Below are 56,266 nucleotides of genomic sequence, written 5' to 3'. Positions count from 1 at the left end.
AACAGCCCGCCCGGATTGGGCGCGAACGCGAACATGCCGCGGTCGGTCCGGTTGAACCCGAAGGGCAGCCGGCCGAGTCCGGGGACCTCGATATCGCCGTTGTCGTGCACCGCGACCGCATCCCCTACGGAGACTTGGGCAACGCGATTCACCTCGGGATAGGTGGTACCGGGGAACGCGATACCGGCCAGCTCGCGGATGCCGCTGCGGCCGCCGTCGCAACCCACCAGGTACCGCGCGGTCAGTTCGTACGGTCCGTCCGGGCCACGCACTTCCACGGTGACCGTGGCTTCGTCCTGGCGCAGTCCGACCACCTGGTGGCCGCGACGGATCTCGGCACCGAGTTCACCGGCGCGCTCGGCGAGCAGGCGTTCGATCTCCATCTGTGGCAGCGGAACCGCCCGCAGCGGCGGATCGGCCAGCTCGGTGAAATCCAAATGGGTTCCGCCGAACGGGAACCGGGCGGCGATGTGCGGGTTGCTGCTGGCGGCCTCGAACCGGTCGAGGATGCCGCGGTAGCGCAGCACGTCCAGGATCTGGCCGGCGATGCCGCTCGCCTTGGGGACGTCTCGGGGTGCCAGGTGCTTCTCCAGCACCAGTGGCCGGACACCGGCCAGGCTCGATTCGGCGGCCAGCGTCAGGCCGGTCGGTCCCGCGCCCACGATGATCACGTCGATGTCGGTCACGCATTACTCCCAAAGTCCGCAGTTGATGCATTAGCTCGGCAATTCTGCGGCACACCCCGGGTCTTGCCGCAAGGGCCCCGGTGCGCTATATGTTGAGAAGGGAAGGGATCGACTACTCTCCGTTTTCCCGCAAAATCCTCCACACGGTACGCGAAGCCGCGCTGTGTCCGGTCCTGGGCCCTGTTGTCCAGTGAGTAGCTGGCGCATTCGGAGCGTGCGGCCCGGTGCCAGATCGCGGCAGTCGGTTCCGGCGTGGAACCGTCGGGAAGTACCAGTGTGAGTGGTAAAAAGCTATGATCGGCGTGGACGCGGTGTTGTTTGCGACGGTAGGGGCGCACGCGCCGTCGGTGGTTTCCAACATCGGAGTAGAAGCTCATGGCCGCAGAACCGAGCCGCATCGGCGTCGAATCCAGTGTCGCCGAACGCGGTCCGACGGCTCTGCGGATCGCGGTGGGCGGTCAATTGCGCAAATTGCGCGAAGCACGGGGCATCACGCCGCAGGTCGCGGCGGATCACATCCGTGGCTCCTACGCCAAGATCAGCCGGCTCGAACTCGGCCGGACCGGCTTCAAAGAACGCGACATCGTCGACCTGCTGAGCCTGTACGGGGTCACCGACACCGAACAGCGCGACAAGTTCGTCGATCTGGCGCGCAAAGCGAACCAGCCGGGCTGGTGGCACCGGTACAGCGATCTGCTGCCGCAGTGGTTCGAGACCTATATCGGCCTCGAAGGCGCGGCGCGAACGATCAGAACCTTTGAGGGCCAACTGGTTCCGGGACTGCTGCAGATCGAGGACTACGCCGCGGCCGTCGTCGCGGTAGGCCACCAGAACAGCGAAGCCGTGCGGCGCGCCGAACAGCGCGGTTCGGGCCAGCGTGTCGATGTACAGGCGGCCCGCCGGGTCGAGTTGCGCACGAAACGCCAGGAGATCCTCGACGTGCCCGGCGGGCCGACACTGTGGGCGGTGCTGGACGAGGCCGTGCTGCATCGCCCGGTCGGCGGTACGCGGGTGCAGCGCGCACAGCTCGAGCACCTCATCGAGATGTCGGCGAAGCCGAGCGTGACGATCCAGGTGCTGTCCTACCGGACCGGCGCGAACGCGGCGGCGGGCAGCTCGTTCACGATGCTGCGTTTCGCCGAGCGCGAGCTGCCCGACATCGTCTATCTGGAGCAGCTCACCACCGCCCTCTATCTGGACCGTCCGGAAGAGGTCCGGCTCTATCGTGAAGTGATGGACCGGCTCGCCGTGCAAGCCGAAACCCCGCAGCGATCCCGGGACCTGATGATCGCCGCGGCTGCGGAACTCTGAGTCCGGCCCGGTAGTTTCCCCGCCGTATCGGCATCGGCGGTGCAGGCGGGGGACCCGCCGCCCCGGGAACATCCACAACGCGCGCCGGTGACCGGCGGGTGAAATTGTGGAGACGAGGTGGGGCGGGGGGTAGTGGTGGGGGCGCGGTGTGCGTCATCGTGGACTGCGGCGGCCCGGCTGACTGCTTGCTTGTGTAGGCGAGCGGTCAGATGTGCTGGGGCGCTGTGGGTTTGATGGTCGCAGCGTGGACGGGGCGGAGCGGGTCTGATGAGTCTGTATCTCCCGGAGGAGCTCCGCTGGCTCGGTTGGATCGCCGGATCGAGCTGGCCCGACGGTGACGAGGACGCCATGTGGGCGATCGCCGCGGCCTGGAAAACCGCGAGTGAGGAACTGCAGGCGCAACTTTCGCAGATCGATGCGGCCAAGAAGGACACGATGCTCGCCTATCCGCAGGGTGCGGCGAGCGAGGCGATGGGACGGCTCTTCGACGGACTACGCAGCGGCGACCAGTCGTTGGAGTCGCTGGCGCAGCTGCTGCAGCAGATTTCGGACTCTGCCTTCGATCTGGGCACCCAGCTGCAGGCGACCAAGCTGACCATCATCATCTCGCTGTGCTGGCTGGCCATGGAAATCCTGTGGGCGTGGCTGTTTCCGCCGACCGCACCCGCGGTCGAAGCCGCGGCGGTCAGTTACACCCGCTCGTTCCTGCGAGTGTTCGAGGACATGGTGCAGAACGCGATCACCAGACTGGCACGCAAACTGGGCGCCTCGGCGGAGAAGCGGTACTTCTGGAAGTCGCTGGCGGGCGGGCGTTTCGTGCTGCCGACCGCGAAAGGCTGGGGCGTCTACACGGTGAAGTTCGGCGAAAGCGCCGTCACCTCGGGGGGACTGAACGCGGCCGTGCAACTCGGTCAGATGGCGGACGGGAAGCGGCGGCACTTCGACGGCAAGGAATTCGGGGTTTCGGTGTTCGCCTCGGTGGCGAGCACCCTGCCCTCGCGCGAGTTCGCGCGCTACCTCGGCCGGGGCATCGACAAGTTCGGTGCGCGCTCGCTGGACAACGTGTGGGGCCGCACCGGACGGGGTGCGTTCATCGGCGCGGCGTCCGGCGTGGTGGGCTCGGCGACCGGCAATCTCGCGGTGGGGGTGGCGACCGGGGACTGGTCGTCGTTCGCGTCGCCGAACGGGTGGGTCGGCAGTATCGCGCGGGGCGGGCTCGTCGGCGGCGCGCGCGGCGCCTTCGCCAAGTCGAGCCCGATCTCGTCGTCCGATGTGCGGTACGCGCTGTGGATGCACAAGCCCGGCGCTCCGCGCAGTCCGGCGTCGGACGCGGCGAGCCGCGGTGGTTCGTCGGTGCACGACGGATCGAGCCGCGGGTCCGGCGGTTCGTCCATTCCATTGCGGTCCTTGAACGGAAACGGCGGCAGTCGTGCCGGCTCGACCACGGGCGGGTCGACGGTGTCGGGCAGTCAAGGGACACAAGGGGGTTCGCAGCGGAGCGGCGACGGCGGCAGCCACGCGCGATCGGTCGACGGTGGATCGGTGGTCTCGGGTGGGCAAGGGACGCATGGGGGTTCGCACGGCGGTGGCAACAGCGGCGGCTCGCGGGCGCATGGTTCGTCCGGCGACGGCAGTTCGCACGGCACGGGTCCGGCGCGCTCGGTGACGGAAAGCGACGTCGGATCGCAGCATTCGCAGTCGTCGGTGCACGGCGAGACGAACAGTCACGCGAGCGCCGCCGGTGACGGCCGGTCCGTGCACAGCAACGGCCGCGGCACCCTCGACAGCGACGGACGGTCCTTTCACACCGGCCACAGCGCCCGCGGGACGGTCGACAGTGATGGGCAGTCGTTCCACACCGCGCGGGATTCGTTCCATTCGGCGCAGGAGTCCCTCGGCAGTGGTCAGTCGTCGGTGCACGGTTCTACCGGTGGCGGTTCCGTGGTCTCAGGTGGCAGCGGCCAGCCGTCCGTGCACGGGTCGGTGGATGGCGGTTCCGTGGTTTCGGGTGGCGGTAGTCAGTCGTCCGTGCATGGGTCTGCCGGCGGTGGCTCTGCGGTCTCAGGTGGTAATGGCCAGCCGTCCGTACACGGTTCTGCGGGTGGCAATTCCGCGGGCACCAATGGTGGCGGTCAGTCGTCGGTGCATGGATCCAACAGCACCGCAGGGTCTTCGGGTCGCAACGGATTCGTGCCGCCGACCTCGTGGCAGGCCTCGGTCGACGGCGGTTGGCGGCCGCCGAGCGGGCCCGGCTCGGTAGTGGACGGGACCGCGCCGGCCGCGCCGGGGCGTGCCGCCACGGCGGGCACGGGATCGCCAGCGGGTACCGCGGTTCCGGGTGGTTCGGTGCAGGGTGGTTCGGTGCAAGGTGGTTCGGTGCAGGGCGGTTCGGTCGGGCAGCACTCGAACGGGTCCGGCGGCTCGTCCAGCGCGGGCTCCTCGATCACCAATCCGCCGCCCGGCCGGGGTGGTTCCACGCAGGGCGGCGGTGGCACGAACAACCCTGGCACGCAGGGCAACCAGGGCACCGGGGCGCAGGAACCGTTCCTCGGACCCGGCAAGGACATGAAGAGCAAGACCCGGCCGAAACAGCTGCCGCATTGGGCTCCGCTGCCCAGGCCGTTCCACGGGCCCGAAGCTCCGGACAGCTCGGTGTGGGTGCTCGAGCAATCCGGTCCCGACGACGCAGAACCGGGCGCGGACGACGAAAACCCCCCAGTGGACGTGCCTTTCAAGCTCTGAACGAAACCGTAGTCACATGGAGAGGGATAAACAGTGGCCGACAAGGTCGAGGTAGACACGAACCAATTGCGCCGGGCCGCAGGCGGCTGCGATCGGATCCACGACAGCATCTCGCGCACGCTGGGCACACTCCGCACGACGGTGGCCGGTTCCGGCACCCCCTGGGGGAAGGACAGTTTCGGCAACAAGTTCGCCCAGGGCGACAAGGGCTACCTCGCCGCCCGGGAGAACCTGCTCGCGGCGATCGATCAGATGTCCACCACCTTCGCCGATTACGCTACGGGCCAGCGGAACGCCGCCGACCAGATGGACGCGATGGACGCGGCGAACTCGGGCCGCTGACCCGACCGGCACGCACCGTGCGTTGGTAGGCGCGTTCTCCGCGCGGACCGATGTCATTGTGGCGGCGCGGTATCCGCTCTGCAGCTAGGGTGACCGTGTGGAGCAGGACGTGCGAAGGGCGCAGGCCTCGTCGTTCGGTGCGGCCGCGCAGGCGTACGCCGCGCACCGCCCGGACTACGCGACCGCCGCGGTGCGCTGGGCGCTGGAACACGCGCCCGGGCCGCGAGTGCTGGACCTCGGAGCCGGAACCGGCAAACTGACCGGCACTTTGGCGACCCTCGGCGCCGATGTCGTCGCGGCGGAACCCGATCCGGCGATGCTGGCCGAGTTGCGCCGTGCCCTGCCGTCCGTCCGTGCGCTGCCGGGCAGCGCCGAGTCGATACCGCTGCCGGACGCGTCCGTCGACGCGGTGCTGGCGGGTAATGCCATGCATTGGTTCGATATGGGTGTCGCGGGTCCCGAGATCGCCAGGGTCCTCGTGCCCGGCGGGGTGCTGGCCGGACTGTGGAATGTCATGGACGACCGGGTCGATTGGGTGGCCGGACTCGAAAAGATCAGCGGCACTGCCGCGATCGGCCCCCGGGACACCCGCACCAACTGGCGGGCAGCCACCGCGAACGTGTATCTACCGGCCACCGCCCTGCCCGCGCGATTCGGTGCGCCGGAGCAGTCCGAGTTTCCGCACCGGCAGCGGCGCACCGCCGATGCGCTCGTCGCGACGCTCGCGACGCGAGCGGGCATGCTCGTCATGCCGGAACCGGAACGCGCGGCCACCCTCGGCCGCATTCGCGCGTTCCTCGCGAGCACACCGGAGACCAGCAGTGGCGAATTCGTTCTTCCCCTGCTGACGGGCGTGCTACGCGTCCGGCAGTTGTGAACGTCACCGAGACCACTGCGGAGGCGGATCCTGAAGGAGCGCAGAGTGATTCAACCTGCGTTGGCGGCATCGCTCCTATGCCGCAACACCCGTCCCAACAGCGCGGGAGCGAGGAGTGTGTCCGGGCTCGCGGTCAGTTGGAGCACGCTGACGACGGCCGCCGCAACCAGGTCGTCGGTCGCGGCCGCCCGGGCCGTGCGTGCGACATAGCGGTCGAGCAATCTGCTCTCGAGGGTAGGTGCGACACCCGACGCCGGGAACCGCGAATCCATCCTGGTCGCGAACGTCCAAGTGGCCTCGACCGGGTCGGCGATCGCTCGAAAGAACTGCTGTGCCACATCGTTCGGACCCGCTTCGAGTAGCTCGCGCAGGATCACGGCCGACATGGCGGCGATCGACATGCCGTGCCCGTGCACCGGATTGAAGCTGCACACCGCGTCGCCGAGGACCAGATATCCGGCCGGGAACTCGTCGAGTTCTTCGTAGTGGCGGCGGACGCTGGTCGGGTAGCGCATCTTGACCGGATCACTGATCCGCGTCGCGGTGCGCAGGAAGTCCGCGAAATCGCCGGTGGGCAGCGACTGCGCGAACGTCAGGAGGGTGTCGTCGTCCATCGGTGGTTGTGCGCCGAAGAGGCCGCCGATGGTGAAGATGAACTCGTCGTTCTCCTGGGCGAGCAGGAACACGCCGCACGGTGATCCGGGAAACGGGCTGACGATGGTGCCTGGCCGTCCGTCCAAGTGGTGTGGCTCGCGTCGGTACGAGCGCGTCACATAGGTCGTGTCGACGGTCATGCGGGATTCCCGCGGCGGCTGGAAGCCCAGCTCTGCCAACCAAATGGCCGAGCGGCCGCCCCGGCCGCTCGCGTCCACCACGAGATCGGCGGGCAGCACGGTGGGCGCGTCGCCGCGCGCTTGCGATGCCAGCAGCACGCCGGTCACGCGGCGTCGGTTCGTCGTCGCGACCGGATTCAGCACGGCACAGTTGTCGACGAACGTGACGTTCGGCAGGGCGGCAACCCGGTCGCGCAGTATCGATTCGAGCAGGGAACGGCTCGACACCACACCGCGGCCACGTTGCGGCGGGGCCTGGATGCGGTGACCGTCGAGGTACCAGTCGATACCGGACCAGAACGGAACGGCGCCGGCGCGCACCATATCGTCGCCGAAGCCGGGAAACAGGTTCTCCAGGGCGACCGCGCCCCCGGCGAGCAGGGAATGGACGTGCTTGCCCTGTGGCACGGCCCGCCGGTGCCCGGCACCGGCCGGGAGCACATCCCGTTCGACGACGGTGACCTCCGCGAAGGTGTCCGAAAGTGCTTGCGCGGCGGCCAGTCCGGCGACACTGGCACCGATCACCACGGCGCGGTCGGTGTTGTCGATTGTTGTTGTCGCACTGCTCATTCGAGCTGGTTTCCGTTTCCGTTCGTCTCGGCGGCCAGCAGCCTGTCGATAAGGGCGTCTCGGCGACGCCGGGTTCCGGTGCGGCGAGGGGCGGCCGCACGAGACCAACTGGTCAGAGGCAACGGTATTGCGGGACAACGGGTTCGGTGCCGGGCCGAGCGGCTGAATGAGTCATCCGATCGGCCGGAACAACCCGGCGAGTGGCGCGGGTGCCACTGATGCGGCCGGGTGCCGGAGGCGTTCGGGCGAAGTGGGGGATGGGCCGGGCCGGTCGTCGGGGTCTATCGCGTGCGACGGGCACCGGCCCTCGCTGCGGCATGGCGTGGGCTAGATTCTCTCCGGGGTCGCGGCACGGATTCGGGTGTCCGGTCCGTCAGGTGTCCGGGGAGGAAAGTCGTGATTTTGCAGCCGGGGACTCGGTTCGCCGGGTTCACCATCGAGCGGGTGCTCGGTGCGGGCGGAATGGGCACCGTGTACCTGGCGCGGCACCCGCGGATGCCGCGGCGGGTGGCGCTGAAGGTGCTCACCGAGAGTTTCCACGCCGACCGGAGGACGCGCTCGGCCTTCGATCGTGAGGCGCGCCTGGCCGCCGGGCTGGAGCACCCCAACATCGTCTCCGTCTACGACCGCAGTGCCGCGGACGACCCTGCGCTGTGGCTGGCGATGCGCTACATCGACGGCGGCGACGCGGCGGGATTGCTCAGCGGTCAGCCGGACGGGCTCGCGCCGGAGCGGGTGGTGCGGTTGCTCACCGACGCCGCGCACGCGCTGGACTACGCGCACGCGCAAGGGGTCCTGCACCGCGACGTGAAGCCGGCCAACCTGCTCGTCGAGAACGATGCCCGGCACGGGGAACGCGCGGTGCTCACCGATTTCGGGATCGCGCGCACGCTCGACGACACGGTGACGTTGTCCGGTATCGCCGCCACCTTCGCGTACGCGGCACCGGAACGGTTCAGCGACGCGATCGCCGACCACCGTGCCGACGTGTATTCGTTGGGCTGCACCCTCTTTCAGCTGTTGACCGGACAGCATCCGTTCCCGCGCAAGGACCAGGCGGCCGTGATCGGCGCGCACCTGGCCGCCCCACCGCCCGCCCCGCGCGAGCGCCGCCCCGAACTCCCCGCGGCCCTCGACGCCGTCATCGCCACGGCCATGGCGAAGTCACCTCGGGACCGCTACGACAGCTGTACCGCGCTCGCCGAAGCGACCGCTCGAGCTCTCACCCTCAGCGATGATGCGGCGCGTTCGGCACCGACTGCTGCCAATGGTTCTGCGCGGGCGGTACCCGCGCCGGGCGGTGAGGTGGTGGCGGTTGTTCGGCATGGGGCCGATCGAGCGGCGGCGGTTCAGCGGCCGGAGCGGGCACGTTCCGCGACGCCCGGAGGCGCGAAATCCTGGCTGAGGGCGGGAGGTTCGGGGAAGCGGCGGCGGGTCGCGGTGGGCGCCGGGGTACTGGTGACCGGGGTGGGCGTGGTCGCCGGGACGGTGTTCACGGTGCGCGGCGACGACGCCGCGCCTGGCCGGGGGACGGCGACCTCTGTTGTGCGGCAACAGACTACGTCGAGCCCGCCCGCGCCGACCACGACGCTCGCGCCGGCTACCGTCGCTGGGACATCGGTACCGTTGCCCGCGGATGTCCCCTCGCCGGACGACGTCGCGCCGCCCGGCGACACCCTGTCACCCGCACAGCCGGCGCCGCCGGTCCAGCAGCGACCGCAGTCGCAGCAACAACAGGCGCCGCCGGTGGTGCCGCAGACCCGAGTTCACCAGTGGCCCGGGTGAACTCGGGTCAGCCCTAGCCCGCGTTCGACGTGCAGATGGTGTCGAGGATGAAGGCGGGTTTCACGATTTCCAGCAGCGGCGTACCGACGTTCGGGCCGGCGAGCCGCAGCGCGTTGCCCTCCGCCTCGGCCGCGGTGCGGCCCGTGCCCGCGAAATACATGGGCGACGTGCCGAGCGGGGTGCGCCCGTCGACTTCGGCGACCGCGCCGCATTCGTTGTGGATCCGGGCGACGATGTGGCACACCCCGTCACCGCAGGCCGCCAGCGCCGCCTGGTCCGCCTCGTATTGGGTCGGATAGTCGGTGGCCTCACCGACTTTCATGGACGCGACGGCGATGGCGCCGTACAGATCTCCGGCCGCGGTGGCGGTTCCCACACCGCTGCCGAGGATGGCCCATGCGACCGCGGACACGGCCATGACCGCGGCGAATTTACTCGAGACCGTCATTTCCTCATCCCGCGTTCGACGTACAGACGGTGGCCCGGATGAACGGGTCCAGGTGCATCGAACTACCCAGGGCGAGACCCATCATGGTGCCGAACGGAGTGTGCGGCACCTGCGCGAGGGCCATGCGCTCGGCGTCGGCGGCCGTGGCGCCCGTGCCGTAGTAGAACATGGTCAGTGGCCCCCACAGGCCGCGCGAATCGAATTGGGCCGCAGCGCCGCAACTGTCCTTGATCTGCAATTTGACGGTGCAGTACGAGACACCACAGGCGTCCTTGGCGGCCTGGTCCGCGGCCGCCTGGGTCGGATAGTCGGTGACGTAGCCGACCTGATGGTTGCCCACGGCGATCGCACCGTAGAGATTCCCGGCCGCGTGCGCGGGCCCGGCCGCGGCACCGGCGATCGCGCCCGCCAGCGGAATCACCATGGCCAGCGCGGATTTTCGTATCGAAGACATGCAAACAACCCCCGAGGTCGGACATCAAGTACCGGGCGATCATTCCGGTAATCGCGCCGACTGTCCAGCCCGAGTGTGTGCCTCGAATCGCAGGCTCCGGACCGGAGCCTGCGATTCGACCGGTGTCACATCGGATACACGGCGTGTTTACGTGGATTGAATTCCGGCTTGACCGTGGGCTTTTCGCGCAGGAGACGCAGCGCGTGCCGGATCTCCAGACGGGTGCGGGAAGGTTCGATGACGGCATCGATGTACCCGCGCTCGGCGGCGATCCACGGGGTCGCGATCGTCTCGTTGTAGTGGTTGACCATGAATTCGCGCGCGGCGGCCCGCTGTTCCTCCGGCACCGCCGCCAGTTGCCGTTTGCCGATGAGATCGACCGCGCTCTCCGCGCCGATCACCGCGATCCGGGCCGTCGGCCAGGCGAAGCTGATGTCGGCGCCCACCTGCCGGGCCGCCATCATGCCGTAGGCCCCGCCGTAGGACTTGCGCACCACGAGATTGATGATCGGCACGGTGGCCTCGATGATCGCGCGCGGGACCCGCCCGCCCCGGATGATCACGCCGTTGGCCTCCTGCTCGAGGCCGGGCAGCACGCCGGGGGTGTCGACGACGAACACCAGCGGAATGTTGAACGCGTCGCAGAGCCGGATGAAGTAGGTCGACTTGTCCGAGCAGGCGGCATCGATCGAACCACCCAGTACCAGAGGCTGATTGGCGATCACGCCGACCGGCACGCCGTCGACCCGGGCGAAGCCGGTGATCAGGTTCGGCGCGAATGTCGCACGGATCTCGTGGAATTCGCCGTCGTCGAAGATCCGCAGCAGGATCTCGTGCATGTCGTACCCGGTCCGGTCGGAGTCGGGGATGATCGTGTCGAGTTCCCGGTCGCTGGCGGTGATCTCCGGCTCCAGGCCGGGATTCACGATCAGCGGCTGTTCGAGGCAGCTCGTCGGCATGTAGCTCAGGTACTGCCGGGCCCACTCGTAGGCCTGCTCCTCGGTTTCGGTCACGTGATGCAGGGTGCCGCGTTCGGCCTGCACCTTCGCGCCACCGAGCGCCTCGGCGGTGATGTCCTCGCCGTTGACGGCTTTGATCACCTCCGGGCCGGTGACGAACATGTACGAATCCCGGGTGCCGATCAGCACGTCGGTGTTGATCGGCCCGTACACCGAGCCTGCCGCGCACTTGCCGAGAATGATCGAGACCTGCGGGACGTAGCCGGACAGTTTCTCCAGCACCCGGGAGATGTCGCCGAACGAGGCGATCGAGCCCACCGCGTCCTGGATCCGCGCGCCGCCGGAGTCGTTGATGGTCACCACGGGGCAGGCGTTGTCGAACGCGAACTGCAACGCCCGCATGAACTTTCGCGCGGAGGTGATGCCGACCGAGCCGCCGTAGACGGTCTGATCGTGCGCGATCACCACCACCGGACGGCCGCCGATCAGCCCCCGCCCGGTGACCAGTCCGTCGCCGTAGAGCGCGTCCTTCTGATCGGGTTGCCGAGCCAAGGCGCTGGTTTCGATGAACGTTCCGGGGTCGAGCAGCATGTGCACCCGCTGCCGAACGCTGGGAATACTCTTCTTCTCCCGCTTGGCGATACCGGCCTCACCCGCCGGCTCCGCAGCGATCGCCAGGATCTTGACCAACTCATCCAGCTTCGCCTGGGTATCCACCACGCTCGCCGCCACCTTCCTCACCAACTGTCGTGCTGTCGTGCAGACGCGACGTTAAGCGGTGTGGACACCCGCACGGACCATCGGCCCCCATATGCGGGACAGGTCACAGTCGCGGCCCGATTCCTATGGCCTCGCGAACAGTGGGAACGCGGTGTTGTCGGTGGTTATGGGTAGCGTCTGGTGCTGTGGAAACTGGGGAACGTATCCAAGAGCTCGCGGACCGCATCGTGGCGCTGCGCGACGCCTATTACCAAGGTGCGCCGCTGGTCGCGGATGCCGACTACGACGCGATCGAGGACGAATTGCGGGCGCTGATCGAGGCGCACCCCGACCTGGCTCCCGATCCGAACCCGCTGGAGCAGGTCGGCGCGCCCGCGGTGCTGCACGCCCCGATCCGGCATGCGCGGCCGATGCTCTCGCTGGAGAAGGCGACCAAGCCCGAACAGGTGGCGGCGTTCTTCAACCGGTTTCCCGGCCAAGCGGTGGTGGTGATGCCGAAGCTCGACGGGCTGTCCCTGTCGCTGGTCTACACCGACGGGCGTCTGCAGCGGGCCGTGACCCGGGGCGACGGCACCACCGGTGACGATGTGACGATGCTGGTGCGTGCGTTGGTCGACGGCGTGCCCGAGCGGATCGAGGTGCCCGGGCGGGTGGAGGTGCGTGGCGAGGCGGTGATGCTGCGCTCGACCTTCCTCGCCTACAACACGGCTCATCCGGACAAGCCGCTGATCAATCCGCGCAACGCGGCGGCGGGCACGCTGCGGGCCAAGGACCCGGCCACCGTCGCCGAACGACGCTTGCAATTCTTCGGATTCGATCTGGACACCTCCGACGGCGGCGCCGCCGACGACCTGGGGGAGGGCCTGCGCGCACTGGGTGTCGCCGGTGCGCAGATGCGCCTGTGCGCCGACGCTGAGCAGGCGCAGGCCGCGATCACCGCGATCGAGCAGGGCCGCAACGAACTGGACTACGACCTCGACGGCGCGGTGCTGCGACTGGCCGATCGCGAGGCCTACGCCGCGGCCGGCACCCGGTCCAACTCGCCGCGCGGCGCGCTGGCGTTCAAGTTCGCCGCGGAGGAGAAGACCACGGTGCTGCGCGAGGTGATCTGGGACGTCGGCAAGACGGGCAAGATCGTCCCGGTGGCGTGGCTGGAGCCGGTGTTCGTCGGCGGCACCACGGTCACCAAGGCCACGCTGGCCAATCAGGAGGTGATCCGGGCCCGCGACATCAAGGTCGGCGACACCGTGCTGGTGCGGCGCGCGGGCGATGTGATCCCGTTCGTCGCGGGCGTGCTCGACGCCGCGGCCCGCACGGGCGAGGAGCTCGAGATCGTGCCGCCCACCAGCTGCCCGTCCTGTGGGCAACCGGTGACCGAGCAAGGCAACAGTCGAGAGTTGTTCTGCACCAACGTTTCCTGTCCGGCGCAGACGGTGCGCAGGCTGATCCACTGGGCCTCGCGCGCGGCCGCCGACATCGACGCGATCGGGCAGGTGTGGATCGAACGCCTCGCCGAGGCGGGCATTCTGGAGAATCCGTCGGATTTCTACACCCTCACCAAGGAGCGGCTGCTCGAGTTCGATCGCGTCGGCGAGGTCTCGGCCCAGCGCATGATCGATTCGATCGAGACCAGCAGGCAGGTCGGCCTGCGCCGCGCGCTGATCGGGCTGGCGATCCCGATGGCCTCCGACGGCACCGCCGCCCGGTTGGCGCGGGCGGGATTCGGTTCGCTGGAAGAGGTGGCCGACGCGGGCGAGGAACGTCTCGTCGCGGTGGAGGACATCGGGCCGAAGGTCGCCGCGTCCCTGGTCGCGCACCTCACCCGGCTGCGGCCCGAACTGGAGCGGCTGCGCGCGGCGGGCGTCTCCCTGGACGTGCGCGCCGAGGACCTGCCGCCGGTGATCGCGGCGGGCGCGCCGCTGGCGGGCAAGACCGTGGTGATCACCGGCGCGATCAGCGACCCGCGCTCCGGTGAGAAGGTCGCCCGGCCGACGTTCCAACGCCTGTGCGAACAGGCGGGCGCGGCGGCGGCCTCCTCGGTCTCGGCGAACACGGACCTGCTCATCACCGGAGCCGGCGTCGGCGACAGCAAGCTGACCAAGGCGGAGAAGCTAGGGGTCGAGGTGGTCGATCAGGGGAAGATCTGGACCCTGCTGATCGACGCCAAGATCGTCTGACGCCGCACCCGGCGCTGGTCGCCGGGCGCGAATGTTCCATACGGTCGGCGTCGGGGTTCAAGCATTCGGATGCTCGGGTTCATAGGCTGCGAGGTAGCTCGACCGCGTTGTGGAACAACGAGATTCGACATCGTTCCGGGTCGAGCGGGTCGGCGGATCGTGGTCGCCGGCGAGTGAGCCCGAGGAGAACGTGATGGAACTCGACCCCATCGTGCTGGACGTCACCGGTGCCGACATCCAAGGGGAATCGGCACGGATCCGCCGCCACGGGCCCGTCACCCGCGTCGTGCTACCCGGTGGCGTTCCGGTCTGGTCGGTGACCGACGCTTCGGTGATGCGCGGCCTGCTCACCGATGCCCGAGTGTCGAAGGACCCGCGGCAGCACTGGGCCGCGTTCGGCAGGGGCGAGATTCCCGCCGATTGGCCGCTGCGCTCGTGGGTCGCCGTGGACAACATGTTCACCGCCTATGGGGCTGAGCATCGGCGACTGCGCAAGCTGGTGTCCGCGGCGTTCACGCACCGCCGGACGACGCTGATGCGGCCCCGGATCGAAGCGATCGTCGCCGCGCGGCTGGACGACCTCGCGGCGCTCCCGGCCGGGGACGTGGTCGATCTGCGGCAGCACTTCGCCTATCCGGTGCCGATTCGGGTGATCAGCGAATTGATCGGTGTCCCAGAGCATTTGACAGCTCCGCTGCACGCCTGTGTGGACCGGTTCTTCGACACCTCGGGTCCGCGCGAGGATCCGGTCGCCGGCTACCTCGAAATGTCCGGGCTGGTCGGTGAACTCGTCGCCTATCGCCGAGTGCAGCCCGGCGACGACGTCACCACCGTGCTGATCACCACCTACGACGAGGCAGGCACCCGGCTGAGCGAAAAAGAACTCGTCGACACGCTCATGCTGATCATCACCGCGGGGCACGAGACCACCGTGAATCTGCTCGACCAGGCGATCTTCGCGCTGCTGACCCGGCCGTGGCAACTCGCCGACGTGCTCGACGAGCGGGCGAGCTGGGCCGATGTGGTGGAGGAGACCTTGCGTTATCAAGCTCCCCTCGCACATCTGCTGCTGCGCTACGCGGTCGAGGATCTCGACATCGAGGGCACTCGGATCGCGCAGGGCGAGGCGATTCTGGCCTCTTACGCCGCGATCGGCCGCGACCCGAAGGTGCACGGGCCGACGGCCGACGAGTTCGACGTGCACCGTGCCACCAGAGATCGGCATCTCGCCTTCGGGCACGGTGTGCACCACTGTCTCGGTGCGCCGCTGGCCAGGCTGGAGGCGCAGGTGGCCTTGCCCGCGCTGTTCGCCCGCTTCCCGGGTTTGCGCCTCGCCGTCGAGCCGAGCGAATTGGCGCCGGTCGGTAGCTTCATCTCCAACGGGCACGCGCGGTTACCGGTCGCCCTCGGCTCGGCGGCGAGCCGGTTCGTCGGCTCGGATAGCGTTGTCACACAATCGAAGTGAGCGGGTTCACTGCGGGAACTCATCGGCTCGCGCCCACACCCGGTGCTCCGGCAACAGTGCGGTGAGCGCGTCGAAGGCCGAGCCGATGGTGTCCGCCGCCGTCACACCGGCAGAATCCTCGGCGATACCGGCCGAGCGGATCGCGTCGGCGCCCGCCGAGGTGTAGGCGATGGCCTTCAGGTGGCGGTGTGCTTCTTGCAGCAGCAGCGGCAATCGCGGATCCGCGGCGGTGCCCGCGATGAGCAGGGCGTCGAATTCGATGGACCGTGCGGTGTCCAAGGTGCGCGAGATGGGTACCTGCCGTGCGCCCTTGCCGAGTTCGCCACCGTGCGCTGCGATGACCAAGGGCGTCATCGACTGGTCCGCGATCGCGGCGACCGTGCGGGCGAGCTTCGCCGGGTCGGTCGTGTCGTCGGCGAAGACGCCGATGATCCGTCCATCGGTCGGCCACTTGCCGCCGAGTTGTGAGAGTGCGGGCGACACAGTCACTTTGACCTTCTTGCTCGGTTTGCCGTCCAGTGGCAGGCCGAGCCCCTGCGCGACCGTCGCGGCCAGCTGCTCGTCGATCTGGCGCAGGACCGTCACGGCGCGCTGTTTGATCGCCTTCTCATAGCATTTGCCGAGTTCGAAGGTGTAGGCCTTGGCGACATGCGCCTGTTCGATCGGGGTGAGGCTGGCGTAGAAGAGCCGGGCCGAACTGAAGTGATCGTCGAAGCTCCGGGATGCCTCCCGAACCTTCTTTCCCGCAACGGCTTCGGGATATTCGATCAAAGCGGCGTCTTTGTTCCCGGCGAGGAACGGGCAGCCGCCGTCGAGACTGTTGGGCCGGTACGGCGCGACCCCGGAATGTATTGCGGTCTGGTGCATTCCGTCGCGGAACAGATCGTTCGTGCCGACATGCGGCCGATTGATCGGCAGCTGAGCGAAATTGGGGCCGCCGAGGCGGGAGATCTGGGTGTCCAGATAGGAGAACAGGCGACCCTGGAGCAGCGGGTCGTCGGTGTGGTCGATGCCGCGCACGAGGTGGCCGGGGTGGAACGCGACCTGCTCGGTCTGCGCGAAATAGTTGGTCGGGTTGGCGTCGAGCGTCATCGTGCCGATGATCTGCACCGGCGCCAGCTCTTCGGGCACCAGCTTGGTGGGGTCGAGCAGGTCGATGCCTTCGAAGGTCTGTTCTTCGGTGTCCGGAAAGACCTGCACCCCGAGATCCCAGCGGGGGTAGGCGCCGGACTCGATGGCGTCGGCGAGATCGCGCCGGTGCATGTCCGGATCGACGCCGGCGGCGATCTGCGCTTCCTCCCAGAGCAGCGAATGCACGCCGAGCGCGGGCTTCCAGTGGAACTTCACCAGCACCGTCTTGCCGCGCGCGTTGATGAGCCGGAACGTGTGGACGCCGAAGCCCTCCATCATCCGGTACGAGCGCGGGATGCCGCGGTCGGACATGTTCCACAGGGTGTGCGCGGTGGCCTCGGTGTGCAGGGTGACGAAGTCCCAGAAGGTGTCGTGGGCGCTCTGCGCCTGCGGGATCTCCCGGTCCGGATGCGGTTTGCCCGCGTGGATGATGTCGGGGAATTTGATCCCGTCCTGGATGAAGAACACCGGGATGTTGTTGCCGACCAGGTCGAATACGCCCTCGTCGGTGTAGAACTTGGTGGCGAATCCGCGGGTGTCGCGCACCGTGTCGGCCGACCCGCGCGAACCGAGCACGGTCGAGAAGCGCACGAAAACCGTTGTCTGCTTGTCCTTTTCGAAAACCGACGCACAGCAGATCTTGGCCGCGGCGCCGTTGGCGGTGAACACGCCGTGCGCGGCCGCGCCCCTGGCGTGTACGACCCGTTCCGGTATCCGCTCGTGGTCGAAGTGGGTGATCTTTTCGCGCAGATGGTGGTCTTGCAGAAGCACCGGTCCGCGGGGACCCGCCTTCAGGGAGTGGTCCGTATCGGTGAGCCGGGCGCCCTGCGCGGTGGTCAGGAAGGCGCCCTGCTGGCCTGCGGCGCGGACAGGCTCATCGACCGCCGCGCCGGTAGGCGTGCTGGGCCGGGGCGCCGCCTGGTCGGGTTTCGGCGGGAGCGGTTCGCGGGGCTGGGTGGGTTCGGCCACCGTGGGTGCGGCACTGGCCGGCGCGCCCGGGGCGACAGGCTGCGGTTTCGGCTTCGAACGTCGGGTGGAACCGGGCATTCGTGGACACCTCCTACGGTCGGACAGTGAGGAACTCTCGCGACCGCTATGCCCGGCTGCTCAGTAAGCAAACAGTCTCGTTGCGGTGGGGAAGATCGCGCGGCGTTGCCGGTCGTCGGCGCTAACCTGGTGTCATGACCGGAATCGGCTCGATTCCGCATCCCCGCACGTGATCTCGGGGCCGAGACCGCACGGCGGACATCGACACCACCCAGGACACGACGACATGAGCCAGTGCCATTCCACCGCGGTGATCGCCCTGCAGGCGGCGATCATCGGGTACGACACCGACCGAACTCCGACGAGCCTGCACGAGCTGAAGCGCGCGGTCGCGGGCGCCCGCGCGGCGGGCGTCAACGTATCGGCGGTGCTGGCGGCCACGGTCACGGTGCTGTGCACCGAGGAGGAGCTGCGCCGGATCGCCGACGCGGCGTGAGACGTGCCCGCGCGGCATCACTCGCTCGGGGCCAGCGGATGGGTCGCGGGTCCTTCGAGCACGGTTCCGTCCGGGGCGAATCGGGAGCCGTGCAGCGGGCAGTCCCAAGACTTTTCAGCGTCGTTCCACTGCACGACGCCGTACAGATGCGGGCAGATCGCCGAGACCGCGGTGGTCTTGCCGTCCACCGTGCAGGTGCCCACCGGCCGCAGACCTGCGCGGCGCACCTGGCCGTGACCTTCGGCGGGTATGTCGCCGTCGCCGTGCAACTCCGCGCGGGCCCAGCCGCTCGCCATGGCCAGGCCGACGCCGCCGTTGGTCTTGAACGCCGTGGTCAGTCCGGTGAGTTCCCGCGGCCGCCACGCTTCGAGGGTCCGCGCCCATTCAGGTGGCCTGCCGCACGCCCGGCCGGCGATCGCCAGCGCGGCGGCGACGCCGTTGGTCATGCCCCACTTCGAGTAACCGGTGGCCACGAGGATGTGCTCGTTGCCCGGCACCAGGGGGCCTACGTAGGGCAGTCCGTCTATCGGCGAGTAGTCCTGTGCCGACCAGCTGTGCGTCAATTCCGCTGCGGGCCAGTAGGTTCGCGTCCATTCGAGGAGATCGTCGAGTTGCGCCCGGGTCCGGTGCTCCCGCCCGACCACGTGTCCGTTGCCGCCGACCAGCAGCAGTTCGCCCTCGGGCCGCGGCGCATAGCGCAGCGAACGGGTCGGTGCGTCCGCGGACAGATACATGCCGTGCGGAATCGGCTCCGGCACCCGGAACGCCAACGCGTAGGACCGATTCGGTTCCAGCCGGGCGAAGAACCCACCGCGGTCCAGGATCGGTGTACCGGTTGCGAGAACGATTGTGCCGGCGTGAATCTCGCCGTGCTCGGTACGAACGGTGTCGCCGCTGACAGTCAGCACCCGGGTGTTCTCCACGATCACCGCGCCCTGCCGCTCGGCCTCGTCGGCCAATCCGTGCAGCACCGCCATCGGATCGAATTGGGCTTGGTCGTCCACACGGACCGCGCCGTAGGTGGGGAACGGCAGATCCAGTTCCTCGGCCCAGTGCGCGTCGAGTCCCGCTGTGCGACAAGCCGCGAGCTCCGCTTCGATCTGCGCGGTGCTCGCGCGGGTGCTCGCATAGGTGAAGGCGGGCGCATGCTGGGTGGCGATGCCGCGGCCGGCGCAGAAATCCAACAGCCAGCGCTGGCCCTGTCGATTGGCCTCGACGTAGGCGCACAGCGTGTCGGCGGCATGCTTCTTCGCGATGCTGGAGAGGTGGGTGCCCTGGAGCAGACTCAGTTTGGCCGTGGTGTTGCCGGTCGCGGCCGCACCGAGGGTGCGGGCCTCCAGCAGGGCGACCGAGTCACCGCCGCGAGCCAGCAGTAGTGCGGTGCTCACGCCGGTGAGACCGCCACCGACCACCACATGATCGAACCACCGTCCCGGTTCGAACGTCGAATACGTCCTGACGGGCACGTTGTCTAGCCATAAGGAGGTCACGTCGGCCGATTGCCCGGGCCCCGCCCGTCGAAACGCCCGCCCGCGGACCGGCGTTCATGAACTGCCGCGCGACCGTTTGCGGTGGCTGGTATCGCAGAGGGGGTAGTTCTTCGAGCGTTTGCACAGGCACAGTGCGACCTGGAAGCGATCGCATTCGATGCGGGTGCCGTCGGTCGTGACGATCTCGACCGGGCCCTCGATCAACGCCGGGCCGTCGTCGGTGAAAGTTATTCGCCGCCGGTCACTTTCGGGTCTTGTCGGCACGGATCACCACCAATTCCTCGTCCTGCTGTCCCGGCTGGATCATGCCCTGTTCGACGAGGTGTCCGGTGCATCGATGCATCACCGGTCCGAACGGGATCGTCGCGCGGGCGACAACGGCCGCCTTCAAGCCGCCGTGGCGCAGCTGGGTGATGGTCAGGTCCGGGTCGGCGACCGTCGAGTGCACGATCAACGCGGTGCCGTCCGGGGCGAGCAGGTCCGGGGTGCGGGCGCAGAGCCGGTCGAGGAACGAACGCCCGTCCGCCCCCGCATTCCAGGCCCGCGCCCGGCCGCGGACCGGCCGCTCGCACGGGGCCGGGACATACGGGGGATTGGCCAGCAGCAGATCGAATTCCCGGTTCGCCAAGGCGGTTTCGAAATCGCCGCGCAGGATCTCGACGTCGATGCCGTGCAGCCGGCAATTGAGCCAGGTGGACATGCTCGCCGCGCGGGAGATATCGATCGCGGTGACCGCGGCCGCGCCGGCCAGGCCCGCGCGGACCGCCAGCGCGCCGGTGCCGCTACAGACATCCACCACCCGGCCCCCCGGTGGCAGCGCGGCATCGGCCAGCGCGGTGGCGAGGAGCCAGGTATCGGTCTGTGGCCGGTAGACACCGGGCGTGCGTATCAACATCACCTGTACGCGATGCCCGCTCGTCGGCGAGTCAATCATGATCACCGCGAGGAAAGCGGCTCACGTAACGAGGTGCGGTCCTGACGCCACGCGCCGAGCACGTGCTCGCCGAAGCGATCCTCGAGCAAATTGGTCACCTGGATGCCGAGGACCACCGATTCCCGAAGCTCCGGTTCCTGCGCGAGCAGGTCGGTGATCGCCTCGCGCATCACCTGCTCGTGCACGGCGTCGGCTTCGACGTGCTCGTTGTAGAACAGCGCGCAGGCGGGATCGGAATCCCAGCGGCCCAGCGCCTGTGCCATGCGGCGGGCACCCGGCGGGGAAGTGATCTCGACGGTGGCGAAGTGTCCCATCAGAGCGCCGCGCCAGGCGCGATGCAGACCGAAGAGCGACATCATGTCGACCAGCGCGAGCATCGGAGCGGGCACGATGTCGAAGTAGTGCAGATAGCGCGGATCGAGTCCGGCGCCGGCCAGCAGGTCGGCGTAGAGCCGGGCGTGCACCCGTTCGCCGCGACCGCCGCCGAATTCGTCGAACTCCACCGCGACCAGCGACGCTTTGGCTTGACCACGCAGCCTGGGGATCGCCCACGCGTACGGGTCGGCCTCTTTGTGGTGGTAGATCGAGCGATGCACGAAGTACTCGCGCAGCTGCCACGGTTCGCCTTCGTCGCGCAGAAACGCACTCACGCCAGTCTCCTCGGCGGGGACCGCCAGCAAGGTCTCCAGCTCGGCTTCCAGATCGGTGCCGCCGGGTACATCGTCGCGCAGCGCACGCAGATACTGCCGTTCCATCGCCGCGCGCAGCGTGAGCAACCCGGGATCCCATTCCCACCCGGTGTCGACTGCGCCGAAGCCCTGGTAGTGCAGCTCGTAGCAGGTGTGCAAGGCCAGCTGGAAGTCCTCGCCGTACGGGTCGAGATCGGGCAGGGCGGGGACGGCGCTGCCCGGTTCCCGCGCCAACGTCTCGATGACGGCGGCGGACAACTCACCGCGGGGTGCGGGCACAACGCCGACCTCGGTGACAGAAGAGGAAGTCATGCGCTGGACGTACCCAGGATCCGATTTCCGACGCACGCAACACCAGAGCGAACCCCTTGCGGCACGCCCGGTCCCTTCGCTCAACCCGGCGCGACGACCGTGCCGCTGCTAGGGCAGGACCTTTCGGAGCCACTGCAGCGCGGTGTCGGCGACGGTGTGCCAGCCGCTGTCGACGACGAGGGAGTGGCCGCGGTCGTCGAAGCGCTGGTAGTCGGTGACCGCCTGGGTGTGCCGGTAGCGCTTGACGGCGGCGCGGGTGAGGACATCGGGGATGGTGTGGTCGAGCTTGCCGGAGAGCAACAGCAACGGCCCGCGGGCGTCGTTGCGGACATCGACGGCGGCGGGGGAGTTCGGGATGAAGTTCGCGTACGCGAGCTGGAACAACGGCCGGGCCGGGCTGGGCATGGACCACTTCGCGTGCAGGGCGTCCGACTCCGCCGGGGACACGGCGTTGCCGAAGCAGAAGCGGAACTGCTTGGCGGACAGCGAGACTGCGCGTTTGACGTTGTCCGGGTTGCCCAGCACCGGCAGCACGGCCCGGCCCTGGGTGAGGCTGAGCGCTTTGACGCCGCGGATCTGTCCGGGGGAGATGGCGACCGCCGCGGCGCCCAAGCCCTGGCCCAGCAGATGCTGCACGACCCAGCCGCCCATCGAATGGCCGATCAGGACGGGCGGGCGCGGCAACCCGCGAACGACCTCGGCGTAGGCCGCGGAGATCTCGGCGATGCCGACGCCGGCCTGGCGCTCCGGTACCGCGCGAGCCGCCGAGACGGTATCGGGCACCCCCGGCCATTCCGGCATGATCGGGTCGAATCCGGCATCGGCGAAGCACTGTGCCCAGTCCTGCCAGCTCGTCGCGTGCAGCCACAACCCGTGCACGAAAACCACCGGTATGCGCTCTGTCATCTCGTCTGCCTCCGTTGAATCGGGGTCCAGTACCGTCGAGTCAATCTGGTAATCCAGATATTCCAATTACAGCAAACAATTGGTAAATCTGCCAGCGATTGGGAACTGGACGGTCGATCAGGGGTCCGACGCCGGTGGGGCTGGTGCGGGTTTCAGGGTTGTCCCGGATGGCAGGGGTGGTGAGGAGCGGCATACTCGATTAGTCGATATCGACTATATGAGTATGCGGAGACGCCCTATGTCAGCCCGAACATCTTCGAAACCCACGCGCGCCCAGCGACATCCGTCGCGGTCCGCGCGAAACATGCTGGTGGCCTTCATGACTGTGGCGGTCGCGGCAATGGTGCTACCCCCGGTCTTTCCCGCGACGCTGGCAGCGGCACGCGTCCCGATGTGGGGGCTGCTCATCGCGGTAGCCGGTGGTCTCGTCGTGCTGGTGACCGCCGAACGCGCCGTGCCGCGCCGCATCCTGCTCGGCGGCGGCTGGTTGCTGGTCGTCTCCGTGGTGCTGCAAGCGTTCGTCGTCGGCGACCTGGTCGCGATGTTCGCCACCTGGCTCGCGGTGCCGATTCTGGCTACGCTGGCCGGGCAACTGCGCCCGAAACCGCGCAAAGCTCTTGTCGCAGCGCATATCGTCGCGGCGTGCTGCTGGGTCGGCATCGCGGTGACCATCTCCGCCATGGCGGTGGTGGCGATGACGACGCGCGACATCCACACCAGTCGTGTCACCTATGAACTGATGGCCGTCTTCGACCTGACCCTGCTGCCCTGGGCGAATTTCGCCACCTTTCTCACCGGCTTGGCGGTGGGCCTGACGACGAGCTGGGGCCTGTTCCGTTACTACTGGGTAGCCGCCAAACTGGCCATCGCGGTGGGAATCCTGTTCGTGGCGTTCGGATTTCTGCATGATGCGCTGGAACACGCGGCGGCGCGCGCGGCGCAGCTGGCCGAGACCGGCGGCAGCCCTGCGGAACTCGGTACGTCCGCAATGGTGGCGTTCTGGGGGTTCGGTGGCTCGACACTCAGTCTGGTTGCGGCAGTGCTGTTGTCGCTGTACAAGCCCGGTGGCAAGACCCGCCGCGGCCGCCGGGTCCTGACCGGGCGCAAGCAGCCGGTCGTTCCGGCGGTGCTCGCCGATCGACGCGAAATCGCCGACGGCACAATCGCGCTGACGGTGTGCGGCGAGGACCGGACACTGCCGGAGTGGACGCCGGGCGCGCACATCGATCTCGTGTTGCCGTCTGGCCGGGTTCGTCAGTACTCGCTCTACGGTGATCCGGCTGATACGGCGAGTTACCGAGTGGCCGTCTTGCACGAACCCGATGGGCGCGGCGGATCGAAGGAGATCCATGACCTGCCGGTGGGCGCACGCATCGGTATTCGCGGACCGCGCAACAACTTTCCGCTGATCGACGCACCCGCGTATCTGTTCGTCGCCGGCGGTATCGGCATCACACCGTTCCTGCCCATGATCCGGCGTCTGCACGGTGCCGGCAGCGAATGGCGACTGGTCTATCGCGGGCGATCACTCCCGACGATGGCGTTCGGCAAGGCGCTGCTGCGCCAGTACCCGGACCGTGTGACGCTGCTGCCCGCTGACACGCACGCGCGCCCGGATCTCGACGATCTGCTCCGGCGGACACCCGCGGCAGCCGCGGTCTACTGCTGTGGTCCCGAAGATCTGCTCGCCGCAATGGAATCCGCCGTCGCCCGGCATCCGTACGTCACGCTGCACACCGAGCGCTTCGCCGCGAGCAATCGGGGCGACGGCCAGACGAACACGGTGTTCGAGGCCGAGCTACGCCGCTCGGGCGTGGTGGTGCCGGTGCCCCCTGACCGGACCCTGCTCGCGGCGATTCAGGCCGTCGATCCCACCGTCGATCTGTCCTGTGCGGACGGCGTGTGCGGCAGCTGCGCGACGCGGGTACTGGCCGGTGTCCCCGACCATCGCGACGATGTCCTGCAGGCCGATGAGCGCGACCGGGTCGATATCATCTACCCCTGTGTGTCCCGCGCGCGAGGGGATCGACTCGTGCTCGACGTCTAGGAGGAGGGTCCCGTGGCAATCCGGCGGGACCCACTGCACAACCCGCTCGCGCTGGTCGTGCTCGCCTACCTCATGGAACGGCCGATGCACCCGTACGAGGTCGGCAAACTGCTGAAGGGGCGCAACGCGGATCGCAGCGTCGAGTTCAAACACGCCTCGCTGTACATGGTGTTCGACCAGCTGACCCGGGCCGGTTACCTGACGGCCGAGCACACCGAGCGGGCCGGGCAGCGCCCCGAACGCACGATCTACCGGCCCACCGAAGCCGGCCAGGAACGCTTGCGCGCGCGGATGCGGGAGATGGTCGCGGTGCCCGCCAAGGAGTTCCGGCAGTTCGAGGCGGCCCTGTCGCTGATCGTGGTGCTGCCCCCGGCCGACGTCGCCGCTCTGCTGGACCAACGGGACCGCGCGCTGGCGGAACAGGCCGAGCAGCTACGGGCGGTCCTGGCCTCGGCCGGCGAGATCGACCAGGTTTTCGTGATCGAGTGCCACTACCGGCTCGAGCTGATCGACGCCGAACAGCGCTTCGTGGCACGTTTTCGCGATCTCATCGAGCACGACCCGGCCGCGCTGGGCGAATTCTGGCCGCGGCTGCACGCGCGGTGACGGCATGACCGTGGCCGAGGCTGCGGTTAATGTCGGGGGATGAGTCCGCAGCCGCTTGTCCTGCCGTCCGCCGAGTGGTCCGAGTGGCTCGCCGACTATGTCGACGACGGCCTCACGACGGTGGCGCGGACGCTGACACGTTTGAAGGACGGGGCCCCGCGTGACACCGCCGAGGTGCTCGGCCTGTGGAACGACGCGGATATCGCGTTGCGTGGTGTCGACGCGGCCGCCGGCTTGTTCGTCGAAGTCCACCCCGACGGTGACGTGCGCGGTCTCGCCGAGGAACTCGTGCAGCGGATCGATCGCACCCGGACCGATCGCGGGCTGGATCGTGCGCTCTACGACGTCGTCGCGGCCACCGACCCGGCGGGGCTGGACGCGGTGGCGCGCCGCATGCGCGAACACGTGCTGCGCGACTTCCGCCGCACCGGCGTGGACCGGGACGAACCGACGCGGGCACGGCTGCGCAGCATCGCCGAGCGGCTCACCGTGCTCACGCAGGACTTCGGGCGAGCGATCCGCGACGACGTCCGCTCTATCCGGCTGACGCCCGAGCGACTCGACGGCCTGCCCGCCGATTTCGTCGCCGCGCATCCGGTCGCCGCGGACGGACTGGTCACCGTCACCACCGACTACCCGGACTACCGCCCGTTCCGGTCGTTCGCCGGCGATGCCGCCGCCCGGCGCGAGCTGACGGTCGAATTCGAAAGCCGCGGTTGGCCGGTCAACGACGAGGTGCTGCACGAAATGCTCGAGCTGCGCGACGAACAGGCCCGCCTGCTCGGCTTCGACAGCTGGCCCGACTACGACGCCGACGTCAAGATGATCGGCACCGGCGCGGCCATCGCGGATTTCATCGAGCGGATCTCCGCGGCGGCCGCGGCCGCGGGCCGGCGCGACCTCGCGACGTTGCTCGCGCGCCGCCGGCGCGACGATCCGGCGACGACCATCGATCGGTCCGAGGTCGGCTACTACACCGAGCTGATCCGGCGCGAGCAGTACGACGTGGACGCCCGCGAGGTCCGCCGCTACTTCGATTTCACCCGGGTGCGCGACGGCCTGCTCGATGTCACCGGTCAGCTGTTCGGCCTGGAATATCGGCCGGTCGAGGTAGCGTCCTGGCATGCGGACGTCACCGCGTACGACGTCTACGCCGACGGTGCGCGCTGCGGACGGATCTACCTCGACCTGCACCCGCGCGCCGGAAAGTACAAGCACGCGGCGCAATTCGAGCTCGTCGGCGGGATCGCCGCCCGGCTGCTGCCCGAAGGCGTGCTGGTGTGCAACTTCTCCCGCGGGTTGATGGAACACCACGAGGTTGTCACGCTGTTCCACGAATTCGGGCACCTTCTGCATCATGTGCTTGCCGGACAACAGGATTGGGCACGGTTCTCCGGCGTGGCCACCGAGTGGGACTTCGTCGAGGCGCCGTCCCAGATGCTCGAGGAATGGGCCTGGGATCCCACGATTCTGGGCCGGTTCGCGGTCGACGAAGACGGGGCCGCGATCCCCGCCGAGCTGGTGCGGCGGATGCGCGCCGCAACCGACTTCGGCAAGGGCATCCAGATCCAGACCCAGGTCGGCTACACCGCGGTGTCGTATCTGCTGCACCGCGATCGGCCCGCCGACCACACCACGGCCGTCCGGCACGCGATGGAACGCCACGGCCTGATCGCCGTGCTGCCCGGCACCCATTTCCAGGCGTCGTTCGGCCATCTCGCGGGTTACACGTCCGCCTACTACACCTATCTCTGGAGCCTGGTCATCGCGAAGGACCTGTTCGCCGAATTCGAGCCCGCCGACCTACTCGATCCCGCGGTGGCGCGCCGCTACCGCGACCGCGTCCTCGCCCCCGGCGGATCCAAGGACGCGGCCGATCTGGTGGCCGACTTCCTCGGCCGCCCCTTCACCTTCGACGCCTTCGCGACCTGGCTCGACCACGCCCCCGACTCGCCCGCACCCACCCCCTGAGTCACCTAGTCTGACCAGCATGACTGTCGAATTGAAGTTGAGCGTCGTCATGCTCGGGGTGGCCGATGTGGACCGGGCCAAAAAGTTCTATGTCGAGGGCCTGGGCTGCACGGTCGAGCAGGAGTTCCCGGGGTTCGTCCGGTGCGGGCTCGGCGCCGGGTCGTCGTCGTTGGCGCTGTACGAATGGGACGTCGTCGCCGCGGACGCGGGTGTGCCCGCCGCGGGCACCGGCTTCCGCGGCACCTCGTTCCACTTTCTCGCCGCATCCCGGGCGGAGGTGGACGAAGTCATCCGTGCGGCGACCGCCGCGGGCGGCACCGTGACGAAGGCGGCCGCCGCCACCGACTGGGGCGGCTACGACGGTCACTTCAGCGACCCTGACGGTCACCTCTGGAAGGTCGCCACCGCGGACTGAACGACAGCGCTGTCAGAGCGAGTCGAGGGCGGTGGCGGGGACGCCGTAGGGCAGGAAGCGGACGCGGCGGCGTTCGTCGGTGTTGTCGCGGTGGGCGCGCAGGGCCTCGAGTTCGCTCGGGAACACCTGCTCGACCCGGGCCTCGCCCGCGTCGTTGATGCTGTAGATGACCCAGACGCCGCTGCCGGTCTCGCCGGTGGTCTCGCTCTCCGGCTTCGCCGCGCGCGGGCGCTCCGGCTGGACGAACTGGCCGAGCAGCGACGCCAGCGTGTTCACTCCGGCGCGGTCGACGTACTGACCGGCTTTGCCGAGCAGGTCGCGGATCTCGATTCCCGCCTCCCGCAGCGCGCGTTCGAAATCTTCCGGATCGATCCCAAAAGGCCTCTCGGCTGCCATCACATCGCTCCTCGGGACGAATACGGTATTCGTCTTCAGTGTCCTCGCGGAACCGGGACTTCGCCACGTCCCCCCACGCGGCCGGGTGAATCAGGCGCTCAGCGGGGCGGCGGTCACCGCGTAGCCCAGGTTGGTCAGCACCTCGGTGGTCGCCTTGGCGAAGTTCAACGTGATGAAGTGCAGGCAGGGTGCGCCCTCGTCGATGAGTCGCTGGGCGAGTTCGGTGGCGAGTTCGATCCCGACCTCACGAACCGCGGCGCGGTTCTCCTCGGGGCCGGTGCCCGCCGCCCGGAGCAGTCGCGCCATGATCGGCTCGGGCAGCGCGCGACCACTGAGTTCCTCCGCCCGCGCCACGGTGCGCAGCGACGTGACGGGCATCAGCTCGGGAATGATCGGCTTGGCCCCCTGCTCCGGATCGGCGGCCGCGAGGCGGTCGCGCAGACGCAGGTAATGGTCGACCTCGAAGAACATCTGGGTGATCGAATAATCCGCTCCGGCACGGAGTTTCGCGGCCAGGAACGCGGTGTCGGTGTCCAGGTCGGGGGAGCGGTGGTGCAGCTGCGGGAACGAGGCGACCCCGACGTTGAAGTCGCCGAGATCCCGCACGATCCGCACCAGTTCCTCGGCGTACTCGACTCCCTCGGGATGTTTGTGCCATTCGCCGAGCGGATCGCCCGGCGGGTCGCCACGCAGCACCAGAATGTTGCGGATGCCGTAGTCGGCGTAGGAGCCGACCAGCGCGCGCAGTTCGGCGATGCTGTGCCCGACCGCTGTCAGATGCGCCACCGGCAGCAAGGTGGTCTCCTGCGCCAGCGCGCCGGTGATCCGCGCGGTCCGGTCCTTGGTCGAACCGCCCGCGCCGTAGGTCATCGAGACGAACGCCGGATGCATGCGCTCGAATTCGCGAACCGCGCGCCACAGTCGCGCTTCCCCCGCGGCGTCGCGGGGCGGATTGAACTCCACCGAGAACGGCACCCGCTGCCGCGAGTGCAGGCGCAAGCTCTGCACGACCGACGGCACGCCGCGCACCGCGGGTGCGATGCGAGCGGGAAAACTCTTGTGAGGGTTCAGCATTGATGAACTCCGTGGTAGCGCCCTGTGGCCACCACCCATAATGGGCGAAACGCTGACGGAGCCCTCGAAGCATCAATCCCGTGCCCGGGTCCACTCGGCGTTACGCCCGATCCACGAGGCGACGACCGCCGGATACGGCGTACCCGGCACAATCGGCAGGTCTTCGGACTCATGGGCGCGCCCATTCACCGTTGCGGGACAGTCCCGGATTCGCACCGGGTTCCCTCTCGTCCGGGTTCGCGTGAACGCGGCCCGAACTCGACACCGGCCGGTGGATCAGGGGCTCCTCGACTCCACCTCCGGCGAACCAGTTGTGCTCGCGAATATAAGCGACGACCTCGAGGCGCGCCAAGCGCGCCCGGCCCCACCCACTCCGATTTCTACTTTCGCGACCCCGGTGACCTGGGAGGTCTACCGTAGAGACCAGCAATATTGATCTCTCAGGAGGCTCGTCCCATGACGAGAAAAGTAGCCGACTGCCGTAGGTTCCCCAGCGAAACGAACTGCACGCTCACCATCGCCGGTGAGGAAGACGAAGTCGTGCGAGCCGCCAGCGAGCACGCGATCTCCGTGCATCGGCACGAAGACGGACCGGAGCTGCGCGCGCAGATCCGTGCGTCGCTCGAAGACGAGAAGGTCACCACCTAGATCGTCGGCACCGGCGTCTGGTGGACCGCGGCATTCGGGCCGCGGTGGCGCCGACCGGCGGAGTTTCGACAGCGCGTGCCGCGTGACGGCGATGCGTAGGGTGGACAGTGCGGAACTTGGGAGGTGCCGAGGCGACCGTTCGGGGGTTGATCGGATGGTGAGGCAATGACGAGCACGAGGTTCGACGGCCGGGACATCCCGGCGATCGAGGAATTCCTGCGGGTGGTGACCGCCCCCGGCTTCGCCGGGCCCGCCCCGGATATGGCGGCCGTCCGCCTGGTGCGTACGGTGCTCGAGCATCAGCGCAGCGTTGAGGCGACGACCGTCGCGCTGGGCCTGACCGACCCCGCGGCCGAGTATCTGGCGGCCTGCGTCGACGCCGTCCTGCCCGTCGCCGAACTGCCCGTGCCGGAGCCCGCAATGGTCAGCGCGGCGGCGGATTCGGTGCGGTTGGGGGTGGCGTACATGAAGGCGAACCTGCGTGAAGAGGTCGGGATCGCCGATATCGCCGCGGCCGGGTTCGTGTCGGTGCGATCCATGCAACTGGCCTTCCAGCAGGAATTGCACACCACTCCGATGGCCTATCTGCGCGGCCTGCGACTGCGCGGGGCCCATCAGGAACTCGACAGTTGCGTGCCCGCCGACGGCGCGACGGTCACCGGCATCGCCATCGGCTGGGGTTTCGCGAACTCCGGTCGCTTCGCCGCGTCCTACCGCCGGATCTACGGTCGATCCCCGCACACCACCCTGAACAACTGAGCACATTTCTCCATGGTTGCGCTCGGCCGGCCGCGGCCGCGGGTGGCGGCGAACCGGGTGCGCGGTTCGCCGCCGCGGCATCGGGGTGTCAATCGTCGCGGAACTGTTCGAGACGGTGCGACAGCTGCTCCGCGAAGCACTCCTCCCACGCCGTCGACTCGGGTCGATCGAGCACGGCACGCGCTCGCCGACGCGGCTCGGGGCGCGCGGTGGACGCCGGGTGCGGGTTGCTGTCCGGCCGGGATTGCAGCGCCAAAAGCTTTACGCTCCAGCGGATATAGTCCTCGACGCGCATGCCCGCGCAGTCGGCCGCCGCGCTGAGGTCGCGCCACTGGCCCTTTTTCACCCGCACGGTGATCTCTTTGGTCTTCATACCTACCGTCCCGATCGTCTTTCCCACCGTAAGCCCCGTTGCACGGCGTTCAAACATGCTGTGGCCGCGACTATCTGGTTGCGCTCGACGTCAATCGCCATCCGGCAGTGCGCTTTCGCGCAGCTGAGTGAGCGTCTTGGTGAGGATGCGCGAGATCTGCATCTGGGAGACGCCGAGCCGTTCGGCGATCTGGATCTGGGTCTGTCCGCGGAAGAACCGCAGATGCAGGACCAGCCGTTCGCGGGCCGGAAGTTCGTCCAGCAGCGGTGCGATGGCGAGCGCGTCGTCGGTCAGCTGATAGCCCGGATCCTCCGCGCCGAGCAGGTCGGCCGCGCTCGGCGCGTAGTCGTTGTCGCTGTCGTGCGCCGAGGTGTCGAGCGGATCGCTGGTGTAGGCGTTGGCGGCGAGCATCGCCTGGGTCACCTCGAGCAGATCGACGTCGAGTTCGACGGCGAGTTCGAGGGCGGTGGGCATCCGAGACAGCCGGTGACAGAGTCTTTCCACCGCGGGCGTGAGCATCAGCTGAATTTCTTTGGTGCGCCGTGGAACTCGCACCGACCAGCCGAAATCGCGGAAGTGGCGGCGGACTTCGCCCATGATCGTCGGGACGGCGAAGGCGAGGAACGGTGTCGCGCGGGCCGGGTCGTAGCGGTCCACGGCGGCGACGAGTCCCAGGCTCGCGACTTGGAACAGGTCGTCGTAGTTCTCGCCGCGGCCGGTGTATCGCCGGGCGATGTGCTCGGCCAGCGGTAGGCACCGCCGCAGGATCTCGGCGCGCAGCCGCTCGTACTCGGGCGAGCCGCCGGGCAAGTCCGCCAGTTCTGCCAGCACTGGCTCGATGCCATCGTAGGAATCGTTTCCGCGGGCGCGACGTGGGCGAGTTCGGCGGGCGGCGGCAGGAGACTGGATGGTCATGGGGAACCTTCCGTATGCGACGAGTTCGCCGTGAGGCACTGCTCCTGGTTGAACGCCCTCATTCGACACGTCGCTCAGTTCAGCGTCCCAGTCACCGAGGGGTGGCGTCTGTCCCGATAACGAAGTCTTGCCGTAGCGCCAGCCGAAAAACGAAAAACCGACGCATGGGCCGCTGCGGATCGACCGCAGGCTGCGGGCCGGTGGCGTCGCGTAACACGTTGCTCGCCAGCGCGATTCAGTTCATATAGGCGAGGGGCAGGACTGCGCGATGAGGGAACTGTTACTGATCTGGTGGTGGTCGCGATCGCACCGTCGACACGCGCGAGAGCTGGCTCGGCAATCCAGGCTTCCGTTGGTCCGCCCGATACTCGGGGCGGCGGCGGCCTTGGCGCTGGTCTTCGGAGGCATCGTCGCGTTCAGTTTCGAGGCCGCGCCAGGCCGAGATCCTGGACAGCGAGAGTGGACGATCTGTAAGCCCGTGGTCATACGGCCTTTGCCGCCGTCGACGGAAACGATCATCCCGTGTGCCGGTGCCGACGCGCGCCTGCGGTAATTCGGTTGCCTGCGATCGGCGGTCGTGGGTGAAATACCCGGCATGGTCACCCAGGTGCGCCCGGCACCGCGATCCGTCCGGATCGGCGCTCTCGTTCCCCGCACCCGGCCCGGCTGGGTCGAAGCCGGCGCACACCTGCTCGCCGGGCTGGAGCTGGCGATCGAGGACATCAATATCGCGGGTGGGATCCTCGGGCGACCGCTCGAACTGGTGGTCCGCGATACCGCGGCGGATCCGCGGCGGGCCGTCGCGGCCGTCGACGAACTCGCTCGCCTCGACGTGGCGGCCCTGGCCGGGGAATATCACAGCGTGGTCGCGCGTGCCGCGGCCGCTCGAGCCGACGCGCTCGGCCTGCCGTTTCTGTGCTCGTCCGCGGTTCTCGACGAACTCGTCGAGCAGCCGACCGACCGGGTCGCGCGGCTGGCCCCACCTCAATCTCTCGGCTGGCAGACCTACGCGGACTTCCTGGTCCGCGCAGGCCGCGACCGCATCGCGGTAGCCATTCAACCCAGCGTCTACTGGGCTGCGGGGACGCGGATTCTGCGGGAGTCCTTCGCGTCCCGCGGCGGTGCCGTGCTCGAGTTCGATGCCCGAGTGCACACCCCGGCGGCACTCTGCGACGCGCTGATCGAGCAGGGCGCGACCGCCCTGCTCCTGTTGGTCGGCCACCCGGACCCGGCCGTGCCGATCGTCGAAGCGGTCCGGCGTGATTCGCGCCTGGACGACATTCTGCTCGGCGCCCCGGCCGGGCAGCCGGAGTTCCCTGAATGGACGAAGGCGCTGGGTGCCGCCGGAGCCGGAATTCCGTTCCTGCGCTACCTGCCGGAGCGGCTCAGCGTCCTCGGCGATCGAGTCGAGCCCCGCTTGCGTGCGCGGTTGGGCGTCGCACCCTTGTTCGTCGCTTTGGAGGGCTACGACACGATCACCGTCCTCGCCGAGGTGCTGCGCACGCCCGGTGCCGAGGTCGCGGCGTCGTGGGCTCGCGTGGCCGTCGAAGGCACCCGCGGGTCGATCCGCTTCGCGCGCGTACCCGGCCTGAATGTCTGGCAGTGGGCGGGTGCGCCGATCCAGGTCGTCGATCGGGACCCGGCCAGACCGGAGCGTTTCCGCGTCCTGCACACCCACCCCGCCGAGTAGCCGGGGCGATCCGAAGCAGCCGCACCCCTTCCGAGTCCCCGCACCCGCTGCGCCAGGCGGGGTGCGGTGGATCAGAAGGGGTGCGGTGAGTCAGCGGCGTGCGGCGACCTCGACGCGTGCCGGGGTCGGCGGCGCGGACCGGTTCAGCGTCCACAGGGCCAGCGCGCAGGCGGCGCCGATCACCGTGAGGACGGCCCAGATCAGGGCCGGGCGACCGGCGTCGGTGAGCGCGTCGAAGAGGGCACCGGTGGTGAGATTGCCGAGCAGGATGCCGGTGCCGACGATCGTGTTGTAGAAGCCGTAGTGGGTGGCCACGATCCGGCCGCGCGCGAGTGAGACGACAGTGTCCATCTCGCAAGGGAATACGGCCGCCGTCGCGAGGGCGAGGAGTGCGGCGCAGAGCAGGAGGGCGGCCACGGCGACCGGTTTGCCGCCGAGCACCCCCGTGTTCGGTGCACACAGCAATGGCACGAACGCGGCGGCCATGATCGCCATGCCGACCACCAGCCCGCGACCGGAGCCGCCGCGCCGCGCGAGCCAGCTGGTCACCGGCAGCTGGCCGGCGAGCGCGACGACGCCGCTGACCGCGAAGATCGCCGCGATCAGCCCGGTACCGGACTGCGCTGAGCCGCTGACGATTCCGGCTTGCAGCGGCAGCGCCAGGTAGACCTGGAAGGACAGCACGTAACAGCCGACCATGACGATCGCGAACCACAGAAACGGTCGATTGCGCAGCACCGTACGCCAATTGGCGAGCACCGACGCACCGTCGTCCGCTCGGTCGAGGTCGCGGGTGGGCAGCCAGCGCAGCTGAACGGCGGTGAGCACGGCGAACACGACCGCGGCCACCCCCGCGGTGACGCGGAAATCCCACGCCGTCAACGCCAATCCCACCAGCGGCCCCGCGAGAATGCCCGCCTGATAGAAGATATTGAACATCGCGAAGGCCGCCACCCGGCGTTCGGCCCCGGCGTCCGCGGCGAGGTAGGCGCGCACCGCCGGATTGAACAATGCGCCCGCGAAGCCGGTCGCCGCCACGGCGATCAACACGGCGGGCAAGGTGTCCGCCAGTGCCAGCAGCGCGAAACTCGCGGTGCGCAAGGCACATCCCGCAACGATGAGCGGCTTGTAACCGAACTTGTCGGCGAGGGTGCCGCCCACCAGGAACATGCCCTGCTGCGCGAAATTCCGTACGCCGAGCACGAGACCGACCGTCCACGCCGCCATCCCGAGTCCGCTGGACAGATGCGCGGCGAGGTAGGGCATCAACATGTAGAAACCCAGATTGATGCCGAACTGGTTGACCATCAGCACCTGACTCGGCCGGTCGAAAGCGGCCCAGCGGCGCCACCATCCGCTCATCGGGCGAGCGCCGTGGTCGGCGCGACGACGGTGGTGCAGCGCGTCCAGTGCCGCACCACCTGTGCGTGCGGATCGTCGACCAGGTCGGGTTCGGCCGGCACCGGCTGATCGAAAAGCCCGTGCTCGGCGCAGTATTCGTCGTTGTAGACGGTGTCGGTGTAGCGGTGTGGCCCGTCCGGGAACACCGCGGCGATCCGGGTGCCGGCCGGTTGGGTGCGCGCCAGCCAGCCCGCGACCAGGGTCACCGCGCCGACGCTCCAGCCGCCGCTGCAATAGTGCGTCGAGGCCAATGTTCGTGCCGCCCAGACCGCTTCGTGCGGGGCCACCCAGTGCACCTCGCTGAAGGCCGGATAGTCGACATTGGCCGGATGGATGCTCGAGCCGAGCCCGCGCATCAGCCTGCTCGCCGCGGGTTGTCCGAAGATGGTCGACCCGATCGTGTCCACGCCGACCAGGCGCAGGTCCGGTTGGAATCGGCGCAGCACCCGCGCGACCCCGGCCGAATGGCCGCCGGTGCCGACCGAGCACACCAGGACGTCGATGTGCCCGAGCTGGGCGAGCAGTTCCAAGGCCAGCGACTGATAGCCGTCGACGTTGTCCGGGTTGTTGTATTGGTCGGGGCACCACGAATCAGGTTGGGCGGCAAGCAATCGCGCGACCCGATCGCGACGCGCCTGCTGCCAGCCGCCGACGGGGCTCGGTTCGGTGACCACGTCGATGGTGGCGCCGTAGGCGGCCAGCATGCGCCGCAGCATCGGCTCCATCCCGGGATCGGTGACCAGCGTGACCGGATGGCGATGCACGATCCCCGCCAGCGCCAGCCCCAAACCCAGGGTGCCGCTGGTCGATTCGACGATTCCGGCGCCCGGCCGCAGTGTGCCGCGCGCGATGGCGCGTTCGACCATGTGCAGCGCGGGGCGGTCCTTCATCCCGCCGGGGTTGTGGGCCTCGAGTTTGGCCCAGAATCCATGGCCCGCGGTGGCGAACGGTTCCCCGATCCAGAGCACCGGGGTGTCCCCGACGAGCGTCGCCGGTCGGCGGCGACTCTGCTCCTGGGGGTGAAGATGGTTGGCGGACAAGACGACACGATCGACAACGGCACTGCACATGAGCGATCTCCTAGAGTCGAAGCGGCATCCGAGATGCCGTGCTGTATCGGACGAACCCGCGGGCCGGCGCGCCGAGGTCGGCGGCCGGCGGGGTTGGTCGTCAGCAGCGATCGATACAGAGATTTCGCAGAATGCCGCGTCCGTCGGGGGCGGCGATCCGCCATGTTCCCCAGCCGGCGAGCCACGGCCGACTCGGATCCGCTTGTGCGTCAGCGTGGTCGAGGTCGACGGCGGTGGTCGTGGCGGTGGGTTCGGCGGCGCGCTGCGGGATGCTCATCAGGCAGCCCTGATCGTGCGCGTCGGTGGGGGCCTCCGCGTGGTGGATCGTCCCGAGGGTCTTGTCCGCGGCCACCAGTGCCTGCGCGGTACCGGAGACGCCCGGCAGGCCGAGCACGCACATGAACAGTGCGTGGGCGAGCAACAGCGCGGACGCCGCGAACACGACGGCGATGCCTCGCCTGCGTGGTGCCTCGACTCGCACGGTCACAAGCGCCAACCATAGCCGAACCCGACCCGGTGCCGGGATGTGTGGCTCCCCAGTGCGGTCCCCGGCCCAGGGCCTGCCCTAGCCGCTGCCGCCGCGGTAGATCGTCGGCATCGAGCCGAGGTCGGCGAAGTTGAGTTTGTTCTGCCCGTCGGTGCCGAACCAGGCGACGTAGGTGACGCCGTTGACGGTCGCGACCGCGGGCGGCCAGGGGCTGGTATCGGCGAACTTCCACCGCTCGGTCTGCCCCTCGTTCAGGTTGTCGACGCCGAAGAGGAAGTAGAGGTTGGTGTTCTTGCCGGTGTAGCCCGCCACGTAGCGGCCGCCGAGGGGGAACAGATTCGGGCCGCCGATGAGCCGGTCGCTGAAGGTCGCGCGCCCGGGCGGCACATTGACGCCGATATAGCGTGCGTTCAGGTTGTTCGCGCTGTCCATACCGGTCCACGCCAGCAGCACGCCCTTGTCGGGCCGGATCACCAGTCCGGGGGTGTCCACGCTCTGTTCGGCGGGTTCCGGGCTCCGCCCGTAATGGCTGAACGGTGGATTCTGTGATTGCACCGCATTGACCCGCAGATCGCGCTGTGCGGTGTAGGTCAACCACATCGAGACGTTGTCGGACTGCATGGCGGGTCCGCCGATCGGCGGTTCCAGCCACTGCCTGCGGTCGTGATAGTCGACGCCGTTGTGCGACCACGCGAGCCACATGTTGCCGTCGGTGCGGGTATAGCCGAGGTAGAGCAGGCCGGTCTGCGCATGGGCGGCCAAGGCCGGGCGTTGCAGACTGAAATCCGCGGGCAGCGGTTTCGCGTTGACGATTCCGTCGGCTTCCATCCCCGATGCCGCGTACATGGTGCCGTTCTGGGTCGACCAGACCAGCACCAGCCGGTTGCCGAACACTGTCAAGGCAGGTGCGGCGATCGGCTGATTCGACGGCCAGAGTGTGCGTCCGGTGAACATATGCTCCCCCAATCCCTTTCGATTCCGAGCTACTCGAGGGCGAGCGTAGGTAGCGCACCGTGGGAAGTCAGGGCTTTGTGTCGGCCAGCGGACCGGTCGTCGGGCGACGCCGGATATTTCACCCTGGAACAAACCCTGGATCCTCGGCTACGCTCCAGCAATTGAGCTGACGTCCGCCGGGGAGGCGGTTCGCGCGCGACGACGGGAGCGACGATGGTGGTGTGGACGCGCGCAGCGGCATTACGTGGCTACCAGGCCCTCGTCGAGGATCTGGGTGGCGACGGTGCGGCCCTGCTCGAACGCTTCGATATCGCTGCCGCCGCGGTCGAGAGCGACGACGCCATGGTGTCGAGCGAGGCGGTGGGGTGGGCGCTCGAGATCGCGGCGGCCGAACTCGGCTGCCCGGATTTCGGGTTGCGGCTGGCGGGACGGCAGCTCGACACGACGTCCGGACCGCTGGCCGTCGCGATCGCACACGCCACGACAGTGGGTGCGGCGGTAACGTGCGCGTCCCGTTTTCTGTTCAGCCACTCGGTCGGGGTTTCGCTCGCGTTGGTCGCGGATCCGCAGGGGCAACCGGGCACGATCGCGGTCAACTACCGTGACCCGGCCGAGTCGAATGGCTTCGCCCAGAGCATCGACCTGGCCGCCGGGACCATCCACCGCGCATTGCGGCAGGCTGTCGGGGGCGACTATGGCCTGCGATCGGTTCACCTGCCGCATCCGCCGCTGGCACCCGCGGCCCGCTACGCCGAATTCTTCGGTGCCGAAGTGAGATTCGACGCGACCACCACCGTGCTACGGGTGCCCGAGGAGTTGCTGACCAGGCCGACCCTGGCGGGCAACGCCACGAAGTACGCGGTGGCCTTGGACTTCCTGACCGACATGTACTCCGAACGGGACAAGACGGCGGCTGTCCGGGTGCGCTGTGCGATCGACGGATTGATCACGCACGCCAAACCCGATATGGCGGCGGTGTCCCGGGTCCTGTCCATGCACGAACGCACGCTGCAACGGGCGCTCGCCGCCGAAGGCACCACGTTCACCGCGGTCCTCGACGCGGCGCGCCGCGACATCACATACCGGCTGCTGTGCGAGACCGAGCGGCCCATCTCGGAGATCACCAGCCTGATCGGCTTGGGCGAGCAATCGGCGCTCACCCGGGCGACGCGCCGCTGGTTCGGCGCGACGCCGCTGCAGATCCGCCGGGCCGCGCAGGCCCGGCGCGGCGGCCCGGCACCAGCCAGATTCGAGCGGCGCAGCGCTGTCTCGATCGTCGGCCAGCCGGGTTGAACTGTCCGCCCCTTGTTATGTGGGCACCGCGGCCGATTGCGCGCACCGACGCTGCGGCCTACGTTCGAGAGATGCGAAAGATCCTGCCCGCCATGGAAATCCGGAAGGCGGTCGCTTGAGTCACGATTCGGAGCCGAGTCCTGCCCGGGTGGAATTCTATTTCGACCCGATCTGTCCCTACGCCTGGATCGCGTCCCGCTGGGTGCTGGAGGTGGAGAAGTTCCGCCCGCTCGACCGGCGCTTCCGGGTGATGAGTCTTTCGGTGCTCAATGCCGACAATCCCGAGCTGCCGGAGAAGTACCGGGCGCGATTGGCCGACGGGTGGCCGCCGGTGCGGGCGGTGGCGGCCCTCGCGGCGCTCGATGACCCGACCCTGGTGGACCGCTACTACACCGAGTTCGGGACGCGTTTTCATCACGCGCGCATGCGCGACCGCAAGCAGATCATCGAGGAATCGCTGGTCGCCATCGGCGCGCCGCGCAGCGTCCTGGCGGCCGCGTACACCACCGAATTCGACGACGCGGTCCGCCGCAGTCACCGGCAGGCGATGGCCGCGGTGGGACCCGACGTGGGCACGCCGATCATCGAAATCGATGGCGCGGCGGTGTTCGGGCCGGTGCTGTCGGCGGTGCCCAGGGGCCGGCGCGCCGTCGAACTGTTCGATGCCGTAGCGGTTTTGGCGGCCTGCCCGGCCTTCGCCGAGTTGAAGCGCGCCCGTACCGACGAATCCGAGCTGGGCTAGGCTGCCCCGGCAGCGATCTCGTAGATGGCGTAGGCGGCCCGGAGTACCGGTTGCGCCACATTGCGCACGCGGATCCCGCCGGGGGTGGTGCCGCGTTCGGTGCCCGCGTGGGCATGGCCGTGTAGGGCCAGGTCGGCGGCGTGCGCATCGATGGCTTCGCCGAGCAGGTACGAGCCGAGGAACGGGTAGATCTCCCGCGGTTCCCCGTGCAGCGTGTCGCTGACGGGGGAGTAGTGGGTGAGCGCGACCGTGACATCGGTGTCGAGCTCGGCCAGGGCCGCGGCGAGCGAATCGGCCAGTGCGACTGTGTGACAGGAGAAATCGCGCATCTGCCGCTCACCGAAGATGCTCGCGCACTTGCCGGCGAAACCGCCGCCGAAGCCTTTCGTGCCCGCGACGCCGAGGGTCCGGCCCTGCACGTCGAACGTGACGGAACTGCCCTCGAGCACGGTGATCCCGTGCTCGACCAGGAGCGTGGTGATCTCGTCTTCGGCATCGCTGTGATAGTCGTGGTTGCCGAGCACCGCGACGACGGGCACGCCGAGTTCGGTGAATTCGGTCGCGACCACCTTGGCTTCCTCGACGGTCCCGTGGCGGGTGAGATCGCCGGCGAGCAACAGGATATCGGCGTGCTCGGGCAACTCGCGCAGCGTCGGACGCCACAGTCCGTGCGAGTCGACGCCGAGATGTACATCGCCGACGGCGGCTATTCGCATGTGGCTCAACTCCTTCCGGTGTCGACGGAGCCCAGGGCCTCGCTGGCGCCGGGGCCGCCCGGCAGGGTGACCCGAACGTCGTTGTGGATGCGGGCCTGGGGAAGCTCTTCGCGCACCACGGTTTCCAGCTGTCGTTTGCGTTCCTCGGTGGCGACCTCGCCGTCGAGGGCCACCACGTCGCCCCGGATCGTCACGTGCACACCGAGTTCCGCGGTGCGCGGGTCCTCGGCGAGGGCGCGGCGCAGGTGCGCGACCAGGTATTGCGGCTGCTCCATCTATTCCACCTTTCCGGTGTCGGTGATGCCGAGATCGTCGATCAGCCCGAGGAATGCCCGTGCGTACGGCGAGCTTGCGGTCTGCTCGCGGGTCGCCGGCCAATCGATCTGCTCGCGCAGGTCCCGCGCGATGTGCAGGAGCGGGGCGAAATCGAGCCGGTGCGCATCGAAGACCAGCAGTTTGTCCACCATCAGATCGGTGCCGCTGACCACGGGCGCGGAGGTCGGGCCGATCCGCATCGGGGTCGCGCGGTCGAGCAGTTCGTCGGTGACGTCGCGGTAGTTCGGCCGGTAGATCACGTCGATCAGGACGTCGCCCGCGTAGACCTTGCGTAGCCAGTCCTCGGGCGGATCGCACACCCGCAGGCCGGCTTCGGCCAGGATGCGCACCGCCTTGTCGCAGTCCTGTGGTCTGACGAAGATGTCGACATCGTGTTGCGACGCCGGTCCGCCGCGCGCGTAGACCGCGCAGCCGCCGGCCACCGCGAACTTGACGTCGGCCGCGGCCAGCGCATTGACGGCTCGGGTCAGTGCGTGCAGCAGCTCATCGATCGTGGCGACCATGTTCGGGCGATACCCGGTAGCGAGTCGACTATGCGGTCGACCGGCGTGGTCGCCCGCCGCCGCGCGGCGCGGGGTTTTCCGGCGGCGGAACGGGGTATCGCCGCGCCATGACCTCTGAAAGGGACGGCCGGGGTAGCCGCCTGGGTTTGCCCGATGCGATCTCGGTGGCACTGTTCGATCTCGACGGGGTCCTGACCGACACCGCGGCGGTGCACCAGCGTGCCTGGCGGGAAGTATTCGACGACTTTCTCCGGCAGCGCTGTGGGCCGGATTTCGTGCCGTTCGCCACCGACGACTATCTGCGCTTCGTCGACGGCCGGCCGCGGGCCGACGGGGTGCGGGAGTTCCTGCGGTCCCGGGACATCACGCTGCCGGAGGGTGCGCCGGACGCCGAGCCGGGCACACAGAGCGTGCACGCCCTCGGCAACCGGAAGAACAGTCTGCTGCTTTCGCTCATCGAGCGCGAAGGTGTCGAGGTCTATCCCAGCTCGGTCGACTATCTCGCCGCGGTCCGTGCCGCGGGATTGCGGGTGGCCGTGGTGACGGCGTCGGCGAATGCCGCTGCGGTGCTGGAGGTCACGGGGATCGCCGACAGCATCGACATCCGGGTCGACGGCAACGATGTGGTCCGGCTCGGCCTGCACGGCAAGCCCGCGCCGGACGGCTTTCTGGAGGCCGCTCGTCGCCTGGACGTCCAGCCGGACGCGGCAGCGGTTTTCGAGGATGCGGTGGCCGGGGTGGCGGCGGGTCACACGGGTGGTTTCGGGTTCGTCGTCGGTGTCGACCGAGTCGGGGACGGCAGGCATCGGCAGGATTTGACCGCGGCGGGTGCGGACGTTGTCGTGGCCGACCTGTCGGAGTTGAAGGAGCAGCGATGACGGCGGACTGTCCCGGCTTCGAGGTTGATCCCTGGCAATTGCGGTGGTGCGGACTGGATTTGACCGCGTTGAAACGCACGGAATCGATCTTCGCCTTGGCCAACGGGCATATCGGTCTGCGCGGCGGCTTGGACGAGGGCGAGCCGGTCGGCGAGCCGGGCACTTATCTCAACGGCTTCTACGAAAAGCGCCGATTGCCTTATGCCGAAGTAGGTTACGGCTATCCGGAGCAGGGCCAGACCGTCGTGAACGTCACCGACGGCAAGATCATTCGCCTGCTCGTCGGTGACGAGCCGATGGATCTGCGTTACGGCCACACCGAAGACCACGAACGCGTGCTCGACTTCCGTTCCGGGACATTACGGCGCAGTACGGTGTGGACCTCGCCGACGGGCCAGTCCGTCCGGATCCGCTCGCAACGGCTCGTCTCGTTCACCGAACGGGCACTCGCGGCGATCCGCTACGAGGTCGAGCCGCTCGATGATGATCTGGATCTGGTGATCCAATCGGATCTGCTCGCCAACGAGCCGCTGGTGGCGCAGCACGGCGACCCGCGTGCCGCGGCGCGGCTGGATCGGCCGCTGGTGTCCGACTTCGCCGCGGCCCGGGACTTCCAAGCGGTACTCGCCCATCACACCGCGCAGTCGGGGTTGCGGATGGCGGCCGCGATGGATCACGAGTTGTCCGCGACGGCAACGCCGCGATGCGCGATCCACGCGGAAGCAGACCTGGCCCGTTTGACGATCGCGGTCGATGTGGCCCGGGGCGATACGGTATGCCTGACAAAATATCTCGCGTACGGCTGGTCCAGTCAGCGCTCGACCCCCGCGTTGCGCGCGCAGGTCGAAGCCGCACTGGCCGCCGGTATGGAGACCGGATGGGACGAACTGCTCGAGCGTCAGCGCGCCTATCTGGACGACTTCTGGTCGAGCGCGGATGTCGAGATCGACGGCGATCCCGAGATGCAGCAGGCCGTGCGCTTCGCGCTGTTCCACGTGCTGCAGGCGGGGGCGCGCGGCGAGACCAGGGCGATACCGTCGAAGGGGCTGACCGGCCCGGGCTACGACGGCCATTCGTTCTGGGATACCGAGACTTTCGTGCTTCCCGTGCTCATCCACACGGTGCCCGCCGCCGCCGCCGACGCGCTGCGCTGGCGGCACACCACGCTCGACCTGGCGCGGCGGCGCGCGCGCGAACTCGGGCAGCCCGGCGCGATGTTCCCGTGGCGCTCGATCAACGGCGAGGAGGGCTCCGGCTACTGGCCCACCGGAACCGCGGCGGTGCACGTCAATGCCGATATCGCGGACGCCGCCATCCGGTACGTCACCGCGACCGGCGACGAGCGCTTCGAGCGTGAGTGCGGGGTGGAATTGCTGGTGGAGACCGCCCGCATGTGGGCAGGCCTCGGCCACCGGGATTCGGCTGGAACCTTCCGGATCGATGGCGTCACCGGCCCGGACGAGTATTCGGCGTTGGCCGACAACAACATCTATACGAACCTCATGGCGCAGCGGAATCTGCGCGGAGCCGCCGCGGCGTGCGCGCGGCACCCCGACGTCGCGCGGCGTCTCGAAGTCTCGTCGGCCGAGATCGAGCGCTGGCGTGCCGATGCCGAGCAGACGGCGATGCCGTACAACGGCGAACTGGGGGTACACGAGCAATCGGAGGGGTTCACCCGCTATATGCGCTGGGATTTCGCCGCGACTCCGGCCGATCGCTATCCCTTGCTGCTGCACTATCCGTACTTCGACCTGAATCGCAAACAGGTGATCAAGCAGGCGGACCTGACGCTCGCAATGTACCTGTGCCCCAACGCCTTCACGCCGGACCAGAAGGTACGGAACTTCGACTACTACGAGGCGTTGACCGTCCGGGATTCCTCTCTTTCGGCCTGCGCCCAATCGATACTCGCGGCGGAGGTCGGCAATCTGTCCCTGGCCTTCGATTACTTCGTCGAGTCCGCGCTGACCGATCTGCACGATCTGCACCAGAACGTGGCGAGTGGACTGCACATCGCCTCGCTGGCGGGCGCATGGAGCTGCTGCGTCGCCGGATTCGGCGGCATGCGCGAGTGTGACGGCGAATTGCGTTTCGCCCCAAGGCTACCCGAGCAGCTCAATCGGCTGGCCTTCCGAATTCTGTGGCGTGGCAGTCGTTTGGCGGTCGAGATCACGCGGGACACCGTCACCTACCGACTGCTGTCCGGCGAACCCTGCACCTTTCGCCATCACGGGGATGCGCACACCGTGGGGCAGCAACCGCTGCTCCTGCCGATCCCGGATACGCCGAGTGAGTCCAAAGCCGAACCGCCCGACGGGCGCGCCCCGTATCGCCGCGCCTGAAATGTCCTCGGCTACGGCAGATCCTGGAGCGCGGTGCGAATGACGTCGAGGAACCAGGTCTGAGCCGGGCTGCGGCCGGGCGGTCGGCGGGTGTACGCGGCCACTTCGGCGGGGTCGATCTGCCATGGCAGCGCGAAGGTGCGCACGGGGTGGGTCCGGGCGAGCGCGCGCGCCACCCGCTGCGGGACGATCGCGACCAGTTCGCTGTCCTGCACGACATAGGGCAGGGTGGCGAAACGGGTTACCCGGACCGCGATTCGACGCTCCAGACCGTGTGCGCGCAGGGCGTGCCTGGGCGCGGGGTGGCCGGTGGCGCCGTCCACGACGATATGCCGTTCGGCGCGCAGTTCGGCATCGGTGGGGGCCTGGCTCTGCAGGCGCGGATGGTCGGCCGCGACCATGCCCGCGTAGCCCTCGGTGAACAGCGGCAGCCTGCTGAGCCGGGCCGAATCCAGGATCGGGGTGGCCACGATCGCGTCTACCCGGCCGCGGGTGAGTTCGTCGGTCGCGGTGTCGATGTCGAACGCGCGCACCTGCAGGCTCGCGGCGGGCGCGCGAGCGGTGAGTTCCGCGAGCACCCGCGGCAGTGAATTGACCTCGCCGAGGTCGGTGAGCCCGATGGCGAAGCTGATCGGGCCTGAGACATCGAATTCCTTTGTCGCGCCGATGGTCAGGTCCATCTGCTCGAGGGCGGTGCGCAGCGGTGGATAGAGCCGCTCGGCCTCCGAACTCGGGACCAGGCCGCCGGGGCCGCGCACGAACAGCTCGTCGCCGAGGCGTCGGCGCAGTTTGCCCAGACCGTAGCTGACCGTGGGCTGTGTGACGCCGAGGACGTCGGCCGCCGCGGTCACGCTGCGGGTTTCGTACAGCAGCACGAAGGTTCGGACGAGGTTGAGATCGAACTCCGCGCCCATAGATCTCCTCTATGCAAGTGGGGAAAAACATCTATTGGATTTCTGACGGGGCCGATCGTAGCGTGATGGCACTCACAACTGCACACCAGAAACGAACTCCCCATGAAGAAGTTGTTGTCCTGGCCGGCGGTGCTCTGCTGGCTGACCGTGCTGCTGGAGGGTTACGACCTCGTCGTGCTCGGCGCCGTCATTCCCACCCTCATCGACCAGCGTCATCTCGGATTCACCGCGGCGAGTACCACTTTCGCCGCCACCATCTCTCTGGTCGGTGTCGCCCTCGGCGCGACGGCTTCCGGTCCGATAGCGGACCGCTATGGCAGGCGTAGAATGCTGCTCTGCTCGATCGCGGTGTTCTCGCTGTTCACCGCCGCGATACCACTGGCCGGCTCGGTGGGCGTCTTCGCCGCGTTCCGGTTGATCGCGGGCATCGGACTGGGCGCCTGCCTGCCGACCGCCTTGACGTTCATGGCCGAGCACATGCCGCCGGCACAGCGTGCGTTCGCGAGCACGATCACCATGACCGGCTATCACACCGGCGCGGTGCTGACCGCGCTGCTCGCGCTGCGGGTGATCCCGCACTGGGAGCCGCTGTTCTACGCCGGTGGCGCGGCCGGTTTCCTGCTGCTGCCGGTGCTGTGGGCCAAGCTGCCGGAGTCGGAGGCGTACCTGGCGGCCAAGGCGACGCCCAACCGGGTGCGCCCAACTGTGCTGCTGCGTCCGCTGTATGTGCGTGCGACGCTGGGGGTTTGGGTCGGGTCGTTCATGGGCCTGCTGCTCGTGTACGGCTTGAACACCTGGTTGCCCAAACTGATGCGCGACGCCGGATACAACATGTCTACCTCGTTGACCGTGCTGCTCATGCTGAACATCGGTGCGGTCATCGGCCTGCTCACCGCCGGGACGCTCGCCGACCGGCGCGGGATCAAACCGACGGTCCTGGTGTGGTTCGCCGCCGCGGCGCTGTTCTTGGCGGTGCTCAGCGTGCGGATCTCCAGCACCGCGCTGCTCAATACGCTGGTGCTCGTCACGGGCATCTTCGTCTTCTCCGCGCAGGTGCTCATCTACGCGTACGTGACGCAGGCCTATCCCGCCGAGATCCGAGCCACCGCAATGGGTTTTGCCGCCGGAGTCGGCAGGCTCGGTGCGATCTTCGGTCCGACGATCACCGGCTGGCTCATCGTCGCCGGTTCGGCGAACCCGTGGGGTTTCTATCTCTTCGCGGCGGTCGCGGGCATCGGCCTGCTCGCCATGGCCGCGGTGCCGCGGACCACCGTGGACGGACTCGTCCCGGTCGAGTCCGAGCCGGAGCTCGAGCGAAAAGTGCGACCGGCGTGACGGATATCCGCACGCAGGTGGCGATCGTCGGCGCGGGCCCGGCCGGTTTGCTGCTCTCGCATCTGCTGTACCGCGCCGGGATCGACAGCGTGGTCGTCGACCACCGCGGGTACGACGACATCGCGAGCACCATTCGGGCGGGCATCCTAGAGGCGGGTTCGGTTCGGCTGCTGGTGGATTCGGGGGCCTCGGACCGGGTGCGCACCGCGGGTGACCGGCACGACGGCGTCGTGCTGCGGTTCGACGGCGCGAACCATCGCATCGACTTCCAGGAGCTGGTCGGCGAATCCGTGTGGCTCTACCCGCAAACCGAGGTGTTCCTGGACCTGTCGCGGCGGCGCAGCGCCGATGGCGGCGATGTGCGCTACGGCGTGACCGGCACTGCCGTCGATGTCTCCGGTGACCGTCCGACCGTCACGTTCATCGAATCATGCGGGAGCACGGTGCGCGTCGAGGCGGATCTGCTTGTCGGCGCGGACGGTTCACGCTCGATCTGCCGGCACGCCTACCCGCCGGGTGCCCGCCGGGAGTGGTTGCGCGAGTATCCCTTCGCTTGGTTCGGGATACTCACCGAAGCGCAGCCTTCGCACGACGAATTGATCTACGCCTATTCGGAATTCGGCTTCGCGCTGATCAGTCGGCGCACCGAGGCGTTGCAGCGGATGTATTTCCAGTGCCCGCCCGGGACGCGGCCCGAGGAATGGGACGAGGATCGGATCTGGTCGCAGCTGCGCCGCCGCGTCGACGGCAACGGGTTCGCGCTGCGGGAAGGCCCGATCGTCGCCAAGACGGTGCTGCCGTTCCGGTCGTTCGTCACCGCGCCGATGCGCCACGGGAACCTGCTGCTGGCCGGTGACGCCGCGCATACGGTGCCGCCCACCGGTGCGAAAGGACTGAACCTCGCCCTCGCCGATGTCGCGGTGCTGGCGGAGGAAATCGCCGAGTTCTACGCCCGGCGTGACCCGGATGTGCTCGACCGGTACACCGAGCGCGCCCTGGACCGGGTGTGGCGGGCCCAGCACTTCTCCTACTGGGCGACCACCATGCTGCACAGCATCGACGGTGCGTCGCCCTTCGATATCGAGCGCCAGCGCGGTGAACTCGCGTTGATCACCGGATCACGGTACGGCGCGGCCTATTTCGCGGACGCCTACACCGGCTGGCAGCAACGGAAACCGACCGAACGACGAAAGGAGTGAGCGTGGCCAGGATTTCGTCCTTGGCGACCGCGGTGGCCGAGCTCGTGCACGACGGCGACACCGTCGCCCTAGAGGGCTTCACGCATCTGATCCCGGTGGCCGCCGGGCAGGAGATCATCCGGCAGCGCGTGCGCGGGCTGACTCTGGTGCGGATGACCCCGGACATCGTGTACGACCAGCTGATCGGCGCGGGCTGCGCGGCCAAGCTGGTGTTCTCGTGGGGCGGCAATCCGGGTGTCGGTTCGCTGCACCGGTTCCGGGACGCGGTGGAGCACGCCTGGCCGAACGCGCTGGAACTCGAGGAGCACAGCCACGCGGGCATGGCCAACCGTTATGTCGCGGGCGCCTCCGGTCTGCCGTTCGCGGTGCTGCGCGGTTACGTCGGCACCGACCTGCCGACGGTCACCGCGACCATCAAACCGATCAGCTGCCCCTTCACCGGCGAACAGCTCACCGCGGTGCCCGCGCTGCGGCCGGATGTCACCGTGATTCACGCCCAGCGGGCGGACCGGGCCGGAAACGTGCAGCTGTGGGGTCTGCTCGGGGTGCAGAAGGAAGCCGTGCTGGCCGCGCGGCAGAGTCTGGTCACCGTCGAGGAGATCGTCGACGAGCTCACCCCGGTGCCCGGCGCGATCGTACTGCCGGCGTGGGCGATCACCGCGGTCGCCGCGGTGCCCGGCGGCGCGCATCCGTCCTACGCGCAGGGGTATTCCGAACGCGACAACGCCTTCTACGCGGCCTGGGACCCGATCAGCCGGGACCGTGGCCGTTTCACCGAATGGCTCGATGAGCACGTCTTCGCGGGGAGTGACGCATGAACCGGATTCCGGCCGAAACGGACGCCGCGCCGGTGCGGGCCACCGCCGACGAGGTGATGACGGTCGCCGCCGCGCGGGCGCTCACCGGCGGCAAGCGGTGTTTCGTCGGCATCGGATTGCCCTCCACCGCAGCGAATTTGGCGCGCACCACACATGCGCCCGACCTGGTGCTGATCTATGAGTCCGGCACACTGGGCGCCAAACCCGGCCGACTGCCCGCCTCGATCGGAGACGGGATACTCGCGGAAACCGCGGACGCGGTGATCGGCGTGCCGGAGGTGTTCAACTATTGGCTGCAACCGGGGCGCATCGATATCGGCTTTCTCGGTGCCGCGCAACTGGATCGGTTCGGCAATATCAACACCACCGTCATCGGCGACTATCGGCGGCCGAAGGTGCGGCTGCCGGGTGCGGGTGGCGCGCCCGAGATCGCCGCGTCCTGCGGCGAGGTGTTCGTGGTGGTCCGCCAATCGCGGCAATCCTTCGTCGAGCGAGTCGATTTCGTCACCTCGTTCGGCCACGGCCGCGGCGGCGGGGAGCGCGCCCGGCTCGGCCTGCGCGGGGCTGGGCCGACGCGGATCATCACCGATCTCGGGATCATGCGACCCGATGCCACCGGTGAACTGGTGCTGGTCGCGGTGCATCCCGGGGTGCGTGTCGAGCAGGTGCGAGCGGCTACCGGTTGGGAGCTGAAAGTCGCTGCCGAACTGGAGGTTACGGCACCGCCCTCGGCTGCCGAACTCGCCGCGCTGCACGCCTTGCAGGCGGCGTCGTGACCGGCGCCTTCCTCTATGACGGCGTGCGGACGCCGTTCGGCCGATACGGCGGCGCGCTGGCGGGCGTGCGCCCGGACGATCTCGGCGCGCACGTGTTGCGCACCCTCGCCGAACGAACGGAATTCGACCCCGCGACGGTGGACGACGTCGTCTTCGGTGCGGCCAACCAAGCCGGAGAAGATAATCGCAATCTCGCCCGGATGGCCACCCTGCTCGCGGGCTGGCCGACCTCGGTGCCCGGGACGACGGTGAACCGATTGTGCGGGTCGAGCCTGGACGCGACGCTGCACGCGGCACGAATGATCGAGACCGGTGACGCGTCGCTCGTCGTGGCGGGCGGGGTCGAATCGATGAGCCGTGCCCCGTGGGTGCTGACCAAGCCACCCAAGGGTTTTCCCGCCGGTGACGCGACGCTGCACTCGTCCACGCTGGGCTGGCGGATGGTCAATCCGGCGATGCCCGCGGCCTGGACGGTCTCGCTGGGCGAGAGCACCGAAGCGCTGGCCGAACGGTTCGGCATCGATCGGGCGGCACAGGACGAGTTCGCCGCGCGCAGTCACCGCTCGGCCGCACGGGCCTGGGCGGACGGGTTCTACGACGATCACGTTGTCGCGGTACCGGATACCGGACTCGCCTGGGACGAGCCGATCCGGCCCGGCACCACCGTGACCACGCTGGCGGGGTTGCGGCCCGCGTTCCGGGCGAACGGTACGGTGACCGCCGGGAACGCCTCGCCGCTGAGCGACGGGGCGTGCGCGCTCCTGCTCGGCGACGAGTACATGGCAGACCGGATCGGTTGCGCACCTCTGGCCAGGATCGCCGGGCGCGGGGCGGCGGGGGTGGGGCGGCGGGGGTGGACCCCGACCTGTTCGGCGTCGGTCCGGTACAGGCGGCTCGAATCGCGTTGGCGCGAGCCGGAATCGGCTGGGGCGATATCGGTGTGGTCGAGTTGAACGAGGCGTTCGCCGCGCAATCGATCGCGTGTCTGGCCGGGTGGCCCGAGTTGGACGCCGAGATCGTCAATGTGAACGGGGGCGCGATCGCGCTCGGTCATCCGCTGGGCGCGTCCGGCGGCCGGGTCGTCGTGCAGTTGGCCCGGGAAATGCGGCGGCGCGGCAGCCGCTGGGGGCTTGCCGCGCTTTGCATCGGCGTCGGTCAAGGGCTTGCGGTAGTTCTGGAGGCAGCATCATGAGCGCACGACATTGCGCGACACCATTTCCGGCCGGATTCCGCCGCGACCCGGACGGCAGCCATCCGCCGCTGGACTACGCGGAGTACGCGTCCACGGTGCTGCGGCACCCGCGCGAATCGCTGATCGTGTTGCCGCAGCGGCTGACCGAGCTCACCGGGCCGGTCTTCGGCTCGGATCGGGTAGGTCCCGCCGACCACGACTTGACCGCGCAGCACGCGGGCGAGCCGATCGGCCAGCGGATCATCGTGCACGGGCGGCTGCTCGACGGTGACGGCAAGCCGATCCCGCACTCGCTCATCGAGATCTGGCAGGCGAACGCGGGCGGTCGCTACCGGCACGACCGCGACCGCTGGAACTGCGCCCTGGACCCCAACTTCGACGGCGCCGGACGCACCTACACCGACAGCGCCGGGCGATACGAGTTCACCACGGTCAAACCCGGTGCGTATCCGTGGCGTAACCATCACAACGCGTGGCGGCCCGCGCACATCCACTTCTCGTTGTTCGGGCAGGCTTTCACCCAGCGCCTGGTGACGCAGATGTACTTCCCCGGCGATCCGCTGTTCTTCCAGGACCCGGTTTACCACTCGGTGCCCGCGCACGCGCGCGAATTGCTGGTCAGCCGTTTCGATCACGCGCGCACCGAGCCGGAGCGAGCCCTGGCCTTCGAGTTCGACATCGTGCTGCGCGGCCGGAACGCGACCCCGTTCGAAGACGAGGAGGCCGACGATGACTAGCCTGCCCAGCACGCCCTCGCAGACCGTCGGTCCCTACCTGCATCTCGGATTGACCTGGGCGGACGGGCAATTCGCGGTCCCGCCCGGCGCGCCGGGCGCGGTGTGGCTCACCGGCCGGGTGTTCGACGGCGCGGGCACCGCGATCGACGACGCCATGGTGGAGACCTGGCAGGTGGTCGGCGACGAGCACCGCGGCGAGCGAAACGGTTTCGCGCGCAGCGATACCCGACGCGGTGAATACGCGTTGCACATCCCGTTTCCGGAAGCGGTGTGTGACGGCGCGGGTGGGCTGCAAGCCCCGCACCTGGACATGTCGGTGTTCGCCCGAGGACTGCTGCACCGTGTCGTCACCCGGGTGTACTTCCCCGAGCACGCCGACCGGCACGCGGGCGACCCCGTCCTGGTGACGGTGCCGCCGGGACGCAGGCATACGTTGATCGCCGCCCGCGCCGGAGACGGTTACGTTTTCGACGTCCACCTGCAAGGTTCGGACGAGACGGTGTTCTTCGATGTCTGAGCTGTTCGGTGGGGTGCTCGCGGCAGGCCAGGTAACGGAGGTGGTCGGCGATCGGGCGTGGGTGCAGGCGATGCTCGATGTCGAGGCGGCGCTCGCCCGCGCTTCGGCGACGGTGGGCGTGGTTCCCGCCGCGGCCGCGGACGAGATCGAAAAGCACTGCCGGGCAGAGGAGTACGACATCGGTGCGGCGGGCGCGGCCGCGGTGCGGATCGGCAATCCGGTGGGTCCGCTGGTCCGCGCGCTGACCGCGCGGGTCGACCCCGTGGCGGCGGCCTACGTGCACCTCGGGGCGACCAGTCAGGATGTCCTCGACACCGCCGCGATGCTGGTCACCTCCCGAGCGCTGACCGCGCTGCGTGCCGACCTGGTGGCCTGCGCCGAGCTGCTCGCGCGGTCGGCCGAGGAGCATGCGGACACTGTGCTGGCGGGGCGCAGCCTGCTGCAACAGGCACCCCCGGTGACGCTCGGGCTCACCGCCGCCGGCTGGCTGGGTGGCGTGGTCGCGGCGCTGCGCCAGCTCGACCGTGTTCGGGACAGTCGCCTGGCGGTGCAGTTCGGTGGTGCTGTCGGGACGGCGGCGGCGCTGGGCGAGTACGGAATTCCTGTGCTCGCCGAACTGGCGCGTCGTCTCCGTCTCGGGGAGCCGACCCTGCCTTGGCACACCGAACGCAGCCGAATCGCCGAAATCGCGGGCACTTTGGGCCAGACCTGCGGTGCGGTCTCGAAGATCGCCCGCGACGTCACCCTGCTCGCGCAGACCGAAGTCGCCGAGGTGGCCGAGCACGGCCCGTCCGGTAGCGGCGGATCATCGACCATGCCGCACAAGCGAAATCCCGTCGCCGCGGTGCTCGCCGCCGGTGCAGCCGCGCAGGCACCGGGCCTGGTCGCCACCGTGCTGAGTTCCGGTGCCCACGAACATCAACGCGCCGCCGGCTCGTGGCACGCGGAGTGGCGACCGCTGGTCGAACTGCTGCGCAGCACCGGCTCGGCGGTGCACTGGCTGCGTGTTTGCCTGTCGCGCCTGCACATCGATTCCGCGCGGATGCGGGCGAACCTGGCAGCCTCCGGCGGTGTGCTCATGGCCGAACGCGTCGTCGTCGAGTTGGTGTCGGCGAGCGGGGGTGCGGTGGGTCGACAGGAGGCCGGTGATCTCGTCGCCGCCTGCTGTGCCGACGCGGGGCGGGGCGACCTTGCCGCAGTGCTCGCGGCCGATCCGGTGATCGGGGAGTACCTGGACCGCAAGCGAATCGACGAGCTGCTCGATCCGTCCGGGTATCTGGGTTCAGCGAACGAATTCCGGCTGCGCGCGCTGGCCGAATGGCGCGAGGTCCAGCGATGAGTTCGGTTGTGGTGCATGCCCACGTCGACGGACCGTCGGCGGGGGAGACCGTGGTGCTGAGCGGGTCGCTCGGCAGCGATGTGCGAATGTGGGAGCCACAGGTGGCGGCGCTCACCACCGCGGGCTACCGGGTGGTGCGCTATGACCAACGCGGTCATGGGAATTCGCCGGTGCCCGCCGGACCGTATGCCCTGGCCGATCTCGGTTCCGACGTGCTCGCGCTGCTCGACCGGCTGGCCGCTCGTCGCGTGCATTTCGTGGGATTGTCCCTGGGCGGCATGGTGGGCATGTGGCTCGGTGCGCATGCCCCGCACCGGTTGCGCACATTGACGCTGTGCTGCACCAGCGCCGAACTCGGCCCGCCCGCCGGCTGGGCCGAGCGCGCCGCCACGGTCCGCGCCGCAGGGACCGCGGCGGTGGCGGGCGCGGTCGTGCGTCGGTGGTTCACCCCGCGGTGGGGCGCCGCCCACCCGGAACGAATCCGTTTCTACGAGAACATGATCGCCGCCACGCCCGCCGAGGGCTACGCCGCGTGCTGCGCGGCGATCGAAACGATGGACATCGCGGCGGGTCTGCCCAGGATCAGCGCTCCCACGTTGGTCATCGCGGGCGCGGATGATCCCGCGACACCGCCCGCGCACGGTCACCGCATCGCCACGGCAATCCCGCTGTCCCGGCTCGAAATCATCGAGTCCGCGGCACATCTGGCGAACGTCGAACGACCGGACGTCGTCGGCCGGCTGATCCTCGGACACCTGAAGGAGAATTCGTGAACGAACGTGCCGAGCGGGGCGCTCAGGTCCGGCGCGAGGTGCTCGGTGACGCGCACGTCGACCGTGCCGAGGCTGCGACGACCGAATTCACCCGCCCGTTCCAGGAATACATCACCGAGTCGGTGTGGGGATCGATCTGGACCCGCCCCGGTCTCGACCGCAGCACCCGCAGCTGCATCACCCTCGCCGTGCTCACCGCCCTGGGCCGCCACGACGAGATCGCGATGCACGTACGCGCGGCCCGCCGCCACGGCCTCACCCCCGCCGAGATCGCCGAGGTCCTCCTGCACACCGCGGCCTACGCGGGCGTCCCCGCCGCCAACGCCGCCTTCACGATCGGCCGAGCCGTATTGGACGAACCCGACTCCGCCGAGTCCTAGCGTCCCACTCCGGCAAGCCGCCCGGCCCTGCGCTTGGCCCAGGCCATGCGCAGCAGGAAAGCCGGGGTCGGCGGGACCCAGCCCAGCTGGATCGCCTGCCCGAGATCGTCCCGGTTGGCCCAGTGCTCGATCACCTTGCCGTCCGCGATGCGCAGCCAATGCGACTGGGTGACCGCGAAGGTCCTTCCGGTCGGCGGGAAGACCTGGTCCACTCGACCGTCCTCGGCATAGGCCACGAAGGGGCCGACGTGCCGTCCGCGCATCGTGGTGTGCAGCGCCACCAGATCACCGTCCACCACGGCGTCCTCGATCGTGTGATGCAGGTCTGCGTAGGCGGCACGCAGCCAGAGCGCCGTGGCGTAGAACGCGCCCGGTCCGCGCCCCCGGGTGGCGGGCGGCTCGGCCTTGGCCTCCCGATTGGTCGCGTCGGGGTGAATGATCGCGTCGAAGTCGGCGCGGGCCCCGTCGGCCATGAGGCGCACCGAACGGATGGCCAGTGCGCGCGCGGCGTCGGCCGCGGTGCGGGAAGTGCTGTCCATGGGGGCCTCGCAATCAGATACAGGCGAACTCGTCTGCCGATGTATCTGTCGCGGGCGCCATTTCGTTCACGCGGCAGCGCCGGTGTGGATTTCAGGCTCGACTCAGGGGTCGAGGACCTTGCCCGGGTTGAAGAGGTTCAGCGGGTCGAGGGTGCGCTTGATGGCGAGCATCAGGTCTACTGCCGCGCCGTGTTCTTCGCGCAGGTACTTCTTCTTGGTGAGTCCGATGCCGTGCTCGCCCGTCGCGGTGCCGCCGACGGACAGGGCGTGGCGCACCAGTCGATCGGAGTACTGCTGCACCACCTCGTCGTCGTGCTCGTCGTAGGGCACGATGGTGTGCACGTTGCCGTCGCCGATGTGCCCGCAGACGCTGACCGCCAGGCCGAGTTCCGTGCCCAGGCGCAGCGCGGTATCGACGGCGGCCGCGAGGCGGGAGTACGGGACGGCGGTGTCGGTCACCATGAATCGGCGACCCGGGTGCAGCGACTTGAGCGCGAAGAAGAGATTGTGCCGGTCCTCCCACAGGGCGTAGCGCTCGGTGTGGGTGCGGGCCGCGGCGATGTCGAGGGCGTTGTGGCCCCGGTCGATTCGGGTGATCTCCGCTTCCTCGGCGATCGCCGCCGGCTCGGACGACGACTCCACGTCGATGAACAGCGCCGGGGTCTCGGCGTAGTCGGTGCCCCGATAGGCGTTGGTCGCGACCATGCTGACCGCGTCGACGAGTTCCAGCCTGCTCACCGGGAGGGCGGCGCCGAGCATCTCGACGGCGGCGTCGACCGCGTCCGTCACCGTGGGAAACGAAATCCGCAGCGAGCGTAGCCATTCGGGGATGGGGTGCAGGCGCACGGTGAGTTCGGTGATGATGCCGAGGGTCCCCGCGGAGCCGATCAGCAGATCTTTGAGGTCGTAGCCGCTGGAGGATTTGCGGACCGCGCGACCGAAGCGCGCCACTGTCGCATCGGGGAGCACTGCTTGCAACGCAAGCACATTCGCCCGCATCCCGCCGTAGCGGACGGTGGTGGTGCCGCTGGCATTGGTCGCGGCCATGCCGCCCAGCGAGGCGTCGGCCCCGGGGTCGACGGTGAACTGCAAACCGTATTCGGCTGTGGCCGAGTTCAATCGGGTGCGGGTGACGCCCGGCTGCACCGTGGCGGTGAAATCGGCAGGGGAGATGTCGAGGATCGAATTCGCCTGCGACAGATCGACGATCAGTTCGTCGTGCTGGGCGAGCAGATGTCCTTCCAGGCTTGTTCCGGCACCGCGGGCGATGAGTGGGGTCCGGGTCGTCCGCGCCCACCGCACCAGCGCGGCCACCTCGTCGGCATCGGCCGGTGCCGCGACGCCGCGCGGGCGGTGCCCCGCGCGCCCGGTCTCGTCGACCGTGAACTGGTCGAGAACCGCGGGGCGTGTGTCGATCTCGAGGGGTGGGCCGTCGAACGCGGTGGTCATCGTGCACCTCCAGCCGGGCCGCACTGGGTCGGCGCCCGTCCTCGCATCGTAGGTCGCGGCCTCAGATCGCGGGCGTCAATCGCGGCACCGGCGGCAGCGGGACGACGGTGGGCGCGGCGCGGAACGCCTGCAGCATGAGCGCGGCGAAGCGCCGGGACGCCGCGACGCGTGCGGCAAGGCTGTTCGTGCGCAGTCCGTCGTTGGCCATGATCATCAGGACGAGGTCGTCCACCAGGATGTCGGCGCGCAGCTGACCGCTGTCCTTGGCGCGGCGCAGCAGTTCGGCGGCGCCGATGAGCGAGGACGAACGGATCGCGGTGAAGTCCATCGAATGCGGAAAGGCAGCCATGATGGCAGCGCTGAAACCC

Annotated in this window: 56 protein-coding genes and 1 riboswitch (2 of these 57 cut by a window edge); of the genes, 30 read left to right on the top strand and 26 right to left on the bottom strand. The window is 68.8% G+C overall.

Annotation, left to right across the window (positions count from 1 at the left end):
* Positions 1 to 686: the beginning of an FAD-dependent monooxygenase gene (locus tag O3I_RS22160; RefSeq protein ID WP_014985211.1), read on the bottom strand. Its footprint begins 835 nt before the window's first position; only the first 686 of its 1,521 coding nucleotides appear in the window; the start codon lies at positions 684 to 686; the stop codon falls past the left edge of the window.
* A 375-nt stretch (positions 687 to 1,061) separates the two neighbouring features.
* On the opposite strand from O3I_RS22160, the gene O3I_RS22155 reads away from it, so the two are divergent.
* From O3I_RS22155 to O3I_RS22140, 4 genes are all read left to right on the top strand, one after another.
* Positions 1,062 to 1,997 carry a helix-turn-helix domain-containing protein gene (locus O3I_RS22155; RefSeq protein WP_014985210.1) on the top strand — a complete coding sequence of 312 codons (936 nt, stop codon included), beginning with the start codon at positions 1,062 to 1,064 and terminating at the stop codon, positions 1,995 to 1,997.
* Between the two features lie 267 nt (positions 1,998 to 2,264).
* Complete coding sequence (locus O3I_RS22150; RefSeq protein ID WP_014985209.1) at positions 2,265 to 4,739, top strand: hypothetical protein; 2,475 nt, start codon at positions 2,265 to 2,267, stop codon at positions 4,737 to 4,739.
* Between the two features lie 33 nt (positions 4,740 to 4,772).
* Positions 4,773 to 5,081: a type VII secretion target gene (locus O3I_RS22145; protein ID WP_014985208.1), complete on the top strand. Its 309-nt coding sequence runs from the start codon at positions 4,773 to 4,775 to the stop codon at positions 5,079 to 5,081.
* Between the two features lie 97 nt (positions 5,082 to 5,178).
* Entirely contained in the window at positions 5,179 to 5,958 is a 780-nt protein-coding gene (locus O3I_RS22140) for a class I SAM-dependent methyltransferase (protein WP_014985207.1), read from the top strand.
* A 50-nt stretch (positions 5,959 to 6,008) separates the two neighbouring features.
* Here the strand turns inward: O3I_RS22140 and O3I_RS22135 are convergent, their stop codons facing one another.
* Positions 6,009 to 7,361, bottom strand: a complete 1,353-nt coding sequence (locus tag O3I_RS22135; RefSeq protein WP_014985206.1) for an NAD(P)/FAD-dependent oxidoreductase — start codon at positions 7,359 to 7,361, stop codon at positions 6,009 to 6,011.
* Positions 7,362 to 7,757: 396 nt separating this feature from the next.
* Between O3I_RS22135 and O3I_RS42830 the strand changes: the two genes are divergently transcribed.
* Positions 7,758 to 9,146: a serine/threonine-protein kinase gene (locus O3I_RS42830; RefSeq protein ID WP_014985205.1), complete on the top strand. Its 1,389-nt coding sequence runs from the start codon at positions 7,758 to 7,760 to the stop codon at positions 9,144 to 9,146.
* Between the two features lie 13 nt (positions 9,147 to 9,159).
* Here the strand turns inward: O3I_RS42830 and O3I_RS42825 are convergent, their stop codons facing one another.
* From O3I_RS42825 to O3I_RS22115, 3 genes are all read right to left on the bottom strand, one after another.
* Positions 9,160 to 9,594, bottom strand: a complete 435-nt coding sequence (locus tag O3I_RS42825) for a DUF4189 domain-containing protein (protein ID WP_014985204.1) — start codon at positions 9,592 to 9,594, stop codon at positions 9,160 to 9,162.
* Between the two features lie 4 nt (positions 9,595 to 9,598).
* On the bottom strand, positions 9,599 to 10,048 hold the full coding sequence (locus O3I_RS22120) for a DUF4189 domain-containing protein (protein WP_081594070.1): 450 nt from the start codon (positions 10,046 to 10,048) through the stop codon (positions 9,599 to 9,601).
* A 125-nt stretch (positions 10,049 to 10,173) separates the two neighbouring features.
* On the bottom strand, positions 10,174 to 11,727 hold the full coding sequence (locus tag O3I_RS22115) for an acyl-CoA carboxylase subunit beta (protein WP_148282701.1): 1,554 nt from the start codon (positions 11,725 to 11,727) through the stop codon (positions 10,174 to 10,176).
* Positions 11,728 to 11,912: 185 nt separating this feature from the next.
* On the opposite strand from O3I_RS22115, the gene ligA reads away from it, so the two are divergent.
* Together ligA and O3I_RS22105 are read left to right on the top strand one after the other, a co-directional pair.
* Positions 11,913 to 13,904 carry an NAD-dependent DNA ligase LigA gene (gene ligA / locus O3I_RS22110; RefSeq protein WP_014985201.1) on the top strand — a complete coding sequence of 664 codons (1,992 nt, stop codon included), beginning with the start codon at positions 11,913 to 11,915 and terminating at the stop codon, positions 13,902 to 13,904.
* 193 nt (positions 13,905 to 14,097) lie between these two features.
* Positions 14,098 to 15,369: a cytochrome P450 family protein gene (locus tag O3I_RS22105; RefSeq protein ID WP_051066998.1), complete on the top strand. Its 1,272-nt coding sequence runs from the start codon at positions 14,098 to 14,100 to the stop codon at positions 15,367 to 15,369.
* A 6-nt stretch (positions 15,370 to 15,375) separates the two neighbouring features.
* On the opposite strand, the gene O3I_RS22100 is transcribed toward O3I_RS22105, so the two are convergent.
* Entirely contained in the window at positions 15,376 to 17,547 is a 2,172-nt protein-coding gene (locus tag O3I_RS22100) for a catalase (protein WP_014985199.1), read from the bottom strand.
* Between the two features lie 226 nt (positions 17,548 to 17,773).
* Between O3I_RS22100 and O3I_RS22095 the strand changes: the two genes are divergently transcribed.
* A complete protein-coding gene (locus O3I_RS22095; protein ID WP_014985198.1) occupies positions 17,774 to 17,983 on the top strand; it encodes a hypothetical protein in 210 nt (69 codons plus the stop codon).
* A 17-nt stretch (positions 17,984 to 18,000) separates the two neighbouring features.
* On the opposite strand, the gene O3I_RS22090 is transcribed toward O3I_RS22095, so the two are convergent.
* From O3I_RS22090 to O3I_RS22070, 5 genes are all read right to left on the bottom strand, one after another.
* Positions 18,001 to 19,449 (bottom strand): FAD-dependent oxidoreductase, encoded by a 1,449-nt coding sequence (locus O3I_RS22090; protein WP_014985197.1) that lies wholly within the window; start codon positions 19,447 to 19,449, stop codon positions 18,001 to 18,003.
* Positions 19,450 to 19,527: 78 nt separating this feature from the next.
* Complete coding sequence (locus O3I_RS22085) at positions 19,528 to 19,737, bottom strand: CDGSH iron-sulfur domain-containing protein (protein WP_081594069.1); 210 nt, start codon at positions 19,735 to 19,737, stop codon at positions 19,528 to 19,530.
* Positions 19,715 to 20,368 (bottom strand): HemK2/MTQ2 family protein methyltransferase, encoded by a 654-nt coding sequence (locus O3I_RS22080; RefSeq protein WP_041564147.1) that lies wholly within the window; start codon positions 20,366 to 20,368, stop codon positions 19,715 to 19,717. Before O3I_RS22080 ends, O3I_RS22085 begins: the two co-directional genes overlap by 23 nt.
* Positions 20,369 to 20,409: 41 nt before the next feature.
* Positions 20,410 to 21,408 (bottom strand): iron-containing redox enzyme family protein, encoded by a 999-nt coding sequence (locus O3I_RS22075; protein ID WP_014985194.1) that lies wholly within the window; start codon positions 21,406 to 21,408, stop codon positions 20,410 to 20,412.
* A gap of 108 nt (positions 21,409 to 21,516) precedes the next feature.
* Positions 21,517 to 22,314, bottom strand: coding sequence for an alpha/beta hydrolase (locus tag O3I_RS22070; protein ID WP_041564146.1), 798 nt, complete (start codon positions 22,312 to 22,314; stop codon positions 21,517 to 21,519).
* 319 nt (positions 22,315 to 22,633) lie between these two features.
* Here O3I_RS22070 and O3I_RS46400 point away from each other — a divergent pair, with 319 nt between their 5' ends.
* From O3I_RS46400 to O3I_RS22050, 4 genes are read left to right on the top strand one after another with little or no spacing between them, the layout of a single operon-like run.
* Complete coding sequence (locus tag O3I_RS46400) at positions 22,634 to 24,361, top strand: PDR/VanB family oxidoreductase (protein WP_237748110.1); 1,728 nt, start codon at positions 22,634 to 22,636, stop codon at positions 24,359 to 24,361.
* Positions 24,362 to 24,373: 12 nt separating this feature from the next.
* A complete protein-coding gene (locus tag O3I_RS22060; protein ID WP_014985191.1) occupies positions 24,374 to 24,967 on the top strand; it encodes a PadR family transcriptional regulator in 594 nt (197 codons plus the stop codon).
* 39 nt (positions 24,968 to 25,006) lie between these two features.
* A complete protein-coding gene (locus O3I_RS22055; RefSeq protein ID WP_014985190.1) occupies positions 25,007 to 26,938 on the top strand; it encodes a M3 family metallopeptidase in 1,932 nt (643 codons plus the stop codon).
* Between the two features lie 19 nt (positions 26,939 to 26,957).
* Positions 26,958 to 27,353 (top strand): VOC family protein, encoded by a 396-nt coding sequence (locus O3I_RS22050; protein WP_014985189.1) that lies wholly within the window; start codon positions 26,958 to 26,960, stop codon positions 27,351 to 27,353.
* 12 nt (positions 27,354 to 27,365) lie between these two features.
* On the opposite strand, the gene O3I_RS22045 is transcribed toward O3I_RS22050, so the two are convergent.
* Positions 27,366 to 27,749 carry a hypothetical protein gene (locus tag O3I_RS22045; protein ID WP_014985188.1) on the bottom strand — a complete coding sequence of 128 codons (384 nt, stop codon included), beginning with the start codon at positions 27,747 to 27,749 and terminating at the stop codon, positions 27,366 to 27,368.
* 90 nt (positions 27,750 to 27,839) lie between these two features.
* On the bottom strand, positions 27,840 to 28,823 hold the full coding sequence (locus O3I_RS22040; RefSeq protein WP_014985187.1) for a methylenetetrahydrofolate reductase: 984 nt from the start codon (positions 28,821 to 28,823) through the stop codon (positions 27,840 to 27,842).
* Between the two features lie 137 nt (positions 28,824 to 28,960).
* A riboswitch (cobalamin riboswitch) is annotated at positions 28,961 to 29,095 on the bottom strand.
* Positions 29,096 to 29,279: 184 nt separating this feature from the next.
* On the opposite strand from O3I_RS22040, the gene O3I_RS22030 reads away from it, so the two are divergent.
* Both O3I_RS22030 and O3I_RS22025 read left to right on the top strand, forming a co-directional pair.
* Positions 29,280 to 29,471, top strand: coding sequence for a DUF1059 domain-containing protein (locus tag O3I_RS22030; protein ID WP_014985186.1), 192 nt, complete (start codon positions 29,280 to 29,282; stop codon positions 29,469 to 29,471).
* 165 nt (positions 29,472 to 29,636) lie between these two features.
* Positions 29,637 to 30,230 (top strand): helix-turn-helix transcriptional regulator, encoded by a 594-nt coding sequence (locus O3I_RS22025; RefSeq protein WP_014985185.1) that lies wholly within the window; start codon positions 29,637 to 29,639, stop codon positions 30,228 to 30,230.
* Between the two features lie 88 nt (positions 30,231 to 30,318).
* On the opposite strand, the gene O3I_RS22020 is transcribed toward O3I_RS22025, so the two are convergent.
* Both O3I_RS22020 and O3I_RS22015 read right to left on the bottom strand, forming a co-directional pair.
* Positions 30,319 to 30,630 carry a hypothetical protein gene (locus O3I_RS22020; protein ID WP_148282700.1) on the bottom strand — a complete coding sequence of 104 codons (312 nt, stop codon included), beginning with the start codon at positions 30,628 to 30,630 and terminating at the stop codon, positions 30,319 to 30,321.
* 63 nt (positions 30,631 to 30,693) lie between these two features.
* A complete protein-coding gene (locus O3I_RS22015) occupies positions 30,694 to 31,518 on the bottom strand; it encodes an RNA polymerase sigma factor SigF (RefSeq protein WP_051066720.1) in 825 nt (274 codons plus the stop codon).
* A 577-nt stretch (positions 31,519 to 32,095) separates the two neighbouring features.
* Between O3I_RS22015 and O3I_RS22010 the strand changes: the two genes are divergently transcribed.
* Positions 32,096 to 33,208, top strand: coding sequence for an ABC transporter substrate-binding protein (locus O3I_RS22010; protein WP_202804862.1), 1,113 nt, complete (start codon positions 32,096 to 32,098; stop codon positions 33,206 to 33,208).
* A gap of 90 nt (positions 33,209 to 33,298) precedes the next feature.
* Here O3I_RS22010 and O3I_RS22005 read toward each other — a convergent pair whose 3' ends face one another.
* The 4 genes from O3I_RS22005 to O3I_RS21990 form a co-directional block, all read right to left on the bottom strand.
* On the bottom strand, positions 33,299 to 34,570 hold the full coding sequence (locus O3I_RS22005) for an MFS transporter (RefSeq protein ID WP_014985181.1): 1,272 nt from the start codon (positions 34,568 to 34,570) through the stop codon (positions 33,299 to 33,301).
* Complete coding sequence (locus O3I_RS22000; RefSeq protein ID WP_014985180.1) at positions 34,567 to 35,679, bottom strand: PLP-dependent cysteine synthase family protein; 1,113 nt, start codon at positions 35,677 to 35,679, stop codon at positions 34,567 to 34,569. Before O3I_RS22000 ends, O3I_RS22005 begins: the two co-directional genes overlap by 4 nt.
* 100 nt (positions 35,680 to 35,779) lie before the next feature.
* Positions 35,780 to 36,166, bottom strand: coding sequence for a hypothetical protein (locus O3I_RS21995; RefSeq protein WP_014985179.1), 387 nt, complete (start codon positions 36,164 to 36,166; stop codon positions 35,780 to 35,782).
* Between the two features lie 78 nt (positions 36,167 to 36,244).
* Complete coding sequence (locus O3I_RS21990) at positions 36,245 to 37,120, bottom strand: hypothetical protein (protein WP_014985178.1); 876 nt, start codon at positions 37,118 to 37,120, stop codon at positions 36,245 to 36,247.
* A 213-nt stretch (positions 37,121 to 37,333) separates the two neighbouring features.
* Between O3I_RS21990 and O3I_RS21985 the strand changes: the two genes are divergently transcribed.
* On the top strand, positions 37,334 to 38,413 hold the full coding sequence (locus O3I_RS21985) for an AraC family transcriptional regulator (protein ID WP_014985177.1): 1,080 nt from the start codon (positions 37,334 to 37,336) through the stop codon (positions 38,411 to 38,413).
* A gap of 115 nt (positions 38,414 to 38,528) precedes the next feature.
* The gene (locus O3I_RS21980; RefSeq protein WP_041562771.1) at positions 38,529 to 39,155 is read left to right on the top strand and encodes a DSBA oxidoreductase; all 627 of its coding nucleotides are present in this window, start codon (positions 38,529 to 38,531) and stop codon (positions 39,153 to 39,155) included.
* Here O3I_RS21980 and O3I_RS21975 read toward each other — a convergent pair.
* Genes O3I_RS21975 through O3I_RS21965 form a run of 3 tightly spaced genes read right to left on the bottom strand, consistent with a single transcriptional unit; the run spans position 39,152 to position 40,710 of the window.
* Entirely contained in the window at positions 39,152 to 39,871 is a 720-nt protein-coding gene (locus O3I_RS21975; RefSeq protein ID WP_014985175.1) for a metallophosphoesterase family protein, read from the bottom strand. The genes O3I_RS21980 and O3I_RS21975 overlap by 4 nt on opposite strands.
* Before the next feature lie 5 nt (positions 39,872 to 39,876).
* Entirely contained in the window at positions 39,877 to 40,146 is a 270-nt protein-coding gene (locus O3I_RS45585; RefSeq protein ID WP_041562770.1) for a BON domain-containing protein, read from the bottom strand.
* Positions 40,147 to 40,710, bottom strand: coding sequence for a nucleotidyltransferase family protein (locus O3I_RS21965; RefSeq protein WP_041562769.1), 564 nt, complete (start codon positions 40,708 to 40,710; stop codon positions 40,147 to 40,149).
* Positions 40,711 to 40,817: 107 nt separating this feature from the next.
* Here O3I_RS21965 and O3I_RS21960 point away from each other — a divergent pair, with 107 nt between their 5' ends.
* On the top strand, positions 40,818 to 41,588 hold the full coding sequence (locus O3I_RS21960) for an HAD family hydrolase (RefSeq protein ID WP_193364878.1): 771 nt from the start codon (positions 40,818 to 40,820) through the stop codon (positions 41,586 to 41,588).
* Positions 41,585 to 43,930 (top strand): glycoside hydrolase family 65 protein, encoded by a 2,346-nt coding sequence (locus O3I_RS21955; protein WP_014985173.1) that lies wholly within the window; start codon positions 41,585 to 41,587, stop codon positions 43,928 to 43,930. The genes O3I_RS21960 and O3I_RS21955 overlap by 4 nt, the downstream gene beginning before the upstream one ends.
* 11 nt (positions 43,931 to 43,941) lie before the next feature.
* Here the strand turns inward: O3I_RS21955 and O3I_RS21950 are convergent, their stop codons facing one another.
* Positions 43,942 to 44,844 (bottom strand): LysR family transcriptional regulator, encoded by a 903-nt coding sequence (locus O3I_RS21950; RefSeq protein ID WP_014985172.1) that lies wholly within the window; start codon positions 44,842 to 44,844, stop codon positions 43,942 to 43,944.
* A 102-nt stretch (positions 44,845 to 44,946) separates the two neighbouring features.
* Here O3I_RS21950 and O3I_RS21945 point away from each other — a divergent pair, with 102 nt between their 5' ends.
* The 11 genes from O3I_RS21945 to pcaC are packed head-to-tail and all read left to right on the top strand — an operon-like array spanning position 44,947 to position 53,910.
* Positions 44,947 to 46,179, top strand: coding sequence for an MFS transporter (locus O3I_RS21945; RefSeq protein ID WP_014985171.1), 1,233 nt, complete (start codon positions 44,947 to 44,949; stop codon positions 46,177 to 46,179).
* The gene (locus O3I_RS21940; RefSeq protein WP_014985170.1) at positions 46,176 to 47,378 is read left to right on the top strand and encodes a 4-hydroxybenzoate 3-monooxygenase; all 1,203 of its coding nucleotides are present in this window, start codon (positions 46,176 to 46,178) and stop codon (positions 47,376 to 47,378) included. Before O3I_RS21945 ends, O3I_RS21940 begins: the two co-directional genes overlap by 4 nt.
* 2 nt (positions 47,379 to 47,380) lie before the next feature.
* Positions 47,381 to 48,196, top strand: coding sequence for a CoA transferase subunit A (locus O3I_RS21935; protein ID WP_014985169.1), 816 nt, complete (start codon positions 47,381 to 47,383; stop codon positions 48,194 to 48,196).
* Positions 48,193 to 48,972, top strand: coding sequence for a CoA-transferase subunit beta (locus O3I_RS21930; protein WP_014985168.1), 780 nt, complete (start codon positions 48,193 to 48,195; stop codon positions 48,970 to 48,972). Before O3I_RS21935 ends, O3I_RS21930 begins: the two co-directional genes overlap by 4 nt.
* The gene (locus tag O3I_RS21925; RefSeq protein ID WP_237748109.1) at positions 48,969 to 49,925 is read left to right on the top strand and encodes a thiolase family protein; all 957 of its coding nucleotides are present in this window, start codon (positions 48,969 to 48,971) and stop codon (positions 49,923 to 49,925) included. The genes O3I_RS21930 and O3I_RS21925 overlap by 4 nt, the downstream gene beginning before the upstream one ends.
* A complete protein-coding gene (locus tag O3I_RS46395; protein ID WP_237748108.1) occupies positions 49,826 to 50,164 on the top strand; it encodes a hypothetical protein in 339 nt (112 codons plus the stop codon). The genes O3I_RS21925 and O3I_RS46395 overlap by 100 nt, the downstream gene beginning before the upstream one ends.
* On the top strand, positions 50,161 to 50,901 hold the full coding sequence (gene pcaH / locus O3I_RS21920) for a protocatechuate 3,4-dioxygenase subunit beta (RefSeq protein WP_014985167.1): 741 nt from the start codon (positions 50,161 to 50,163) through the stop codon (positions 50,899 to 50,901). Before O3I_RS46395 ends, pcaH begins: the two co-directional genes overlap by 4 nt.
* Complete coding sequence (gene pcaG, locus O3I_RS21915; RefSeq protein ID WP_014985166.1) at positions 50,894 to 51,418, top strand: protocatechuate 3,4-dioxygenase subunit alpha; 525 nt, start codon at positions 50,894 to 50,896, stop codon at positions 51,416 to 51,418. Before pcaH ends, pcaG begins: the two co-directional genes overlap by 8 nt.
* Complete coding sequence (gene pcaB / locus O3I_RS21910) at positions 51,411 to 52,757, top strand: 3-carboxy-cis,cis-muconate cycloisomerase (RefSeq protein WP_014985165.1); 1,347 nt, start codon at positions 51,411 to 51,413, stop codon at positions 52,755 to 52,757. The genes pcaG and pcaB overlap by 8 nt, the downstream gene beginning before the upstream one ends.
* Positions 52,754 to 53,530 carry a 3-oxoadipate enol-lactonase gene (gene pcaD, locus O3I_RS21905; protein WP_014985164.1) on the top strand — a complete coding sequence of 259 codons (777 nt, stop codon included), beginning with the start codon at positions 52,754 to 52,756 and terminating at the stop codon, positions 53,528 to 53,530. Before pcaB ends, pcaD begins: the two co-directional genes overlap by 4 nt.
* Positions 53,527 to 53,910 carry a 4-carboxymuconolactone decarboxylase gene (pcaC, locus tag O3I_RS21900; protein WP_014985163.1) on the top strand — a complete coding sequence of 128 codons (384 nt, stop codon included), beginning with the start codon at positions 53,527 to 53,529 and terminating at the stop codon, positions 53,908 to 53,910. Before pcaD ends, pcaC begins: the two co-directional genes overlap by 4 nt.
* Here the strand turns inward: pcaC and O3I_RS21895 are convergent.
* The 3 genes from O3I_RS21895 to O3I_RS21885 all read right to left on the bottom strand — a co-directional run.
* Positions 53,907 to 54,449, bottom strand: coding sequence for an ester cyclase (locus O3I_RS21895; protein ID WP_014985162.1), 543 nt, complete (start codon positions 54,447 to 54,449; stop codon positions 53,907 to 53,909). The two genes, pcaC and O3I_RS21895, sit on opposite strands and share 4 nt — an antisense overlap.
* Before the next feature lie 102 nt (positions 54,450 to 54,551).
* Entirely contained in the window at positions 54,552 to 55,898 is a 1,347-nt protein-coding gene (locus O3I_RS21890) for an FAD-binding oxidoreductase (protein ID WP_014985161.1), read from the bottom strand.
* Between the two features lie 61 nt (positions 55,899 to 55,959).
* Positions 55,960 to 56,266, bottom strand: the 3' end of a protein-coding gene (locus O3I_RS21885) for a TetR/AcrR family transcriptional regulator (protein WP_237748107.1). It continues 314 nt past the right edge of the window; only the last 307 of its 621 coding nucleotides appear in the window; its start codon lies beyond the right edge, outside the window; its stop codon occupies positions 55,960 to 55,962.

It is taken from the genome of Nocardia brasiliensis ATCC 700358 (genome assembly GCF_000250675.2).
Taxonomy (GTDB): Bacteria; Actinomycetota; Actinomycetes; order Mycobacteriales; family Mycobacteriaceae; genus Nocardia; species Nocardia brasiliensis_B.
The sequence above is the reverse complement of the archived record's forward strand: the minus strand, read 5'-3'. Positions and strand labels throughout refer to the sequence as shown.

Bases quoted from the DNA above. Each gene is read 5' to 3' on its own strand.
- O3I_RS22005 (WP_014985181.1), bottom strand. From the start codon at position 34,570: ATGAGCGGATGGTGGCGCCGCTGGGCCGCTTTCGACCGGCCGAGTCAG.
- O3I_RS21960 (WP_193364878.1), top strand. From the start codon at position 40,818: ATGACCTCTGAAAGGGACGGCCGGGGTAGCCGCCTGGGTTTGCCCGAT.
- O3I_RS22025 (WP_014985185.1), top strand. From the start codon at position 29,637: ATGACGAGCACGAGGTTCGACGGCCGGGACATCCCGGCGATCGAGGAA.
- pcaB (WP_014985165.1), top strand. From the start codon at position 51,411: ATGTCTGAGCTGTTCGGTGGGGTGCTCGCGGCAGGCCAGGTAACGGAG.
- O3I_RS21985 (WP_014985177.1), top strand. From the start codon at position 37,334: ATGGTGGTGTGGACGCGCGCAGCGGCATTACGTGGCTACCAGGCCCTC.
- O3I_RS22015 (WP_051066720.1), bottom strand. From the start codon at position 31,518: ATGACCATCCAGTCTCCTGCCGCCGCCCGCCGAACTCGCCCACGTCGC.
- pcaH (WP_014985167.1), top strand. From the start codon at position 50,161: ATGAGCGCACGACATTGCGCGACACCATTTCCGGCCGGATTCCGCCGC.
- O3I_RS21945 (WP_014985171.1), top strand. From the start codon at position 44,947: ATGAAGAAGTTGTTGTCCTGGCCGGCGGTGCTCTGCTGGCTGACCGTG.
- O3I_RS22040 (WP_014985187.1), bottom strand. From the start codon at position 28,823: ATGCTGAACCCTCACAAGAGTTTTCCCGCTCGCATCGCACCCGCGGTG.
- O3I_RS21975 (WP_014985175.1), bottom strand. From the start codon at position 39,871: ATGCGAATAGCCGCCGTCGGCGATGTACATCTCGGCGTCGACTCGCAC.
- O3I_RS22135 (WP_014985206.1), bottom strand. From the start codon at position 7,361: ATGAGCAGTGCGACAACAACAATCGACAACACCGACCGCGCCGTGGTG.
- O3I_RS22155 (WP_014985210.1), top strand. From the start codon at position 1,062: ATGGCCGCAGAACCGAGCCGCATCGGCGTCGAATCCAGTGTCGCCGAA.
- O3I_RS22075 (WP_014985194.1), bottom strand. From the start codon at position 21,408: ATGACTTCCTCTTCTGTCACCGAGGTCGGCGTTGTGCCCGCACCCCGC.
- O3I_RS22100 (WP_014985199.1), bottom strand. From the start codon at position 17,547: ATGCCCGGTTCCACCCGACGTTCGAAGCCGAAACCGCAGCCTGTCGCC.
- O3I_RS21965 (WP_041562769.1), bottom strand. From the start codon at position 40,710: ATGGTCGCCACGATCGATGAGCTGCTGCACGCACTGACCCGAGCCGTC.
- O3I_RS22120 (WP_081594070.1), bottom strand. From the start codon at position 10,048: ATGTCTTCGATACGAAAATCCGCGCTGGCCATGGTGATTCCGCTGGCG.
- O3I_RS42825 (WP_014985204.1), bottom strand. From the start codon at position 9,594: ATGACGGTCTCGAGTAAATTCGCCGCGGTCATGGCCGTGTCCGCGGTC.
- O3I_RS21930 (WP_014985168.1), top strand. From the start codon at position 48,193: ATGAACCGGATTCCGGCCGAAACGGACGCCGCGCCGGTGCGGGCCACC.
- O3I_RS22030 (WP_014985186.1), top strand. From the start codon at position 29,280: ATGACGAGAAAAGTAGCCGACTGCCGTAGGTTCCCCAGCGAAACGAAC.
- O3I_RS21950 (WP_014985172.1), bottom strand. From the start codon at position 44,844: ATGGGCGCGGAGTTCGATCTCAACCTCGTCCGAACCTTCGTGCTGCTG.
- O3I_RS45585 (WP_041562770.1), bottom strand. From the start codon at position 40,146: ATGGAGCAGCCGCAATACCTGGTCGCGCACCTGCGCCGCGCCCTCGCC.
- O3I_RS22105 (WP_051066998.1), top strand. From the start codon at position 14,098: ATGGAACTCGACCCCATCGTGCTGGACGTCACCGGTGCCGACATCCAA.
- O3I_RS22000 (WP_014985180.1), bottom strand. From the start codon at position 35,679: ATGTGCAGTGCCGTTGTCGATCGTGTCGTCTTGTCCGCCAACCATCTT.
- O3I_RS21890 (WP_014985161.1), bottom strand. From the start codon at position 55,898: ATGACCACCGCGTTCGACGGCCCACCCCTCGAGATCGACACACGCCCC.
- O3I_RS22080 (WP_041564147.1), bottom strand. From the start codon at position 20,368: ATGTTGATACGCACGCCCGGTGTCTACCGGCCACAGACCGATACCTGG.
- O3I_RS21895 (WP_014985162.1), bottom strand. From the start codon at position 54,449: ATGGACAGCACTTCCCGCACCGCGGCCGACGCCGCGCGCGCACTGGCC.
- O3I_RS22045 (WP_014985188.1), bottom strand. From the start codon at position 27,749: ATGGCAGCCGAGAGGCCTTTTGGGATCGATCCGGAAGATTTCGAACGC.
- O3I_RS22055 (WP_014985190.1), top strand. From the start codon at position 25,007: ATGAGTCCGCAGCCGCTTGTCCTGCCGTCCGCCGAGTGGTCCGAGTGG.
- O3I_RS21955 (WP_014985173.1), top strand. From the start codon at position 41,585: ATGACGGCGGACTGTCCCGGCTTCGAGGTTGATCCCTGGCAATTGCGG.
- O3I_RS22150 (WP_014985209.1), top strand. From the start codon at position 2,265: ATGAGTCTGTATCTCCCGGAGGAGCTCCGCTGGCTCGGTTGGATCGCC.
- O3I_RS21990 (WP_014985178.1), bottom strand. From the start codon at position 37,120: ATGTTCACCGGACGCACACTCTGGCCGTCGAATCAGCCGATCGCCGCA.
- O3I_RS22050 (WP_014985189.1), top strand. From the start codon at position 26,958: ATGACTGTCGAATTGAAGTTGAGCGTCGTCATGCTCGGGGTGGCCGAT.
- O3I_RS46400 (WP_237748110.1), top strand. From the start codon at position 22,634: ATGACTGTGGCGGTCGCGGCAATGGTGCTACCCCCGGTCTTTCCCGCG.
- pcaG (WP_014985166.1), top strand. From the start codon at position 50,894: ATGACTAGCCTGCCCAGCACGCCCTCGCAGACCGTCGGTCCCTACCTG.
- O3I_RS22095 (WP_014985198.1), top strand. From the start codon at position 17,774: ATGAGCCAGTGCCATTCCACCGCGGTGATCGCCCTGCAGGCGGCGATC.
- pcaD (WP_014985164.1), top strand. From the start codon at position 52,754: ATGAGTTCGGTTGTGGTGCATGCCCACGTCGACGGACCGTCGGCGGGG.
- O3I_RS22070 (WP_041564146.1), bottom strand. From the start codon at position 22,314: ATGACAGAGCGCATACCGGTGGTTTTCGTGCACGGGTTGTGGCTGCAC.